Origin of the sequence: Ruegeria sp. HKCCD4315, from assembly GCF_013112245.1 — a bacterium.
GTDB lineage: Bacteria > Pseudomonadota > Alphaproteobacteria > Rhodobacterales > Rhodobacteraceae > Ruegeria.
Genome location: NZ_WVRN01000001.1, coordinates 1,750,365 through 1,808,035, shown reverse-complemented (window position 1 = coordinate 1,808,035; position 57,671 = coordinate 1,750,365). Strand labels below are relative to the sequence as shown.

55 protein-coding genes and 1 tRNA gene (2 of these 56 cut by a window edge) are annotated in these 57,671 nt (G+C 56.2%); 27 read left to right on the top strand and 29 right to left on the bottom strand.

What is annotated here, in order from left to right:
- From GS646_RS09095 to miaA, 5 genes are all read right to left on the bottom strand, one after another.
- Positions 1–670: the start of an ABC transporter ATP-binding protein gene (locus tag GS646_RS09095; protein ID WP_171089636.1), read on the bottom strand. It extends 1,418 nt beyond the left edge of the window; the window shows 670 of its 2,088 coding nt (coding positions 1–670); its start codon is at positions 668–670; its stop codon lies off the left edge, out of view.
- Positions 671–761: 91 nt separating this feature from the next.
- Positions 762–2,225, bottom strand: coding sequence for an ABC transporter permease (locus tag GS646_RS09090; protein WP_171646854.1), 1,464 nt, complete (start codon positions 2,223–2,225; stop codon positions 762–764).
- Positions 2,226–2,238: 13 nt separating this feature from the next.
- Positions 2,239–3,285 carry an ABC transporter permease gene (locus tag GS646_RS09085; RefSeq protein ID WP_171089639.1) on the bottom strand — a complete coding sequence of 349 codons (1,047 nt, stop codon included), beginning with the start codon at positions 3,283–3,285 and terminating at the stop codon, positions 2,239–2,241.
- 136 nt (positions 3,286–3,421) lie between these two features.
- Complete coding sequence (locus GS646_RS09080; protein WP_171182906.1) at positions 3,422–5,092, bottom strand: ABC transporter substrate-binding protein; 1,671 nt, start codon at positions 5,090–5,092, stop codon at positions 3,422–3,424.
- A gap of 330 nt (positions 5,093–5,422) precedes the next feature.
- Positions 5,423–6,328 carry a tRNA (adenosine(37)-N6)-dimethylallyltransferase MiaA gene (gene miaA, locus GS646_RS09075; RefSeq protein WP_171646856.1) on the bottom strand — a complete coding sequence of 302 codons (906 nt, stop codon included), beginning with the start codon at positions 6,326–6,328 and terminating at the stop codon, positions 5,423–5,425.
- Between the two features lie 97 nt (positions 6,329–6,425).
- On the opposite strand from miaA, the gene pyrH reads away from it, so the two are divergent.
- The 11 genes from pyrH (at position 6,426) to GS646_RS09020 (ending at position 18,499) form a co-directional block, all read left to right on the top strand.
- The gene (pyrH, locus tag GS646_RS09070; RefSeq protein WP_171089645.1) at positions 6,426–7,178 is read left to right on the top strand and encodes a UMP kinase; all 753 of its coding nucleotides are present in this window, start codon (positions 6,426–6,428) and stop codon (positions 7,176–7,178) included.
- A 249-nt stretch (positions 7,179–7,427) separates the two neighbouring features.
- The gene (locus tag GS646_RS09065) at positions 7,428–8,654 is read left to right on the top strand and encodes an aminotransferase class V-fold PLP-dependent enzyme (RefSeq protein ID WP_171182909.1); all 1,227 of its coding nucleotides are present in this window, start codon (positions 7,428–7,430) and stop codon (positions 8,652–8,654) included.
- A gap of 48 nt (positions 8,655–8,702) precedes the next feature.
- Positions 8,703–10,127: a deoxyribodipyrimidine photo-lyase gene (locus GS646_RS09060; RefSeq protein WP_171182911.1), complete on the top strand. Its 1,425-nt coding sequence runs from the start codon at positions 8,703–8,705 to the stop codon at positions 10,125–10,127.
- 69 nt (positions 10,128–10,196) lie between these two features.
- Positions 10,197–11,405 carry a cyclopropane-fatty-acyl-phospholipid synthase family protein gene (locus GS646_RS09055; RefSeq protein WP_171182913.1) on the top strand — a complete coding sequence of 403 codons (1,209 nt, stop codon included), beginning with the start codon at positions 10,197–10,199 and terminating at the stop codon, positions 11,403–11,405.
- 15 nt (positions 11,406–11,420) lie between these two features.
- Positions 11,421–11,861: a TrgA family protein gene (locus GS646_RS09050; protein WP_171182914.1), complete on the top strand. Its 441-nt coding sequence runs from the start codon at positions 11,421–11,423 to the stop codon at positions 11,859–11,861.
- Between the two features lie 27 nt (positions 11,862–11,888).
- A complete protein-coding gene (locus GS646_RS09045) occupies positions 11,889–13,004 on the top strand; it encodes an NUDIX domain-containing protein (protein WP_171182916.1) in 1,116 nt (371 codons plus the stop codon).
- A gap of 68 nt (positions 13,005–13,072) precedes the next feature.
- Positions 13,073–14,107, top strand: coding sequence for a cysteine synthase A (locus GS646_RS09040; protein WP_171182918.1), 1,035 nt, complete (start codon positions 13,073–13,075; stop codon positions 14,105–14,107).
- Entirely contained in the window at positions 14,107–16,533 is a 2,427-nt protein-coding gene (locus GS646_RS09035) for a DUF3772 domain-containing protein (protein WP_171182920.1), read from the top strand. Before GS646_RS09040 ends, GS646_RS09035 begins: the two co-directional genes overlap by 1 nt.
- A gap of 146 nt (positions 16,534–16,679) precedes the next feature.
- A tRNA-Ser gene (locus tag GS646_RS09030) sits at positions 16,680–16,769 on the top strand.
- 306 nt (positions 16,770–17,075) lie between these two features.
- A complete protein-coding gene (locus GS646_RS09025; RefSeq protein ID WP_171089661.1) occupies positions 17,076–17,444 on the top strand; it encodes a group 1 truncated hemoglobin in 369 nt (122 codons plus the stop codon).
- Complete coding sequence (locus GS646_RS09020; RefSeq protein ID WP_171646858.1) at positions 17,441–18,499, top strand: adenylate/guanylate cyclase domain-containing protein; 1,059 nt, start codon at positions 17,441–17,443, stop codon at positions 18,497–18,499. Before GS646_RS09025 ends, GS646_RS09020 begins: the two co-directional genes overlap by 4 nt.
- A 6-nt stretch (positions 18,500–18,505) precedes the next feature.
- Here GS646_RS09020 and GS646_RS09015 read toward each other — a convergent pair whose 3' ends face one another.
- The 9 genes from GS646_RS09015 to guaA form a co-directional block, all read right to left on the bottom strand.
- Positions 18,506–19,120 (bottom strand): TetR/AcrR family transcriptional regulator, encoded by a 615-nt coding sequence (locus GS646_RS09015; RefSeq protein WP_171089665.1) that lies wholly within the window; start codon positions 19,118–19,120, stop codon positions 18,506–18,508.
- A 104-nt stretch (positions 19,121–19,224) separates the two neighbouring features.
- Complete coding sequence (gene ppk2 / locus GS646_RS09010) at positions 19,225–20,094, bottom strand: polyphosphate kinase 2 (protein WP_171182924.1); 870 nt, start codon at positions 20,092–20,094, stop codon at positions 19,225–19,227.
- A 49-nt stretch (positions 20,095–20,143) separates the two neighbouring features.
- Positions 20,144–21,097 carry an alpha/beta fold hydrolase gene (locus GS646_RS09005; RefSeq protein WP_171182926.1) on the bottom strand — a complete coding sequence of 318 codons (954 nt, stop codon included), beginning with the start codon at positions 21,095–21,097 and terminating at the stop codon, positions 20,144–20,146.
- Positions 21,087–22,004: a homoserine O-succinyltransferase gene (metA, locus tag GS646_RS09000; RefSeq protein WP_171182928.1), complete on the bottom strand. Its 918-nt coding sequence runs from the start codon at positions 22,002–22,004 to the stop codon at positions 21,087–21,089. The genes GS646_RS09005 and metA overlap by 11 nt, the downstream gene beginning before the upstream one ends.
- A 36-nt stretch (positions 22,005–22,040) precedes the next feature.
- Entirely contained in the window at positions 22,041–22,913 is an 873-nt protein-coding gene (locus GS646_RS08995) for an ATPase (protein ID WP_171182930.1), read from the bottom strand.
- A gap of 48 nt (positions 22,914–22,961) precedes the next feature.
- A complete protein-coding gene (locus GS646_RS08990; RefSeq protein ID WP_171182932.1) occupies positions 22,962–23,858 on the bottom strand; it encodes a DMT family transporter in 897 nt (298 codons plus the stop codon).
- Between the two features lie 100 nt (positions 23,859–23,958).
- Positions 23,959–25,122 (bottom strand): OmpP1/FadL family transporter, encoded by a 1,164-nt coding sequence (locus GS646_RS08985; RefSeq protein WP_171182934.1) that lies wholly within the window; start codon positions 25,120–25,122, stop codon positions 23,959–23,961.
- A 127-nt stretch (positions 25,123–25,249) separates the two neighbouring features.
- The gene (locus GS646_RS08980; protein WP_171182936.1) at positions 25,250–26,155 is read right to left on the bottom strand and encodes a DMT family transporter; all 906 of its coding nucleotides are present in this window, start codon (positions 26,153–26,155) and stop codon (positions 25,250–25,252) included.
- A 208-nt stretch (positions 26,156–26,363) separates the two neighbouring features.
- On the bottom strand, positions 26,364–27,923 hold the full coding sequence (guaA, locus tag GS646_RS08975; RefSeq protein WP_171182939.1) for a glutamine-hydrolyzing GMP synthase: 1,560 nt from the start codon (positions 27,921–27,923) through the stop codon (positions 26,364–26,366).
- A 159-nt stretch (positions 27,924–28,082) separates the two neighbouring features.
- Between guaA and GS646_RS08970 the strand changes: the two genes are divergently transcribed.
- Together GS646_RS08970 and GS646_RS08965 are read left to right on the top strand one after the other, a co-directional pair.
- Positions 28,083–28,778 carry an MgtC/SapB family protein gene (locus GS646_RS08970; RefSeq protein WP_171089683.1) on the top strand — a complete coding sequence of 232 codons (696 nt, stop codon included), beginning with the start codon at positions 28,083–28,085 and terminating at the stop codon, positions 28,776–28,778.
- Between the two features lie 137 nt (positions 28,779–28,915).
- The gene (locus tag GS646_RS08965) at positions 28,916–30,460 is read left to right on the top strand and encodes a trimethylamine methyltransferase family protein (RefSeq protein ID WP_171182941.1); all 1,545 of its coding nucleotides are present in this window, start codon (positions 28,916–28,918) and stop codon (positions 30,458–30,460) included.
- On the opposite strand, the gene GS646_RS08960 is transcribed toward GS646_RS08965, so the two are convergent.
- Positions 30,461–30,760, bottom strand: a complete 300-nt coding sequence (locus tag GS646_RS08960; RefSeq protein ID WP_171182943.1) for a DUF6477 family protein — start codon at positions 30,758–30,760, stop codon at positions 30,461–30,463.
- A gap of 240 nt (positions 30,761–31,000) precedes the next feature.
- On the opposite strand from GS646_RS08960, the gene GS646_RS08955 reads away from it, so the two are divergent.
- Positions 31,001–32,083 (top strand): DUF6456 domain-containing protein, encoded by a 1,083-nt coding sequence (locus tag GS646_RS08955; RefSeq protein ID WP_171647055.1) that lies wholly within the window; start codon positions 31,001–31,003, stop codon positions 32,081–32,083.
- Positions 32,084–32,144: 61 nt separating this feature from the next.
- Here GS646_RS08955 and GS646_RS08950 read toward each other — a convergent pair whose 3' ends face one another.
- Complete coding sequence (locus GS646_RS08950) at positions 32,145–32,693, bottom strand: peroxiredoxin (RefSeq protein ID WP_171182945.1); 549 nt, start codon at positions 32,691–32,693, stop codon at positions 32,145–32,147.
- 259 nt (positions 32,694–32,952) lie between these two features.
- On the opposite strand from GS646_RS08950, the gene lipA reads away from it, so the two are divergent.
- Both lipA and GS646_RS08940 read left to right on the top strand, forming a co-directional pair.
- Positions 32,953–33,903 carry a lipoyl synthase gene (gene lipA / locus GS646_RS08945; protein WP_171182947.1) on the top strand — a complete coding sequence of 317 codons (951 nt, stop codon included), beginning with the start codon at positions 32,953–32,955 and terminating at the stop codon, positions 33,901–33,903.
- Entirely contained in the window at positions 33,900–35,057 is a 1,158-nt protein-coding gene (locus GS646_RS08940; protein WP_171646860.1) for an amidohydrolase, read from the top strand. The genes lipA and GS646_RS08940 overlap by 4 nt, the downstream gene beginning before the upstream one ends.
- Positions 35,058–35,063: 6 nt before the next feature.
- Here GS646_RS08940 and GS646_RS08935 read toward each other — a convergent pair whose 3' ends face one another.
- Positions 35,064–35,420 (bottom strand): hypothetical protein, encoded by a 357-nt coding sequence (locus GS646_RS08935; protein WP_171182951.1) that lies wholly within the window; start codon positions 35,418–35,420, stop codon positions 35,064–35,066.
- Between the two features lie 120 nt (positions 35,421–35,540).
- Complete coding sequence (gene hpt, locus GS646_RS08930; protein ID WP_171089696.1) at positions 35,541–36,083, bottom strand: hypoxanthine phosphoribosyltransferase; 543 nt, start codon at positions 36,081–36,083, stop codon at positions 35,541–35,543.
- A 72-nt stretch (positions 36,084–36,155) separates the two neighbouring features.
- Between hpt and GS646_RS08925 the strand changes: the two genes are divergently transcribed.
- Together GS646_RS08925 and GS646_RS08920 are read left to right on the top strand one after the other, a co-directional pair.
- Entirely contained in the window at positions 36,156–36,602 is a 447-nt protein-coding gene (locus tag GS646_RS08925) for a type II toxin-antitoxin system RatA family toxin (RefSeq protein ID WP_171183625.1), read from the top strand.
- 37 nt (positions 36,603–36,639) lie between these two features.
- Positions 36,640–37,932, top strand: a complete 1,293-nt coding sequence (locus tag GS646_RS08920) for an MmgE/PrpD family protein (RefSeq protein ID WP_171182952.1) — start codon at positions 36,640–36,642, stop codon at positions 37,930–37,932.
- Here the strand turns inward: GS646_RS08920 and pyrC are convergent.
- Entirely contained in the window at positions 37,929–38,966 is a 1,038-nt protein-coding gene (pyrC, locus tag GS646_RS08915; RefSeq protein WP_171182954.1) for a dihydroorotase, read from the bottom strand. The two genes, GS646_RS08920 and pyrC, sit on opposite strands and share 4 nt — an antisense overlap.
- Before the next feature lie 160 nt (positions 38,967–39,126).
- On the opposite strand from pyrC, the gene GS646_RS08910 reads away from it, so the two are divergent.
- Both GS646_RS08910 and GS646_RS08905 read left to right on the top strand, forming a co-directional pair.
- Positions 39,127–40,035: a MoxR family ATPase gene (locus GS646_RS08910; protein ID WP_171182956.1), complete on the top strand. Its 909-nt coding sequence runs from the start codon at positions 39,127–39,129 to the stop codon at positions 40,033–40,035.
- A 58-nt stretch (positions 40,036–40,093) separates the two neighbouring features.
- Positions 40,094–41,353, top strand: a complete 1,260-nt coding sequence (locus tag GS646_RS08905) for a VWA domain-containing protein (protein WP_171646876.1) — start codon at positions 40,094–40,096, stop codon at positions 41,351–41,353.
- A 4-nt stretch (positions 41,354–41,357) separates the two neighbouring features.
- Here GS646_RS08905 and GS646_RS08900 read toward each other — a convergent pair whose 3' ends face one another.
- Complete coding sequence (locus tag GS646_RS08900) at positions 41,358–41,858, bottom strand: hypothetical protein (RefSeq protein ID WP_171089709.1); 501 nt, start codon at positions 41,856–41,858, stop codon at positions 41,358–41,360.
- Between the two features lie 228 nt (positions 41,859–42,086).
- On the opposite strand from GS646_RS08900, the gene GS646_RS08895 reads away from it, so the two are divergent.
- Complete coding sequence (locus GS646_RS08895) at positions 42,087–43,055, top strand: XdhC family protein (RefSeq protein ID WP_171646878.1); 969 nt, start codon at positions 42,087–42,089, stop codon at positions 43,053–43,055.
- Positions 43,052–44,053 carry a molybdopterin-binding protein gene (locus tag GS646_RS08890; protein WP_171182962.1) on the top strand — a complete coding sequence of 334 codons (1,002 nt, stop codon included), beginning with the start codon at positions 43,052–43,054 and terminating at the stop codon, positions 44,051–44,053. Before GS646_RS08895 ends, GS646_RS08890 begins: the two co-directional genes overlap by 4 nt.
- Positions 44,054–44,091: 38 nt before the next feature.
- On the opposite strand, the gene GS646_RS08885 is transcribed toward GS646_RS08890, so the two are convergent.
- Positions 44,092–44,976, bottom strand: coding sequence for a MurR/RpiR family transcriptional regulator (locus GS646_RS08885; protein ID WP_253758526.1), 885 nt, complete (start codon positions 44,974–44,976; stop codon positions 44,092–44,094).
- 104 nt (positions 44,977–45,080) lie between these two features.
- Between GS646_RS08885 and GS646_RS08880 the strand changes: the two genes are divergently transcribed.
- Both GS646_RS08880 and GS646_RS08875 read left to right on the top strand, forming a co-directional pair.
- On the top strand, positions 45,081–45,854 hold the full coding sequence (locus GS646_RS08880) for a 3-keto-5-aminohexanoate cleavage protein (RefSeq protein ID WP_171646880.1): 774 nt from the start codon (positions 45,081–45,083) through the stop codon (positions 45,852–45,854).
- Positions 45,851–47,167: an aspartate aminotransferase family protein gene (locus tag GS646_RS08875; protein WP_171182968.1), complete on the top strand. Its 1,317-nt coding sequence runs from the start codon at positions 45,851–45,853 to the stop codon at positions 47,165–47,167. The genes GS646_RS08880 and GS646_RS08875 overlap by 4 nt, the downstream gene beginning before the upstream one ends.
- 68 nt (positions 47,168–47,235) lie before the next feature.
- On the opposite strand, the gene infC is transcribed toward GS646_RS08875, so the two are convergent.
- The 7 genes from infC to cobA form a co-directional block, all read right to left on the bottom strand.
- Positions 47,236–47,784, bottom strand: coding sequence for a translation initiation factor IF-3 (infC, locus tag GS646_RS08870; RefSeq protein ID WP_171091146.1), 549 nt, complete (start codon positions 47,782–47,784; stop codon positions 47,236–47,238).
- A gap of 157 nt (positions 47,785–47,941) precedes the next feature.
- Complete coding sequence (locus tag GS646_RS08865; protein WP_171182969.1) at positions 47,942–48,775, bottom strand: ferredoxin--NADP reductase; 834 nt, start codon at positions 48,773–48,775, stop codon at positions 47,942–47,944.
- Between the two features lie 106 nt (positions 48,776–48,881).
- On the bottom strand, positions 48,882–49,289 hold the full coding sequence (locus GS646_RS08860) for a DUF934 domain-containing protein (protein ID WP_171182971.1): 408 nt from the start codon (positions 49,287–49,289) through the stop codon (positions 48,882–48,884).
- Positions 49,286–50,047: a phosphoadenylyl-sulfate reductase gene (locus GS646_RS08855; protein ID WP_171182973.1), complete on the bottom strand. Its 762-nt coding sequence runs from the start codon at positions 50,045–50,047 to the stop codon at positions 49,286–49,288. Before GS646_RS08855 ends, GS646_RS08860 begins: the two co-directional genes overlap by 4 nt.
- Entirely contained in the window at positions 50,037–51,701 is a 1,665-nt protein-coding gene (locus tag GS646_RS08850; RefSeq protein WP_171182975.1) for a nitrite/sulfite reductase, read from the bottom strand. Before GS646_RS08850 ends, GS646_RS08855 begins: the two co-directional genes overlap by 11 nt.
- Before the next feature lie 66 nt (positions 51,702–51,767).
- Complete coding sequence (locus tag GS646_RS08845) at positions 51,768–52,082, bottom strand: DUF2849 domain-containing protein (RefSeq protein ID WP_171182977.1); 315 nt, start codon at positions 52,080–52,082, stop codon at positions 51,768–51,770.
- Entirely contained in the window at positions 52,082–52,858 is a 777-nt protein-coding gene (gene cobA / locus GS646_RS08840; protein WP_171646882.1) for a uroporphyrinogen-III C-methyltransferase, read from the bottom strand. The genes GS646_RS08845 and cobA overlap by 1 nt, the downstream gene beginning before the upstream one ends.
- Before the next feature lie 144 nt (positions 52,859–53,002).
- On the opposite strand from cobA, the gene GS646_RS08835 reads away from it, so the two are divergent.
- Positions 53,003–53,485 (top strand): Lrp/AsnC family transcriptional regulator, encoded by a 483-nt coding sequence (locus GS646_RS08835; RefSeq protein ID WP_171089735.1) that lies wholly within the window; start codon positions 53,003–53,005, stop codon positions 53,483–53,485.
- 34 nt (positions 53,486–53,519) lie between these two features.
- Here GS646_RS08835 and GS646_RS08830 read toward each other — a convergent pair whose 3' ends face one another.
- Positions 53,520–54,701, bottom strand: a complete 1,182-nt coding sequence (locus GS646_RS08830) for a cytochrome P450 (protein ID WP_171646884.1) — start codon at positions 54,699–54,701, stop codon at positions 53,520–53,522.
- On the opposite strand from GS646_RS08830, the gene GS646_RS08825 reads away from it, so the two are divergent.
- Together GS646_RS08825 and GS646_RS08820 are read left to right on the top strand one after the other, a co-directional pair.
- Positions 54,700–56,481, top strand: coding sequence for an ATP-binding protein (locus tag GS646_RS08825; RefSeq protein ID WP_171182983.1), 1,782 nt, complete (start codon positions 54,700–54,702; stop codon positions 56,479–56,481). The two genes, GS646_RS08830 and GS646_RS08825, sit on opposite strands and share 2 nt — an antisense overlap.
- Positions 56,478–57,671, top strand: partial view of a sigma-54 dependent transcriptional regulator gene (locus GS646_RS08820; RefSeq protein WP_171182984.1) — the 5' portion only. The gene runs 36 nt beyond the window's last position; only the first 1,194 of its 1,230 coding nucleotides appear in the window; it begins with the start codon at positions 56,478–56,480; its stop codon lies off the right edge, out of view. The genes GS646_RS08825 and GS646_RS08820 overlap by 4 nt, the downstream gene beginning before the upstream one ends.

Here is a 57,671-nt window from a genome sequence, read left to right as displayed (position 1 = left end):
GACCGAGGTTGTGCGAAATGAACAGCATCGACGTGCCGTACTTTTTACCCAGGTCCTTGACCAGTTCGACCACCGCGGCCTCAACAGTCACGTCCAACGCCGTTGTAGGCTCGTCCAGGATCAGCAGCGCCGGTTTTGACATCAGCGCCATCGCGATCACGATCCGCTGCTGTTGACCACCTGAAAGCTGATGCGGGAAAGAATTCAGCATACGCTCCGGGTCAGGCAGACGCACATCCGTCACCACTTCCAATGCCCGTGAATAGGCTTCTTCCGCACTCACGCCTTCGTGGATCATCGGCACTTCCATCAGCTGCTTGCCGATTTTCATCGCCGGATTCAGCGAGGCCATCGGTTCCTGATAGATCATCGCGATTTCATTGCCGCGAATGTCGCGCAATTCTTCCGCCGACATTTCCGCCAGATCCCGACCTTTGAACTTGATCGTACCACCCACGATCCGACCGTTCTTGCCCAGATCCTGCATGACACCCAGCGCCACGGTTGATTTTCCGCACCCGGATTCGCCGACCAAGCCCACAGCCTCGCCGGGCTGCACACTGACCGAGAAGTCCATCACGGCGGGAATTTCCCGCAGGCGGGTAAAGAATGAAATTGACAGCTTGTCGATCTCCAGGATCGGGCCGTCATATTCCGCCATCTTGCTCATTTTGCTTACTCCTCACCAAATGCGGGGATCCCCTTCATCTGGCTAAAAATACCTCGGGGGTCCGGGGGCAGAGCCCCCGGCCTCGATCACATCAGTCCTTCAGACTTTCTTCGCGCAGACCGTCAGCCAGCAGGTTCAGACCAAGAACCAGCGACAGCAGGGCAAAGGCAGGCGGAAGGGCAGGGTGCAGGTAGATCGACAGAAGCTTGCGCCCCTCGTTGATCGTGGATCCCCAATCCGGGCTTTCAGGTGGAAGGCCTAGTCCGAAGAAACCCAAAGTTCCCAGAAGGATCGTTGTATACCCGATACGCAGACAGAAATCGACGATCAGTGGACCTCGCGCGTTGGGCAGGATCTCCCACAGCATGATGTACCAGGGTCCTTCGCCACGGGTTTGCGCCGCCGCGACGTAATCCCGGGTTTTGATGTCCAGTGCCAGACCACGCACGATACGGAATACCGTGGGCGAGTTGACGAACACAACTGAAACGAACACCACCAGAATACCGCCTGGAATGTCGAACAGATCCAGATAGGTGGGCAGGCCCCAAATTCGATAACTCTCGGTGTTGATGATGTAACCGCCAGTCGAGATCAGTGACAGGTACAACCATATCGCTACACCCAGAACCCCGATCAACAGAGGCGTGCGGAAATTCGGGCGCGTATAATAGCGCGAATTCAACAATACTCCGATGAACAGGATTGGGAAGATGAACAACACGGCTGCCATATAGTTCGGCACACCTGTCGCCACGATTTCCGGTGTCACCAACAGGTAGAACAGCAGAATGACCGGGAAAGCGAGGATCAGGTTTGCCAGAAACGACAGGAACGTGTCGAGGCGACCACCATAGTATCCCGCAGGCAGACCCAAGGTGATACCCACCATAAAGGCAAACATCGTCGCCAGTGGAGCAATCTGCACCACGATCCAGGCACCGCTGACCATGCGGCTGAATACGTCCCGTGCCAGATTGTCTCCGCCCAGAAGATACCAGGCAAACTGGCCTTCTTCAGGGTTTGGAATAGGCGTGCCGGGGACCTTGTTCTTCATGCCAGACAGCTGAACAAGCGGGTCATGTGTAACGATCAGGTCCAGTGCGCCGAAGATGCCGGTGAACACCCAGAACATCACAAGGCCAAAGCCGATCATGCCGATGGGGCTGTCATAAAGTTTGCCATACAGTCCCAGGCGCCGTTTAAACGCGATGGACATTGCAAACATGATGATCAAAGCCACCCAAACGGGCAGGAACTGCTGTGAAATCGCGCCGATAATTCCGGCGCCGGTGCCCATAAGGACACCAAGCACCAGATAAGCGAGCGCCAATCCGACACAGGCCAGGAAACTGTACTGCAACGCAAGGTTAATCAGGCCACGGATGCCGCCGCTTGAACTGACGGACCCATCCGAATTTACGACAATTTGCTGCTCTGGCAGAAAGACGCTGGCAACGATCCAGGTTACGATTGAGATAATCAGCGCAGCCAGCGCGATCATCAGCAATGGGTTCAGGAAGGCGATAGAGCCGGTCCAGGTCAATGGTTCCATAATCTCACCCTCCTTAAGAAATGCGGATACGCGGGTTAAGGTAAACGTAGCCGATATCCGAGATCAGCTGGGTGAACAGCACCACAAAAACCGACACGACAGAAATCGCCAGCAACAGCTGGATGTCATTGTTGCCTGCCGCCTGAACCAGCGCCCAGCCAAAGCCCTTGTAGTTGAAGAGGGTCTCGACGATCACGACACCATTCAGCAGCCACGGGAACTGCAGCATGATGACCGTGAAAGGCGCGATCAGCGCATTACGCAACGCGTGCTTCATGACGATGTTGCCGAAGGACACACCCTTGAGGCGCGCGGTTCGGATATATTGCGCGGTCATCACCTCGGTCATCGAGGCGCGCGTCATGCGGGCGATATAACCCATCCCATAGAGCGAAATTGTCAGAACCGGCAGGAAGAAGTTCTCGAATGTCGGGTTTTCCATTGCCGACGTCGCGGTGCCCTTGAACCATTTCAGGCCGACAGTCGAAGAGGTGAAGATCGCGATGAAAATCACGCCGGATACATATTCAGGCGTCGCGGTCGTGATGATCGAGAAGGTCGACAGCGACCGATCCATGGCAGATCCTTCGCGCATCCCCGCCAGCACACCAACAAGCAGCGCCGAAGGTACCATCAGAACCAGAACCCAGAACATCAAGTAGCCGGTATTGCCAAGCCGCACACCGACGATTTTACCAACCTCGTCCTTGAAAACCGTGGAATAGCCCCAGTTTCCCTGCAGAACACCACAATAGCGGGGCGTGTTTTCCTCGGTCGAACCGGGTCGTACGCAAGAGCCCAGAAAAGTCCCGTCGTCCAGTGTTTTAGTGAAGCCCGGCATCACGCCAAGCCACTGGCCGTATTTGATCAGTGTGGGTTGCAGGTAGCCTCGATTGTCCAGCCAAGTTTCGACTTGCTCGTCTGACATCCGCTGGTTGCCTTGGGTTTTGGCCAGCTTTTCAAGGTTCGGGTAGAGGTTGGTCAAAAAGAAGACCACGAAAGTAAGACATAATGCCGTAAGTAGCATCACGCCGAACCGTCGGAGGATAAAGAGTCCCATGTTGGCCCCTGTTGTTCGGGTGTTCCGCAGATCAGTGGACCATTTTCTGGCCTCGGACATCCGACCCCGTGTCGGCAACGTCTGCGGCTGGAAAGGGGCGCCCGATCAGGCGCCCCTAGTGAGAAGCAGGCTGGCTTTACGCGGCCCAACCCCACTTATAGTGATGGTGCTCGAACGACACGTGCATGTCGGTACCGACCAGACCGTCCTTCATGTGACGATAGAGCGACCGCCAGTAAGGCTGGATTGTTACGCCTTCTTCTTGGATCATCGCTTCGCCCTTGGCGACCACTTCGCGCCGTTTGTCGGCATCCGCAATGGCCAGCGCTTCGGTTAGCAGCGCGTCGAACTCTGGGTTAGCCCATCCGAATTCGTTCCAAGCCTCTCCAGAACGATAGGCCAGTGCCCAAATCTGAACGCCCAGCGGTCGGTGGTTCCAGTTGGTCGAACTGTACGGGTACTTTGCCCAGTCGTTCCAGAACGTGTTGCCCGGAAGAACCGTCCGCTTGACCTTGATACCTGCGTCACGCAGCTGAGCGGCGACAGCGTCGGTTGTATTCCGACGCCAGTCGTCGTCGATCGAGATCAGCTCGTGCTCGAAATCGGCCATGCCGGCCTCTTCCATAAGCTTGCGTGCACCTTCCGGATCAACTTTCTGCGGTGGCAGTTCGAAATAATCCGGGTGGATCGGGCCGACATGGTGATTTTCGGCAGGCGAGCCACGGCCACCAAAACCCAGCTCAAGGCAAACAGCGTTGTCTACGGCCATTTGCAACGCCTGACGCACACGTTTGTCAGCGTAGGGCTGTTTGCCGTCGACTTCTGCCAACTGGTTTGGGCGGATAACGATGGTGTTCATCGTGACAACCTCGGACTTTACATAGCCAAGACCGTCCATCACGTCGATGAATTCACCGACTGATTCATACAGCATGTCGACTTCGTCGGATTCCAGCGCCGCCAACCAAGCAGACGGGTCGGTGCCGTAGTCAATATACTCGATGCTGTCCAGCGCCGGACGACCAAAGACCTCTTCACCCCACCAGGTGTGGTTTTCGTTGCGTGTTAGTACGGCTTTCACGCCGACTTCCAACTCGCTCATCAGGTATGGGCCCGTGCCGACATTGTTCAGTAGGTCGGTTTCGTTGAACGAGCTGTGAACGATGGCCGCCGGATAGTCAGCCATACCCGCGATCAACGAGATGTCCGATGCAGGCAGGTTCAGTTGGACAGTATTTGCGTCAACAACCACGATACCACCTTCAACGGCCTGGCCTGTGTCCGCGTCAACCAGTGTCGCAAAACGACCAGCCATCGAGTTGGTTTCCGAGCTCTTGTCACACCAGCGCGCGACGTTGCGAGCCACGTCGTCCGCTGTGAAGTCGTCGCCGTTGTTCCACTTGACGCCCGGACGGACCTTCAGAGTGTAAACCGTCGCGTCTTCGTTGACTTCCCAGCCTTCCAGCAGCATGCCGCGGAATGTACCGTCCGAGTTGTACTCGACCAGATATTCCAGCGTTCCACGTGATACGTTGGCGATTTGCGACCAGTCATAAGTGCGCGGATCTTTCAGCGCGCGTACTTCCTGTTGAACGCGTAGGGTACCGCCTTCTTTCTTGGCATCTTCGCCTTCGGCGTAAGCTGGTGCTGCCATGCCGATCATGCCGTAGGCGGCGGCTGCGGTAACGCCCAGACCAGTGGCGCGGGCCAGGAACTCACGACGGCTCAGCTTGCCGTCACGGTATTCCTGTGCGTGCATCTCGGCCGCCCAGTGCACCTTGTCATTGGTGGTTACGTCATTCGTCATAGATGTCTCCCTGTGACATTAGATTTTGTTGATTGATTATGCTTCTACGCGACTTGGTTGTTACCTGTCGCCAGACTAAAGGGTTCTGATTGTTGGTCTCTGAGCATCCCCATGGCGGTATTCGGCACCAGAATTCAGGCTAGGTCAATGTTCGAATTCGTCATTGAGAGTACAAAAGCGACATTCTCGCTATGTTGAACACCTTGCTTCGCAACTGCGGCGAGCTTTGGGTTTGTGCGGTGCAGCTTCCATGTATGGCGCAAGGTCAGGGAAAAAAGTATTCAAAAACAATTTGTTATGAGATCTTTTTCGGACAAGTCCAGAAAGGAGTCAAGTTTGGTATAATTTTGAGGGGTCGATGTGATTCCATGCCTTCATGCGAGCCCGAAACCAAGTGCGTTGTCGTTTAGCGAATTGCCGTGTCGCAATCGTTGCGCGATCGCGGGCTTGATCGAGCGTCATTGAGCCATTCAGATAGGCTCTGAGCTCTGGTACTCCGATTGCTTTGCAGGCTGGCAGGTTGGGATCAAACCGGTCCAGCATTGCGCGTACCTCTTCAATAGCGCCTTGCTCTAGCATTTGATCAAACCGGCGTTCTATTCGTGCCAAAAGCCAAGCCTTATCAACGTCTAATACAACCGGCACTGTGTCTTTCAGGTTCAGAACCGGCGGCGGAGTGTCGGACTGCCAGGACAGCAGGCTGCGTCCGGTGGCGCGCTGCACTTCCCAGGCGCGCTGCACACGCGCCCGGTTCTGTACGTCCAGACCGGCCAGTGTTTCATCGTCGACCCCTGTAATGAGCTCTGGCAGTGAGATCTGGTCTGCCTCAGCCCGTATCTCTGCTGGGGTGGTAGGGATCTGTGCCATGCCTTCGGTCAGCGCGGTGAAATACAAACCGGTGCCGCCCACAATGATCGGACGTTGCGCACCGTTCAGCAAGGGCTTTACCTCCCGCAGCCAATGCCCGGTCGAATAGTCCTGATCGTATGCAACATGACCATACAGGCGATGCGGCGCGCGGGCTTCTTCTTCTTCTGACGGGCGCGCCGAGACAACCCGCCAGCAATCATACACTTGGCTGGCATCCGCGTTGACGATCACGCCACCAAATCGTTCGGCAACCTCAAGCGCCAGGGCGGATTTTCCGGAAGCGGTCGGACCTGCAATCAGGACCGGTTTGTCATCGGGAACAGGAGGCAGGTGTTGAAAATACTGTGCTGTTGATTGCTGGGTCATGTGCGGTTGCCTCAATCCTCACCAACCGCATTGAACCTGCGGAGCTTTTGCTTCATTTTGCGCCGGAAATTAAACCCGTGCCAGCCCGGAGCGCAACATGAGCCTTTCCCCTTCGTTAGAAACCGCTGAATCCCCGAAAACAAAGTATAACAGGGTGATGCTGAAAATCTCGGGCGAGGCGTTGATGGGAGATCAGGGATTCGGTCTGCACCCGCCAACAGTTCAGCGTATCGCGCAAGAAGTGAAGTCGGTTCACGATCTGGGCGTAGAGATCTGCATGGTCATTGGCGGCGGCAACATCTTCCGGGGGCTGAGCGGATCGGCGCAAGGAATGGAGCGGACCACAGCCGACTATATGGGTATGCTGGCCACTGTAATGAACGCACTGGGAATGCAGTCGGCACTAGAGGAAATCGGAGTGTTCACCCGCGTGATCTCGGCCATTCGCATGGATGAGGTGTGTGAACCCTATATCCGCCGCCGCGCGGTACGGCACCTAGAGAAAAAGCGGGTTTGCATTTTCGCTGCCGGTACCGGCAACCCGTATTTCACCACAGACACTGCAGCCACTCTGCGCGCCAATGAAATGGCGTGCGAGGCCATTTTTATGGGTAAAAACGGTGTTGATGGGGTTTATGACAAAGACCCCAAACAACACGCCGACGCCGTGCGGTATGACACCGTGACCTACGATGATGTTCTGGCCAAGCGTCTGCGCGTTATGGATGCCTCGGCCATTGCGCTGGCGCGCGACAACAATCTGCCTCTGATTGTCTTCGGTCTGGACGAACCCGGCGGGTTCCGCGGAATTCTGGCGGGCGAGGGGACGTATACCAAAGTTCAGGGTTAAACCGGACGCTGAACCGCTTACAAAACCCCGGCGCTGTGCCGGGGTTTTCTTTTATGCTGCGCCTTGACGGTCATGGATGCGACTGTCTAAGTGTCCGTGCTCTTTTTACGAAAGAGCTGCCCCGTAGTTCGCCACTTTGACGTGCGACTACAGGCTGGGCTGGAAGACCTGCCGTGATTTCTGAGACGCCCGGAAACATGTGCGGGTATCTCATTGATCAAAAAGCGAAATAATAAGGAGCAATGAGGCATGAGCTCTCTGGATATTGACTTCGTGCGGGCGCAGTTCCCGGCTTTTTCCGAACCCAGCTTGCAAGGGCAGGCGTTCTTTGAAAACGCAGGTGGGTCATACACATGTAAACCGGTGATCGACAGGCTGACGCGGTTTTACACCCAACGCAAAGTCCAACCCTATGCGCCTTACGAGGCGAGCCGTCTGGGCGGTGCGGAAATGGACGAGGCCCGCGTCCGCATGGCTGCAATTCTGGGCGTCGACACAGACGAGCTGAGCTTTGGCCCATCGACAACGCAAAACACCTATGTTCTGGCGCAGGCGTTCCGGCAATGGATGAAGCCAGGCGAAGCTATTGTCGTAACAAATCAGGATCACGAGGCTAACTCTGGTCCTTGGCGGCGTTTGGCCGAGGCAGGGATCGAGATAAGGGAATGGCAGATTGATCCTGAAACCGGCTCGCTGAACCCTCAGGACTTAGAGAACATGCTGGACGAAAAGGTTCGTTTGGTTTGTTTCCCGCATTGTTCAAACGTGGTGGGTGAGATCAACCCAGTAACGGAAATCACCGCCATTGCGCATGCCGCCGGTGCATTTGTATGTGTGGACGGCGTATCTTACGCCCCGCATGGTTTCCCGAATGTTGGTGATCTGGGGCCGGATATCTATTTGTTTTCTGCCTACAAAACCTATGGTCCGCATCAGGGCTGCATGGTCATCCGCCGCACGATAGGAGAGTTGCTGCCCAATCAGGCGCATTATTTCAACGGTGATGTTCTGCACAAGCGCTTTACCCCAGCAGGTCCGGATCACGCGCAGATCGCAGCCAGTGCAGGCATGGCGGATTATGTCGAACTGCTAAATGCACATCATGGTGGGCCAGACAGTGATGCGGCCGCGCAAGGCGAGTTTGTGCATAACCTAATGCGCATGCGCGAAGTGTCTTTGCTGCAACCTGTGTTGGATGCGGTCAAGGATCGCAACGCAGTGCGCCTGATCGGAACATCCGATGCGACCCGGCGCGCACCGACGGTTGCGTTGTCCCTGAACCGACCTGCGGGCCCTGTTGCCGAGGAACTGTCCCAATACGGCGTCATGGCGAGCGGTGGTGATTTTTATGCCGTACGTGCGTTGCAGGCCATGGGGGTCGAGCCAGAGCAGGGTGTGTTGCGGGTGAGCTTCACGCACTATACCTCGCAACAGGAAATTGATCAGCTTTTAGACGCACTTGAACGCGTTTTATGATCCACTTTCCCTGAGCCTTCGTAGTACGAAGAAAACCTCAGGGCGGACATGAAAGACGAGCACACTCCGATTATTATGTGGTTCCGACGGGATTTGCGCCTGTCGGACCATCCAGCCTTAACCGCAGCGGCTGAAAGCGGTCGCCCGGTTGTTCCGGTCTTTCTTCACGATGACCTTGTCGAACAGTTGGGGGCCGCCCCAAAGTGGCGCTTGGGGTTGGGGTTGGAGGCGTTTTCCAGATCCCTTGACGGTCTCGGCAGCCGATTGATCCTGCGTCGCGGCGACGCGCTGGCCCAATTGCAAGCTCTCATCCAAGAGACAGGTGCCGGCGCTGTCTATTGGTCCCGATCTTATGATCCCGCATCGATAGCGCGCGACAAAAAGATCAAGTCAGTGTTGACGGAACAGGGTGTCATGGCAAAATCCTTTGCCGGGCATTTGCTGTTTGAACCCTGGACTGTGGCGACCAAAACCGGCCAGCCGTTTCGTGTCTACACGCCCATGTGGCGCGCTGTTCAAGGGCGAGATGTACCTGCGCCTGACGCCTCTGTGACGGGATTGCTTGCTCCTGCAAAATGGCCGTCAACTGAAGAACTGCACAAGTGGCAGTTGGATCGTGCCATGAACAGGGGCGCGTCGATCGTTCGCCCCTATGTACACCCCGGCGAGCAAGCTGCCCACGAACACCTAAACGTGTTTTTGGACCGTGTTGCGCTGTATTCCAAACACCGCGATCGGCTGGATATGGACGGAACATCCAATCTGTCGGAATATCTCTCGCTAGGCGAGATAGGCCCGCGTACAGTCTGGCATCGGGTTCAGCAGGCCGCATTGATGGGCGTATCAGGCACAGATGCCTTCCTGCGCCAGCTTGTTTGGCGCGAGTTTGCCTATCACCTGATGTACCACACGCCACAGTTGGTCACGGGCAACTGGAAGCCGGAATGGGACAGTTTTCCGTGGAACACAGATCCGAACCACCCCGAAGTTGTTGCCTGGACGCAGGCAAGAACCGGTGTCCCAGTGGTCGACGCAGGCTTGCGGCAAATGTATGTCACGGGCCGAATGCACAACCGAACCCGGATGATTGTCGCCAGTTACCTGACCAAGCATTTGATGACACACTGGAAAATTGGAATGCAGTGGTTCGATGACTGCCTGATCGATTGGGACCCGGCCTGCAACGCGATGGGATGGCAATGGGTAGCGGGCTCGGGCCCTGACGCGGCACCGTTCTTTCGTATTTTCAACCCGCAGACGCAGGCCGAGAAATTCGACCCAGATGGAACTTATCTGAAGCGCTGGATCGCTGAAGGCGAGAAAAGCCAGAGTGACACGGCCCGTTCGTATTTTGACGCTGTTCCATTGTCTTGGGGTTTGCGCCCAGACGCAGATTACCCTGCACCGATTGTTGCTTTGGCCGAGGGGCGGACCCGTGCGCTGAGCGCATATGAAAGCCGAAAATCCCACTAAGGAATTGAAAACTTGCCAGAAACAGAATCGCGGCCTAGCCTAACATCAATACCGCAGAGGGGAGAGCGGATGATCCTGACGACAACCGAAGGGCAGAAGGATCTGCCCAGATATTTCGCGCAAGTCTTCAAGATGCTGACCAATATGGAACATGGGCGTCTGGATATCACGTTGCCAGATGGCCGAACATTTCGCGCCGAAGGCACCAAGCCGGGGCCGGTGGCTCAGGTCGACGTCCATGACGATGACGTCTTTGCGCGTTTGATCCGCGAAGGAGAGTTGGGCTTTTCCGACGCCTATCTTGATGGTCACTGGAGCACGCCTGACCTGCGATCCTTCATGGATGTCGTGCATTTGGGCTCTGAAACCGTATATGACGGGTTTACGGGAAAATTCCTGGTACAAGCCTATGAACGGCTGAGATTTTGGCTGCACCGCAACAACCGGGCGCAGGCAAAGAAAAACATCTCGTATCACTACGATCTGGGCAATGATTTCTACGGCCTGTGGCTAGACGAGACGATGACCTATTCCAGTGCGATCTTCGAAACAGGGCAAGAAAGCTTGGAAAAGGCACAAACCGCGAAATATGCAAGCCTTGTGAATGAGATGGGCGCGAAGCCGGGCGATCACATACTGGAAATCGGCTGCGGCTGGGGCGGGTTTGCGGAATACGCCGCCAAGGAACGTGGCCTACGCGTCACATGTTTGACGATCAGCCAGGAACAGTTCAAGTATGCCAAAGAACGTATTGAAAAGGCAGGATTATCAGATCTGGTAGAATTCAAGCTGCAAGATTACCGCGACGAACAGGGCCAATATGACGGCATCGCTTCAATCGAGATGTTCGAGGCCGTCGGTCAAAAATATTGGCCCGTTTATTTCGAAACGGTACGAGAGCGACTAAAACCCGGTGCGCAAGCGACGTTGCAGATCATTACCGTGGGTGATCATCGCTGGGACTACTACAAGAATGGCGTTGATTTCATTCAGAAATATATCTTTCCAGGCGGAATGCTTCCGTCGCCGTCGATCTTGCGACAACAGATCGACCAGGCTGGCTTGAGTGTGGTGAATTCGAAAGAGTTTGGCAAAAGCTATGACCTGACACTGCGCCGCTGGTACGAGACGTTCAACGACAAGTGGGATCAAATTGCTGAGATGGGCTTTGATGAGCGTTTTCGCCGCATGTGGAATTATTATTTGACCGCATGTGGCGCGGCCTTTGACACAAGCAATTGTGATGTGACACAGATCACCATAGCAAAACCAAGTTAATGAACGGACTGTCACATGCCCACAGCCTCGCGTCTTGTCGCCGCTCTTTGCCTTGTCGTGCTGGCTTTCATTGTCTCTGGGATGATCATCGACAATGGTGAAGAAGGTAAGGACTATGGTTACTTTACCTATGTGAACATGGCGCTTGGCGCGGCCTGTGGCTGGGCAATCATGGGTAAGCGCGCCGGACGAGGTTGGACAGCGGGGATCAACAATGGCCTGACGGGTGTCGCGTCGCTGGTGTTTTGGGCCTTGTTCGTGCAGGGGTGTTACGAGATGTTCCGCCTTGCCATGCGCAACAGGTATGGCGGTCCCTTCGAGGCGGTTCTGGCTATTTTCAAAATCGGGGTCGATTATGGCAAACTGCTGATCACGCCTGAAATCCTGATTACGTTTGCTATTGGGGCGGTTGTCGCCGGTTTGGCTACCGAACAGGCCCACCGCCAATGGCGTTGAAGCATTACATTATCTGAGAGTTCGAGTTTGTCTGACTTATTTTTCTATGGAACGTTGCGGTATTTGCCGTTGCTCGAACGTGTTCTGGGCCGCTCTTTACAAGAGATTTCAGTTCAAACGGCGATGTTGCCTGATCATGCCGTTTGGGCTGTTCAGGGTCAGGATTTTCCTATGATCCAAACGTCAGGGGGTGACAGCGCCCAAGGCGTATTCGTTCAAGATTTATCGTCCGAAGACCTGGCACGGTTGGCCTTTTATGAGGGTGCGTTTGATTATGACCTGACACCCGTAAAGGTGGTTCTGCAAGACGGGACCAAGCAGGAAGCACAGGTCTTTTTCCCTGCACCGGGCAGTTGGGAGCCGGACGGCCCCTGGTCTTTGCAACGGTGGGCGGACCGGTTGGGGGAGATCACCGCTCTGGCTGCGGAAGAAGAGATGGCATATTTCGGTCGGCTGGAGTCTCAGGACATGGCTGGCAATATTCGCGCCATCCAAACCCGGGCGTGGGCCAAGATTCTTGCCGGAAAACGGCGCACCGGCGATCTGAGAGATACAAGAAAGGACGTTATCGTGCATCGCCACGATCGTGCCTATGTGAACTATTTCGGGATGGAAGAGGTTGACCTTCAGCATCGGCAGCATGATGGCACCATGGGCCCCGTGCTGCATCGGGGCAGCCTGATGCAAGGCAGTGCTGTGTCCGTTCTGCCCTACGATCCGGTGCGCGACACTGTACTTGTTGTCGAACAATTCAGACCTCCGGCCTTTTTGATCAACGACCCCGAACCCTGGCTGTGGGAGGCCGTGGCCGGGATGATAGATCCAGGCGAAGAACCGGAACAAGCAGCCCATCGTGAAGCGATGGAAGAAGCCGGAGTAACGTTTGACCGGCTTGAGTACGCGGGCGGGGCATATTCGTCTAGCGGGTCTTCCACCGGTTTCATGTATCTGTATGTCGGATTGGGTGATTTGACCCATACCACCACAACTGGCGGCCTTGATACCGAAGGCGAAGATATTCGAAGTCAGATACTGCCTTTTGATACGTTCATAGACATGACGGACCGTCATGTTTTCAAAGACGTACAACTTGTGGCTCTGGCCTATTGGCTGGCGCGCCACAGGGACAGGCTGCGCGCATGACTATCATGCTTGTGGTCGCGACGGCGCGGCTGTAAATCTTCACTGATACCAAACGACAAGAGGGCGCCATGCGCATTGCACGAGACCTTGCCGACGCAGTCGGGAAAACACCACTGATCCGGTTGAAGCGCATCAGTGAAGAAACCGGTTGTGAGATCCTCGGGAAGGCCGAGTTCATGAATCCCGGCCAGTCCGTCAAGGACCGTGCGGCGCTGTACATCATCCGTGATGCGGTGGCCCGAGGCGATTTGAAGCCCGGCGGCACGATTGTCGAGGGAACGGCGGGCAACACCGGGATCGGTCTGGCTCTGGTCGGTGCGTCCATGGGTTTCAAGACGGTGATCGTGATTCCGGAAACCCAGTCGGAAGAGAAGAAAGACATGCTGCGCCTTGCGGGTGCACAGTTGGTTCAGGTTCCAGCCGCGCCCTATCGCAACCCCAACAATTTCGTGCATTATTCGCGTCGTTTGGCCGAGCAATTGGCAAAAACCGAACCGAATGGCGCGATTTGGGCAAACCAGTTCGACAATGTTGCCAACCGTCGGGCCCATGTCGAAACCACCGGCCCTGAAATCTGGGAACAAACAGACGGCAAGGTCGATGGTTTTGTCTGCGCCGTAGGCTCTGGCGGAACTCTGGCTGGCGTGGCCGACGCGTTGCAGCCCAAAGGTGTGAAAATTGGCCTGGTCGATCCGATGGGGGCAGGGCTTTATTCATACTACACCACTGGTGAAATCGCGATGGAAGGCAGCTCGATCGCTGAAGGCATCGGTCAGGTGCGTATCACCAAGAACCTTGAGGGCTTCAAGCCGGACTTCTCGTACCAGATGACGGATAATGAGGCGTTGCCGCTGATCTTCGATCTGCTGCGCGAGGAAGGGCTGGTCATGGGTGGCTCGACCGCCATCAACATGGCCGGAGCGGTGCGTCTGGCAAAGGATCTTGGGCCGGGCCACACCATCGTTACCATTCTGTGTGACTACGGAACCCGCTATCAGTCCAAGCTGTTCAACCCGGAATTCCTGCGCGAGAAGGAACTGCCGGTACCGGATTGGATGACCGAGGCCCCCCGAAGCATTCCGGGCGTGTTCGAGGACGTATGATGCTGGCGCAGGTCCGCCTGTTTCTTGTCCTGTTCTTTCTGTGCCTAGTTGGGTTCGCAGGCGGCGCGGATGCGCAGCTGAGTAACCGGCAGAGCGAATATTATCAGGGATGGTTGAAAACGGCGGACCGTGCAGAAGATGTGATCGAGGCGAACCGTGCCTCGGACGCAGCTCTGGAAAACTTACGTTCAGAAATTAATAGTTACAGGGACGACTTTAACAGAGCGAGAAGTGCCAACACCGACCGTATTTCCACGTTGGACAGTCAAATCAACGCGCTTGGTCCCAAGCCCGAAGGGGACGCGACCGAGCCGGAAGATATTGCAACGTTGCGGGCGCATCTGGAAAAACAGCTAAACAGCTTGCGCGTGCCGCGGATTATTTCCGAGGAGGCATATAGCCGTGCCAACGGTTTGATCAGCGAAATAGATCAGATCCTACGTACGCGGCAGACCAAGGAGTTCTTTGAACAAGGTCCGTCGCCGATAAACCCCGCATACTGGGGTCCGGCATGGGTGGACGTAAAAGAAGCAATCCAGAGCCTCGGAAATGAAACGATCACCAACTTTCGTTCAGACGTTGTGCGCGAACAAATCCGTGACCGCGGATTGGCAATTTTCGTACTGCTGGCCCTTTCAGCTGTACTGCTGATTTTTGGCAAAAAGTGGTCCGAACGTGGGGGGGAATACTTAAGGCTTTGGGGCGGGTCCGGCACTGGGGTTTGGTCTTTCGTCATTTCGCTTTTACGCATTCTGTTGCCTTGGATTGGGGTTCTGGCCGCGGTAACTGCGATAAGCCTGACTGGTGTTACGGGACTGAGGGGAAGCCTGCTGCTGCAAAACATCCCGTATTGGGCAGGGATAATCCTGTTCTACGACTGGATTGGTCGGCAGGTATATGTGATCGGCGCGTCGCAGGGGTTCAAACGGCTGTCCGCTGCAAAAATAAGAGAGCTGCGCCTGTACATCGACCTGCTTGCCGTGATGCTGATTTTGCACGAATTGGCACTGCTGTTCGAACGGATCGAAAACATCTCGGATGCGACCCGAGCCGTTGTCAGTTTCCCGGTCATTGTCGCAACAGCTTTGTTGCTGCTGCGCATACGCCAGATTCGCACCACGGACGGTCCGCCTGACCAATCTGCATCAACTCGAGCGGCAGGCTTCAGCCAATTGGTCGAGTTCTTGCGCCGGGCATTGTTCCTATTGGGGATAGCGTCTCCTATTCTGGCGATCTTTGGGTACACCAATGCGGCCGAAGCAATCGTGTTCCCCGCTGTGAAGACCCTGGTGCTCATCGGGGCGTTGGTCATCCTGCAAAGATTCATCAGCCAGGTTTACGGCTGGATTACCGGGCAAGGGGACGCGGCTCGTGAGTCTCTTTTTGCGGTACTCGTCGGTTTTGCACTGGCCATAATTGCGCTGCCTATTCTGGCGATATATTGGGGTGCGCGTGAAACCGATCTGTTGGAAGCGTGGTCACGCTTACTGCTTGGTTTCGACATTGGCGGTGTCACGATTTCACCAACCAACTTCCTGACCTTTGTAGCTGTCTTCGCAATCGGTTACGCGTTGACTCGGTTGCTGCAAAGCGGGTTGCGCAATTCACTTCTGCCGAAGACCAAAATTGATCCGGGTGGCCAAAACGCGATTGTGGCTGGTTCGGGCTATGTCGGCATATTTCTCGCTGCGCTTGTGGCAATCATGGTGGCCGGGTTTGACTTGTCGTCGCTTGCGATTGTTGCCGGTGCTTTGTCGGTCGGCATTGGCTTTGGTCTACAAACCATCGTGTCCAACTTTGTCTCTGGCATCATCCTTTTGGTGGAACGCCCCATTTCCAAGGGGGACTGGATTGATGTGAACGGTATGATGGGTTACGTGCGCGATATCTCGGTCCGCTCGACCCGGATCGAAACCTTCGACCGAACAGATGTGATCGTTCCAAATTCGGATCTGATCAGCGGCGTGGTGACGAACTATACCCGAGGCAACACAATTGGGCGTGTCATCGTGCCCGTTGGTGTCGCCTACGGTACCGATACGCGCCAGGTCGAAACCATTCTGGGTGAGATCGCCAATAACCATCCGATGGTTTTGGCAAACCCGGCGCCCAGTGTTGTGTTTCAGGGCTTTGGCGCGGATTCCCTTGATTTCGAGATCCGCGCAATCCTGCGTGACGTAAACTGGGTGCTGTCGGTGAAGTCCGACATGAACCACGAGATCAACCGCAGATTCTCGGACGCGGGTATCGAGATTCCGTTTGCTCAGCGCGACATCTGGTTGCGCAATCCCGAAGCTTTGCAGGCGGATGTCAAAGATCAGAGAGACCCTGCCAAACCCGTGGAAAGCAAGCCCGAGGCCCCATCACAAAAACCCGCTGACCTGACAGAGGCTGATTTGGATCCAGACGCTGGTGACGACGTTTAACGGCGTTATCCAACGTCCTTGAAACGATCTGAAATGGCCGGGTGAGAGCCGCACGGGGGCAGGGCAACTTATTTGGGTCATTCCCGATTTTTCGCCGCATTGGGGCCTTGCAAATCTGACCACATTCGTTCACATATCGCCGGCACGGAGAGGTGGCCGAGTGGTCGAAGGCGCACGCCTGGAAAGTGTGTAGGCGGGAAACCGTCTCCAGGGTTCGAATCCCTGTCTCTCCGCCATAATCTTCCTAACTGTGATGATCTTTGGTGCACGGTTGCAGAACGGTTTGATTCACCGATGCCGCCACTGAAAATCACATGAAGGATGAAGGGGCAGGAGAAGCTTTTGAAACCAGGTGGGTGTGTTGGCTTCATCTACTCGTTTCACTGTTTTAAGTTATTCGGGTGCAAAGACCTGCGGCAGTTTTCAATTGACTTGCCTGAAAACTCTTTTCCGGTCGGAGCATACTGATCATAAACGTTAACAAAAATATCAATTTGATATAGAGTTGTGGTGTTATTGATCGGTAACGCGCGGGTATTCGTGTGACACAGACACTTTATGAAAAGTATGGCGGCTTCAAAACAATCAGCCGCGTCGTGATGACCTTCTATGAGATGGCATTGGATTCTGACGACATCGGCCATTACTTCGAGGACATTGATATGCCCCGTTTGATTGACCATCAGACGAAGTTTGTGTCTTCGCTAATCGGAGGACCTGCATCATTCAACGACGACAGAATTGAAGCTGTTCACCGGCATCTGAACATCTCACATGATGAATTTGACGTCATGGCGGAACTGTTCGGCGATGCGCTGAGCGCCCATGGCATGTCGGACGGGGATATCAAAACAGCGCTCGCCGCAATTGAGGGCAAACGGTCCATCATCGTCGTCCGGACTGCGGCATGAGCATACTGGCAATCAATGAGCAACTGTTGCGTGCCATTGGTGTTGGTGTCGCCGTGGTGCGTGCCTCGGATCTGGAGTTCGTGTTTCACAATGGACCTTTCGCGGAATGGTTTGGGGCCCCGGAAGAAGGGAATACGCTTGGAGATATTCTGCCGGATCTCGACCCCAAAGAACTGGAAGATGTCAAACAGTCTGGCCTGAGGTACTCGGTTGAGCTTCAGATCAAACCAAAACGCCGGACGTTGATCTTTGCGGTGACAGTGTCGCTGGCCAATGGGTTGTCGGAGCAGGTGCTGATTGTGGAATGCCAGAACATCACCCGCATTCGCGAGCTGGAAAGCATGATCGACAGCTATTCCACCATGGTCGAGCGCAATACCCGAGAACTTGAGCGCGAAAAAGAAAGGGTTGAACGCCTGTTGCTGAACCTGATGCCACGGGCCGTCTATGAAGAATTCAAGACATTTGGCGTCGTCACACCTCAGCTGTATCAGCAGGTTTCGGTGGTGATGTTGGATTTTGTAGGGTTCACAGATTTTGCAGCCAAGACCGACCCAACCGTAACCCTGAGCGAGCTGAACGATATTTTCACGGCTTTTGACCGTATCGTCGAACAGTTTGGGTGTGAGCGGATCAAGACAATAGGTGACGCATACCTTGCTGTGTCCGGCATGCCTGACCCAACCCCGGATCATGCCACGGCTGTTGCGCATTGTGCCGTGCGGTTCCTCCGTTATCTCGAGCGCCGGAACGAAAGCCATCCGCACAAATGGCAGGCCCGGATTGGCCTAGGGATGGGGGCTGCGGTCGGATCGGTCGTTGGAATTCAGAAATATGTCTATGACGTTTTTGGCCCGGCTGTGAACATAGCGTCCCGCTTGCAAGTCTTCGCCAACCCAATGAACATCGTGGCACCGGAAGAGATGAAGTATGCCCTGATCGACGAATTTCAGGTTTCCGACCTTGGTTGTGTTGACATCAAGGGAATGGGCGAGATGGACCTGATTAATGTGACCTCGGGTCTGAGTATGCCACAAGGTAACCGGTTGCTGTGACCCGTTTCAGTCGTCTTGAGGAATGAGGCCCAAACCGCGTAGATAAATGCCAATCCCACTTTCCAATAAGTCCTCTGGCGGAAATGGAGAGGTTGCGCCAGTGTTGCGGGCAAAAAGCTCAACAACACCGTGGCTCATCGCCCAGATATGGGCACTGAACATCGATGCAGGTGGGCGCTTTTCTGGCGGAATATGTTGGGACAGGTCCGCCGCCGCTTTTTCCAGAACCGACTTGGCGCGATTGGCGGCCAAAGAAAGCTCGGTCGTGCGGTTCAAAGAGATTCCGCTTTCGAACATCGCGATATAGTGGCCGGGGTTCTTGCGGGCAAAGGCCAAATAAGCCCGTCCGGTTGCCTCGAACGCTGCCAACGCTGATGGCTGCCCCTTGTCATAGGCATATTGCATCAGATCTGCGAACATCTCGAACCCTTGCCGCGCCGCCTCGGCAATCAGGTCTTCACGTCCCTGAAAATGGCGATAGACGGCGGCAGGGGTTACTCCGGCGGTTTTTGCGGCTTCGGACAGGGTGAAACCAGTTGGCCCTTTTTCTTCAATCAGGGACAACGCGGCTTCGACCAAAGCCTGTTTCAGGTTCCCGTGGTGATACCCGCGTTTCGTCATTCCGGCCTCAGCTGTCTTGATGCAGTGTTTGAAAACAATGAGATAGAGCAAACACGCAGATCCGTCCAACCCTGTCCGTCAAAACACTTCGTTGGAGTGTAGGGTTACGCATCCCAGACATCCGGGCCACCGCAAATCTGCGGATCAATCTTGCCGATGCTCTTCTTGTCTTTCTCATCATAGTCCAACGCATGCAGGACCGTACGGATGGCTGCAAGACGCGCACGCTTCTTGTCGTCTGAACGCACGATCGTCCAAGGGCAGGCGTCGGTGTGCGATCTGGTCAGCGTTTCCGAGATCGATTCCGTATACTCATCCCATTTGTTCAGACCGGCTACATCAATCGGGCTAAGCTTCCACTGTTTGAGCGGGTCCGTCTCGCGCGCCAAAAAGCGGTTCAACTGCTCGGCACGCCCGACATTGAGCCAGAATTTGAAGAGATGGATCCCGTCATTCACCAACCCCATTTCCAGCGGTAGTACTTGACGGAAGAACCGCTCACGCTCTTCCAGCGTGCAAAAGCCGAAGACATTCTCGACGACACCCCGGTTGTACCAGCTCCGGTCAAAGAAAACGATTTCGCCAGCGGCGGGCAGGTGGGCGATATAGCGTTGAAAATACCATTGGCTGCGTTCCGCATCCGAAGGCTTGGCAAGCGCCACATTGCGAGCCCCGCGCGGGTTCAGATTTTCACGGAACCGCTTGATTGTGCCGCCTTTACCAGCGGCGTCGCGCCCTTCAAAGATGATCGCCACCCTATGGCCTGTTTCCTTCACCCAGGACTGCATCTTGACCAACTCGATCTGGAGAAGCTCCATCTGAGCATCATAGTCCTTGGTCTTCATTTTCTCGCGATACGGGTATGTGGCGTTTAGAATATCGCCTTTTCCCGATTTCTTGATTTCTTCCCGTACCGCCTTGGGGGCGTCTTTTTGATAATATCTTTCGATAGAACCTTTTTCGGACCGGGCCATATGTCACCTCGCGATAAAATCCATATCTTACTATGGATTAGAGCCCGGATTAACGCAAACCCGCACGCTGGGCCGCACGATCTATGGCGGCAGCGACCTCGGGGGCGGCGACCACCTGCGGCATGTGGCCGATGCCGGGCAAGTCGATCAACTCGGCCCCTGGGATTTGGTCGATCAGGCGTTCGGAATGCCATTCAAGACCAACCGTGTCGTCAGCGGTTCCGTGAATGATTTCTGTTGGCACGGAAATTTCGCCATATCTGGGCTGCAGACGGGTAATCTCATCCAGCAGATTGGCGCGTTGCTTGGCATTTGCGTGCATTGATCCACGCCGGATCGTGAGGCCGGGGCCGAAGTGCTCTGCGTACCCCTCAGGCGCGGTCTGTGGCGCAAATACTTTGTCCAACGCTTGCGTCACGTACCATTCAGGCACGAAAGAGCTGATCAGGGGCAGGACCAGAGCATTACCTGCGGTGGTTGATGCCAGCCGGTTAAAGCCATCCAAGGGCGTTTCCCACGGGATGGCCGCAGGCGCGATCAGAACCAGGGCCGAGATGTTTTCAGGACGCGTTACTGCCCACGCAAGCGAGACCGACCCGCCATAGCTTTGGCCTGCTACGATGGGTTTGTCGGCCCCCAGCTGTGCTGCTGCCCGTTGCAGGATATCTGCCTGCTCGATGATGGTTTCGCCGTCGGGGTTGAAGCTTTCTGAATACCCCAAGCCGGGGCGGTCGAATACGATAACCCGAAAGTTCTGGGCCAGAATGGGGGCCAGTGCGAAGGTCATATCGCGCGTGTTCCCGCTGGAGCCATGGATCAGCACAACATCCGGGCCTTCGCCCATCACAACGGCGTGTACGGCGATGCCATCAACATCAAGAACCTGACCTTCGGGTGGAAAGGCCGCTTCTGCCATCGCCTCATTCTTGGCGCTGCGCCAAGCGGTCAGCACGGCCAGGCCCAGTACGATGAGGCCAAGGAGTATGAACGCTTTACTTGCCAATTTTGCTCATATCGAAAGGCGTGGACTGGTAGATTTCGTTGATCCAGTTGCCATAGAGCAGATGCGCATGGCTGCGCCACCGGTTTTGTGGCGTTTCTGATGGATCATCATCCGGGTAATAGTTGATCGGCACGTTGATTGGTGTGCCATTTGCTACGTCCCGGTCATATTCCTGCTTCAGCGTATCGCTGTCATATTCGAAATGGTTGAAGATATAGAGCGCGCGGTGCTCAGGATCCTCGACCAGGCAAGGCCCAACATCGTCGCTGCCCAATAGAGTGTTCAAACCGGGGGCGCTGTCGATTTCACCCTGTTTCATCTCTGTCCAGCGGCTGACAGGGATCACACAGTCGTCGGAGAACCCGCGTAAAAACGGCGAGGCCGGGTTCAGGTTCCGGTGACGGAAACAGCCAAACGCCTTGGCGTCCAGCATGTGTTTACGCACGCCGTGGAAATGGTTAATCATCGCCATTCCGCCCCAGCAGACACCAAAGGTCGAATGAACATTGGTCTGCGTCCACTCGAAGACTTCGCTGATCTCGTCCCAATAAGTAACGTCACCAAATTCCAGATGCTCGATTGGCGCGCCCGTGATGATCAGGCCGTCGAATTTCTCGTCCTTGACCTCCTGAAATGGGTGGTAGAACTCAGACATATGTTCGGCCGCAGTGTTTTTGGTGCGGTGTTCGGTCATGCGGATCAGGGACAGGTCGATCTGCAAGGGGGTTGCACCGATCAGGCGCGCGAACTGGTTTTCCGTCTGGATTTTCTTGGGCATCAGATTCAGCAATCCAATGCGCAGCGGGCGGATATCCTGACGCATGGCCTGATCTTCGTCCATGACCATGACGCCCTCTTTGGTCAGGACGTCAAAAGCAGGAAGATCAGATGGGATTTTGATGGGCATTTGTCAGACTTCGAAGAGAGTAAGGAAAACTGCTAGTTAGGCGTTCTTGGGTTCGGTCTCAAGGGTGCATTCGATCAACTCATCGAAATCACCGGCGTCGCGGATCTTGCCGATATCATCGGCTGCAATCGTCACACCCCAGTTCTTGGCCATCGCCTCATAGCGCGGTTGGCGGTGCGCCAGAGCCTGCGCATAGGTCCAGCGAACGAAATCGTCAGGGTCCACATCAGATTCGGCACACCCTTTTTGATCCAGATACTCGGCCCATGTGCGGGTCAGGAAATCTGCCTGGTAAGACATTGGTTTCGGTGCTTTATCGAACCTGCGCACCAATTCGGCTGTATGACCTTCATCCCCTTGCAACCAGATCATCAGGGTTTGGCGCGACAGTTCTGACAAGATCTGATCTTTGGGATCCTCCGGGTCGACCCATTCACAGATCGAACCACCCGTATCACAGATAAAGTGAGGGTATTGATACAAACGCTCGGCGCGGTCGATGAAATATTCAGTATCCAAAAGGGCATGAATCTCGGCCAGACGAAACTGCTCCTGCCGGCGGCGGTACTCTGGCATTTCCAACCCGCCAAGCGCCGGATTGCCCGGTTTGCCTAGATAGGCGGCAACAGGGGTCAGGTTTTCAAACGAGATATTCGAGCCGATATAGATCGAGTCCGACAACAGCAGGTCGCGCAGGAACGGAACCTTCATAGCCTCGGCCTTGGCGTTGTCGGTGATGTATTCACCCATGTAACGCGTGCCGATCCGGTAATCGATCGAGTAGTGGAACCAGTTCCCCGAATCCCTGAGGATGTTCGAGACATACGTCTTGCCCAGGCCGGACATGCCAAAGAACAGCACTTTCTTACGGCGTGCGGTGCGCCAGTCTTCGGCTGAGGAGTAGATCATTATGCGCTGTCCCTTTTTTGCCTTTGCTAAATCGGGCAAAGGGCGGCGTCAATCACGACGGCCAGAGCGATTGAGAACCAAAAGACCTGCGGCAAGAATAGCAAAGCCAAAATAGGCGTTGGGTGACAGCGCTTCGCCGCGCAGTAACGCCCCCAATACGATGGCGACCGGGGGAATCACCAGCGTTACCAACATCAGGTTGCCGCTGCCAGCCATGGCCAGAACACGGTAGTACAAAAGGTACGCCCCGGCGGTTGCAACAATTGCGTAATAGCCAATGGCCGCCCAGGTGATTGCTGGCAGCGCAAGACTCGGCAAACCATCCGTTATTAGGGTCAGTGGCAGTACCAAGATGGTCGATCCGGTCAACATGCCTGCTGCGGCAACGATGGGGGGAAGGTCGGACAGTGCGTATCGGGCCCATGCGGCAGCGAAAGCGTATGACACTGTTCCAGCCAGAACAGCAAGCTGGGCCGTGCTTTGCAGGCTGAACCCTGTGAAGTTTTGTACGCCAATTGCAATCGTGACGCCGACGAAGCCCAGACAAACGCCAATCAGTCGGGAGCTTGTCAGTCGTTCATCGCGAAAAAATAAAGCAGCAACCAGAACCCCAAACACGGCGGTCGAGGCGTTCAGGATCGCGGTCAGGCCGGTGTCGATGTAAAGCTGCCCCCAAGCCATCAGACTGAAAGGGATCACGTTGTTGAGCAGTCCCATGACCAGAAAGGCACCCAAAACCCTTGGAGCACGTGGAAGTTCGTGCCCTTGAGCCCAGACCACCAGCCAAAGCACCAGCATGGCCCAGAACGTGCGATGAAGCACGGACGTCATGACCGGAATGGTGTCCAGCGCGATCCGGATCGAGACAAAGGACGCGCCCCAGATGATGCCAAGTAGCAAAAGCTCGGCCCACGCGCGGGGCGAAAGGTGTTTTTGTGCATTCATGGCGTCACTGTCTCATTCGGAAGGTGAAACTGCGACCCGGTTCTTGCGAAAAAGCCCCGCTGAAACAGCGGGGCTTTGACATGTTCTAAGATGGTGGCGATCAGTTCAGAGCGTAGGTGATCTGGAAACCAACACTCCAGGCGCTGTTGCCCGTGAATGTTGCGCGCGCACCGGGGCCAGCGCCGTCTGCTGTTGCGTCGCCAATATCCGTATAGCGAATGCCGCCAGAAATCTGTGCATTTTCAAGCGAGTAGGTGCCACCTACGCCGATGCTCCAGAAACCGTCGGTCGGGCCGAGGTTTGAAACCGGGGTACCTTGAGACGACTCGTAGCCAAGAGTAACAGCGCCGGAGAACTCTTCCGAGAACTGGTAGCCCAATCCCAGTGAGTAGGTGAAGGTGGCATCGTCATAGTCAACAAGGTTGCTGGTCGGTGGATAGTTTGGCGGGTTGTAGACCAACTGTGGCCAGTCGACCCAACGAACCGATCCGAACAGCAAGGTTTTCGGGGCAACACCTGTCTGGAAGTCCAGATTGATGGATTGGGGCGTTTCAATTTCGCTGTTTGTGTTGAACGTCGCAACCGTTCCCGGTGGAATTGGGGGAATTGGCGGTGGGTTCAGAGATTCGGTCTGCGAGAGATCGTGGCTGATCTTCGAGTTGTAGGTCAGAGACACACGGGCCGCGATCTCAGGCTTTTCCCAGGCTACACCGATAACGTATCCAAATGCTGTGTCGGCGTTTGTGTCTACGTTATAACCCGCGGCAAGTGGTACGGTGACTGATGCTTCAACGCGCTGCGCGCGAATACCGCCGATTGCGCTAAAGCCTCCGTCGAATTTATAGCGCAGCAACGCAGTGATCGCGTCGGTGTCCGCTGTCGCCCTCAGAACGTCAGACCGACCGCCTGGAATTGGGTTTATCGACAGCGGATAGCTGGCTGCATACTGGATGTCAGCACCAAACGGCTGGTCATACATGATTGCAAAATCGAGTTTTTCGGTCAGGGCTGCCTTGTAGCCCAGGTGCGGCGTGAAGAAATCATTTGCCACTTCGCCAGAGTCCTGAGGCTGGCCGATATTTGGACCCGCCAACGCGGGCATAGTGCCGGTCACACTCGGGTCAGTGTAACCAAGACGGAACTGAACAACTGAACCTTCTTCGAAAATCAAATTGATCCCCTGACCGCTTCGGTCAAGGCCACCTGCATGGGCAGTTGCTGCCCCAACGCACAGCGCGCAGGTTGTAAGTAGCGTTTTTTTCATTCTGTCCTCCCTATGGGTCTCCTGCGGGTTATGTTGGCGACTGTTGTGAGTGAAATGATCGCCTGCCCGTTTTATTCCGCACGATACTTTCTTTTTGGTTACTTTAAGGTCAACTGGTGACGGAGCGTTACTTGGTGCGACTCATGTTTGGAGTTGTTGCCAAATTGCTACGATTTTCGGACCAGATGTTTAAGAAGATGCCAGAGAAAATGACCACAGCGCCGATCATGACCCAATGGTCTATGGGCTCGTGATACAGGATCATCCCGACCACTGCGATCGTGGGAAGACGGGCAAAGTCGAAGGGAACCACGACAGTGGCCGGGGCAATGGCCAGTGCATTGGTGATACAGAAATGCGCCAGCAATCCGGCCAAACCAACAAGAACCAGATAGGGAGCAGTGTTTGTGTTTGGCAGTGAAATCTGACCATCGAATCCGGCCGCTGCGGCACCCAGGACAGCCTGCATGGCCGTCAGCCAGAAGACGATGCATCCAATACTTGCAAACCGGGTGAGTTTCTTGGTGGTAATTGTTGTAAACGCGAAGAAAACAGCAGAAAGCGCCGCGGTAACAAGACCTGGGCTTAGCGGGGCAGACCCGGGGCGAGTGACAATCAGAACGCCTGCAAACCCAATAAGCGCTGCGACTATCTTAAGTGGGGTCAGACGTTCCTTCAGGAACAAAGGGGATAACAGTATGACCCAGAGTGGTTGCGTGAACTCAAGGGCAAAGACTTGTGCCAACGGCGCAACTGCTACGGCGTAGAACCAAAGGTTCTGTCCGGTGAAATGCAGTGTGTTTCGTATCGCGTGCAGCCCCAGGCGTTTCGTTGAAACCTGCGCCCAGTTTTGCGTGATTGTAAGGATAAGAGCCACAACAAGAAACCCGACGATGCTGCGATACATCATGATCTCGAACGTGTCGTGGGTGAAGCTTAACTCTCGTCCGGCAACGGCCATGGATGAAAACGAGGCGATGGCACCCGTCATCCATAGTGCAGCCTTAAAGACGTGACTTTGCCCGTGGCTCATTACTAACGCATCCAGAATTAGTCGCGAGGCCAAACATGCGATGGAGTGCAAAGCCAGGCATTAGAAAAGACAGTTAAATGTGTTTAGCCAATCAAACGCCGAAGAATGAAGGGATGCAAGAATGTAACAGTGAATTACTGTGGAAACGGGTTGAACGCGCACAACATTCCGCGCGTTCAACTTCCTGTTTCAGTGCAGTGTTCGCCTATCATTCCCACTCAATCGTGCCCGGCGGTTTTGAGGTAATATCATAGGTACAGCGGTTGATGCCCTTAACCTCGTTGATGATCCGCGTCGCGGTTTCACCAAGGAACTCGTGGCTGAAGGGATAATAATCTGCGGTCATACCATCAACCGAAGTGACAGCCCGCAGCGCGCAGGCATAGTCGTAGGTACGGCCATCGCCCATGACGCCCACGGTGCGCACGGGCAAGATGGCGACAAACGCCTGCCAGATTTCATCATACAAGCCGTGCTTGCGAATCTGGTCGATATAGACGGCATCGGCTTCGCGCAGGATCTCCAGCTTTTCGCGGGTGATTTCACCGGGGCAGCGAATGGCCAGACCCGGTCCGGGGAAGGGGTGGCGGCCAATGAAACTCTGCGGAAGGCCGAGTTCTCGGCCCAGTGCGCGTACTTCGTCCTTGAACAGCTCACGAAGCGGTTCGACCAGCTTCAGCCCCATCTTCTCGGGCAGGCCACCCACATTGTGGTGCGACTTGATCGTCACTGACGGACCGCCCGAGAAGGACACCGACTCGATCACGTCAGGATAAAGCGTGCCCTGAGCCAGGAACTCGGCCCCTTCGATGGTGTCGGCATGTTTCTGGAACACGTCGATGAACAGCTTGCCGATGATCTTGCGCTTGGTTTCCGGATCGCTTTGACCTTCGAGCTCGCCCAAGAACAGCTCGGATTCGTCCGCATGGATCAACTGAATGTTGTAGTTGTCGCGGAACATGCCCACGACCTCTTCGGCTTCGTTCTTTCGCAGTAGACCGTGATCGACAAAGACACAGGTCAGCTGGTCTCCGATTGCCTCGTGAATCAGAATCGCAGCAACCGAGCTGTCGACACCACCGGACAAACCACAGATTACCTTTTTGTCGCCGACCTGCTCGCGAATCTTGCGGATCATCTCTTCGCGATAGGCGCCCATGGTCCAGTCGCCCTTGAAGCCCGCCAGTTTGACGAAGTTTTCGTATAGCTTCGCGCCCTTGGGAGTGTGATGCACTTCGGGGTGGAACTGCACTGCATAGAAGTGGCGCGCAGGGTCCGCCGTGATCGCGTAAGGCGCGTTGGGCGAGGTGCCAAAGACCTCAAAGCCGGGTGCGATCTCACTGACGTGGTCGCCGTGGCTCATCCAGACCTGCTCATCCCCATCAGCGAACCAGCCGTCAAGAATATCCAACTTGTTTTCAGGGGTGACAAAGGCCCGACCGAACTCGGCAGTGCCGTGACCACTTTCCACCTTGCCGCCCAGTTGATGCATCATCACTTGTTGGCCATAGCAGATGCCAAGAATTGGAACGCCATAATCGAATATCTCTTGCGGAGCACGGGGCGAACCCTCGCGCGTCACGCTGTCAGGGCCACCCGAGAAGATCACGGCACGGGGGGACATTTCCCGCACAAAATCCATCGTGACATTCTGGTAAGGGTGGATTTCACAATAAACATTCAGCTCACGCAGGCGGCGGGCAATAAGCTGCGTTACCTGGCTACCGAAGTCGATGATCAGAAGGCGGTCGTGGGATGTCTGGGTCATGTCTGCGCCTTAGGGCAAGCCCGGTGATTTCGCAAGGGCGACGTCCAATTCCTTTGGATTTTCGGGCCTCCACAAAAACCCAATTGTAAAAGTTTTGTAACAAAAATATGACAACCTGAAAGGATCCAAGTCTGGATTCGTCTGGATAAGGATCATGAATTGCCGATTTCGATAGAAATTGCCGCGCTGAATCTGGCGCTTGCGTTGTTTTGCGGGGCACTAATAGGGTCCGAACGGCAAGTCCGGCAGAGAATGGCCGGTTTGCGGACAAATGCGCTTGTGGCCCTGAGCGCCGCGGCCTTTGTTGTGTTTTCTGCTCTTTTTCCGGACGAAGTCAGCCCAACCCGTGTGGCCGCACAGGTCGTGTCGGGCATTGGCTTTTTAGGGGCCGGAATCATTTTCCGCCACGGATTCACGATCCACGGGCTGAACACGGCGGCAACCTTGTGGTGTTCGGCCGCTGTTGGAATGATGGCGGGGACGGGGGCTTGGTTATTCGCCTTGATGATGACTGGCTTCGTCATTTTTGTGAACCTTGGCCTTAGGCCCCTTGTCAAATGGCTCAAACGGACAACGCGCGCCGGCGTTCCGCTGACGCAGGAATTCAAGATTCTTTTGCAATGCAAGGAAGAGACGCAGGCCGATGCGCGCGTCGCGGTTCTCAAGGCGCTGGCCCAAAATGACATTCGCATCGTTGGGTTCGAGAAAGGGGACAGTGCTGACGGTTCGCAGACCATAGCGGTTCTTGTTTCGATGGAGGATCACCCCGAAGAGCTGCAGCACAAGGTGGTCGCGCCGTTGATGCTGGAGCCGAGTATCGAAAGCATTGAGTGGGATAGTGTTTCAGAGGCCTGATTAACTTTGAGGAGGTGTTTGCTGCTCGGCAGGGTGCCAATGTCGCTTTTTCCCCCAGAGCGCCGCAATCCCGATGCCTGAGTTCTGGTAAACCTGTATCAAAAGCTCCAATCTAACCAACCAGACGGGATTTTCTCATGGCAGAGGCAAACACCCGACGCAGGGCAAGAGGTGGCGGTGGCGCCGCCCGCCGTGCCGAGCGTACCGCAGTCCGTATCGAGACCGCGAAATACATTGAACGGAACATTCCGAATTTTGAGATCCTCAATGAAGAGGCGCTTGAAATCATCGAGAACAACGCGGAAACCGTGTTGGAAGAAATCGGCGTCAACTTCGTCGACAACCCCGCCGCGCTTGAACGCTGGCGCGATGCTGGTGCAGATATCGACGGCGAGCGTGTTCGCATCCCACGCGGTCTTGCGCGCGAGCTGATCAAAACCGCCCCCAGCGAGTTCACGCAGCACGCCCGCAACCCCGAGAAATCGGTGGTCATCGGTGGCCGCAACATGGTTCTGGCACCTGTTTACGGCCCTCCTTTTGTGCGTGATGCGCAAGGCGGCCGTCGCTATGCGACCATGGACGACTTCAACAAGTTCGTGAAACTGGCCTATATGTCCAAGTGGTTGCACCATTCGGGCGGCACGGTGTGCGAACCAACCGACATTCCGGTGAACAAACGCCACCTGGACATGCTGAAGGCGCATATGACCTTGTCAGACAAGCCTTTCATGGGCTCGGTGACAGATCCCAGCCGGGCGCAGGACTCGGTCGAGATGTGCGAGATCCTGTTCGGCAAGGAGTTCGTACAGGAAAATACAGTGATGACCTCACTGACCAACATCAACTCGCCGATGACGTTTGACGATGTGATGATGGGCGCGCTGGAGGTTTATGCGCGCAACAACCAGGCTTGCATCATCTCGCCCTTTATCGTGGGCGGCGCGATGGCTCCGGTTTCGGTTGCAGGCACCCTGACGCAGGTTTTGGCCGAAGTTTTGGCTGGTGTGGCCTATAGCCAGATCATCCGCCCCGGCGCGCCAGCGATCTTTGGTGCATTCGTGACCTCGATCGACATGAATTCGGGCGCACCCACCTTTGGTACGCCTGAAGCAGCACACATCACCTATGGTGCGGGTCAGTTGGCACGGCGCCTGAACTTGCCTTATCGTTCAGCTGGTTCCTTCTGTGGTTCAAAATTGCCAGACGCGCAGGCGGCTTACGAGACAGCAAACTCGCTGAACATGGGCCTGTTGTCCGGTGTGAACTTCATGCTGCATTCCTGTGGCTGGCTTGAGGGTGGCCTTGTTGCCGATTTCGAAAAGTTCGTCATGGATGCAGACCAGTTGGGTATTCTGCATTCATTGGCCAAGGGTGTCGCGTACGATGACAACGCGCAGGCCATGGACGCAATTCGCGAAGTGGGGCCGGGTGGCCACTATCTTGGCTGTGCGCACACGCAGGCAAACTTCAAGGAATCCTTCTGGAAGTCTGATCTGCTAGACTACAAGCCCTACGAGACCTGGCAGGAAGAGGGTGCACGTGACACGCGCGCATTGGCGTCCGCGCGGGTCGAGCATTTACTGGCAAACTACCAGCAACCGCATATGGATCCGGATACCGCCGCAGCGCTGGAAGCCTATATCGCCGAGAAAAAGGCTTCCATGCCGGATGCGTTCACCTGATCACTGAAAAGCTGAGGCGCGGTTGGCTTGATACAACTGCGCCTCACCCAACAGCGCGATAAGCAGATCCAGATGCCGCACCAGGGAATAGGCCGCATCTTCTTCTTTGCGCTGTTCGTTTACTTCTTTCTCCATCTCCATCAATCGCAGTAGGGCCTGTCCGGATCCGGGTAGCGACCCGTATCCCAGAATGCGCTGCAAGTGCCTGTCCCGATTGTAATCTCTGGCCCCGAACTTGGCCGTCCGCGCCAGCATACGAGGGCGGCGAAGGGTTGCGATCATCGTCATCAGGTCCTGCATATTTTGTCCCTTTACCTTAAGATTTCCGGGATCCCTTGGTGCACAACCTAAGCGGGTGGTGCCTTTGCATCAGTCTCGCCGAACGATGGTTTCACGACTGTTTATCTTTTTGAATCAAATCTGGTTTGTGCCTCGTACGGTTAACGAACGAGTAACGAATGGACCTCTAGTTAGAATTGGTTAACCCGCATTCCGAGGGCGAAAAGTAGCAGTTTGTTTTGTCGATGAGGGCAAATAATGATGGAAAACAACATGGCTTTCACCATTCCGGCATGGGTTCCAGAGGGGGCGCAAAGATACCTTGCCCATACCGAAACCTGCCGCTCGATCCGCGAAATAGCGCGGTCAGCTGGATGCCATGCGTCAACCATCCTAAGGCAAATTCGACGTATCGAAATGCGTCGCGATGATCCTCTGGTTGATGCGGCACTGCAATCGCTTGCTGAAACGCACTTTTCTGTTTCCGGCACGGGTAACAGATCATTTGCCTCTCAGGATGAGGCTGCTGAAGAGCAAGAGTTTGAGCGCGAAGCTTTGCGTATTCTGCGTCGCCTGAGCGAAACCGGATCCGTGCTTGCGGTGGCCGAGGAGATGGACAAGGCCGTTGTTGTCCGCGACACAGGTGACAGCGCTGCAACCAGAACTGCAGTGGTCGATTGCAAGATTGCACAGGCCTTGGCGCTCAAAGGCTGGATTTCCTGCGACAATCCCGGGCGTATCTCGCGGTGTCGGATCTCGTCAGCGGGACGAACGGCATTGAGCCGTTTGATCGCTCAGGCCAAAAACCAAGCCCGGGCCGGGACAGAGCCTGGCTTTGCCGAAGCGCAAAGTGGGTTTCACGCAAAGCCGTCAGGTGGGCTTGCTCAAAGCATTAGTCGTATTCGATATAGCGCCACGGAAAGTCCATTGACCGCTTTGGCACGGTGCCGCGATCGGGACGGAAAACCATTTCTGGATGAAACACTCGTGAAGGCCGGAGAGCGTTTGCGCGAAGCCTTCGAACTGGCGCAAATTGGTCCGCAGGTTTCACAGAACTGGGATCATTTCCTGACCGCGGATGGTCGCGGCACCTACGACAGTGATGCGCATGGGGGCAGGGGGTTTTCTGATGCAAGGGATAGAGTTGCGCGCGCACTGTCAGATCTGGGTCCGGGTCTGAGTGATGTTGCGCTGCGCTGTTGCTGTTATCTCGAAGGGCTGGAACTGGCGGAAAAGCGCATGGGGTGGTCGGCCCGGTCCGGCAAGATTGTCCTACGCATTGCATTGCAGAGGCTCAAACAACATTACAAGGATCAGGCTGAACGTGACCGCATGATCGGTTGAGAGTCACCAGAGACAAAAAGGCCCGCGCAAAACGGGCCTTTTTCATGCCTTAAGCCAGTGATCAGGCCAATTCCGGTTCTGCCGCTGCCTGAAGATGTGTCATCAGATTTTCCGGCGAAGATACGCCATAGGGATCTTCGGGGCAGTTATCCATCAGGCCGGGCTCTTCGAACCAAGCTTCGACCACGCCATCATTGACGATGGCGGCGTAGCGCCACGAACGCATGCCGAAACCCAGATTGTCTTTGTCGACCAGCATACCCATCTTGCGCGTGAACTCTGCCGAACCGTCAGGGATGACTTTGACGTTTTTCAAGCTTTGATCCTGCGCCCACTTGTTCATCACAAAGCTGTCGTTGACGGACATGCAGTAAATCTCGTCGATCCCTTGGGCGGTAAAATCGGCAAAGCCTTTCTCGAAACCCGGCAGTTGGTAGGTCGAGCAGGTCGGCGTGAACGCACCGGGCAATGAGAACAGGATTACGCGCTTGCCAGCGAAGTAATCGGCGGTTGTCTTGTCTTCCCAACGGAACGGGTTTGGGCCTTCAACAGCCTCGTCCCGGACACGTGTGTGGAAGGTCACGTCGGGCAGTTTCGCTCCGGTTTTCATGCTCAAGCTCCTGTGAGTAAGATGTGATCTGAGCGGGACTTAAAACAGTTCCAAAATACCTTCAATCGAAGAAGTTCTGCGCTTGCGAAGTTTTTTCTTGCCTTTGAGCTTTGAAAACAAAAGGTAAAAATATAGTTTAGCCTTAAATCATTTTGCTTGCGGAAAATACGCGCATAGCGGCTATGCGTCGCTGGTGTAACAATGGCGACTTGTTTATGTTATAGGTACACAAAGTTGACCCAAAGTCAGGATATCAGCCGTGCGAGATCTCAAGATCCCAGAACAACGCCATCCGGAAAAAGCGCATCGCCCGGATAACGCGCAACCCAAAAAGCCGAACTGGATCAGGGTCAAGGCACCGGGTGGCAAGGGCTATGCGGACACCCGCAAGATCATGCGTGACAACAATCTGGTAACGGTTTGTGAAGAAGCGGGTTGCCCCAATGTTGGCGAATGCTGGAGCCAGGGTCACGCCACAATGATGATCATGGGTGAGATCTGTACCCGCGGCTGTACCTTTTGCAACATCGCCACCGGGCGCCCTGACGAGTTGGATGCGTTTGAACCGGGTCGCGTGGCACATGCGGTTGAAAAGCTGGGCCTGAACCACGTTGTTATTACATCGGTGGACCGCGACGACCTGAATGATGGTGGAGCAGAGCATTTCGCGCAGACCATTCGCGCAGTGCGCCACCGTTCCCCGAAGACCACGATCGAAATTCTGACACCTGACTTCCTGAAATGTGAGCCTGAGGTGTTGGAGGTTGTGGTTCAGGCGAAACCCGATGTGTTCAACCACAATCTGGAAACCGTGCCGGGTTTATACCCCGAGGTCCGTCCCGGCGCGCGGTATTTTCACTCGCTGCGTTTGCTGCAACGTGTGAAAGAGCTGGACCCGTCGATTTTCACCAAATCCGGCATCATGGTTGGATTGGGCGAAGACGAGCAGCAAGTGCGTCAGGTCATGGATGACATGCGCGCCGCGGATATCGACTTTTTGACCATTGGTCAGTACCTGCAACCGACTCCAAAGCACCATGGTGTGGATCGCTTCGTCACGCCGGAAGAATTCGCCTCTTACGAAAAGGCGGCCTATGGAAAAGGCTTCCTGATGGTGTCGGCAACACCATTGACCCGGTCGTCTTACCACGCAGGCGACGATTTCGCCCGTCTGAGGGCGGCGCGTCAAGAAAAGCTGCAGCAAGCGTGACCCCGGATCTTGTCGCACGGCTGACCCGCCTGCGCCGCGAATTGCACCAGAACCCGGAACTTTCGGGGCAGGAAGTGCAAACTGCGGCGCGCGTCGCTGATTTGTTGCGCGAAGCCGGAGCAGATCGCGTTCTGACGGGCATCGGGGGACATGGAGTTGCCGGTGTTTTTGAAAGCGGGCAACCGGGTCCAACTCTAGCCATTCGGTGCGAGTTGGATGGCCTTCCGATCCAGGAAGTGGCTGATCTGCCTTATGTCTCGCAAACAGATTGCAAAGGGCATCTCTGCGGCCATGACGGCCACATGACAATGGTTCTGGGTATCGCTGACGCCTTGGGTCACAAACGTCCAAATTCCGGTCGCGTCGTTTTGATTTTCCAGCCTGCCGAAGAGACAGGGCAAGGCGCGGTCGCGTTCCGGGCAGATCCCCAATTTGCCGGGATTTCTCCGGATATCGTATTGTCCTTGCACAACTTGCCGGGGTTGGAGCTTGGAGCGGTCGAACTCTGCACCGGTCCGGCAAACTGTGCCTCGCGCGGTATGCAGGTTGTGCTGACGGGTAAGACCTCGCACGCGGCGGCGCCTCAAGATGGCGTGTCACCAGCGGGTGCCTTGGCCAAACTAATGCCAGCCTTGGCTGATTTAGGGGCGGGTGGCGACTTGAACGACGACTACGCCTTAACCACCGTCACGCACGCCAATCTGGGCGAGCGCACTGTGGGTGTTGCCCCCGGACGAGCTGAATTGTGGGTGACGCTGCGTACAGTCTCGGACCGACGGATGACGCGCCTGATCGACGAAGCCGAAGCGATGGTCCACAAGACGGCGCAGGACGAGGGACTTTCGGTGGAGATTTCTTACGATGAGGTCTTCGAAGCTTGCGTCAATCACCCGGAAACCGTCTCAATTCTGAAGCGATCCTGTGTTGATCAGGGAATTAAATGCCGGTTGGTCGATCAGCCGCAGCGATTTTCCGAGGATTTCGGGCAGTTTGGCAAGTGCGCAAATGCCGCCATGTTCTGGTTGGGATCGGGTCGGGATCATCCCCAACTGCACAATCCGGACTATGATTTTCCAGATGCGTTGATACCCGTAGGTGTTGGGATCTTCCTTAACGCTATTGATGCCACTCTTGGAAGGCGATCGTCAGTTTGAATTCATTCAGTTGGCGAGATCACTAACAATTCCAACAGCTTCTATGACTGTCTTTGTGTCGTCCGATATCGACAAAATCTCGTCGTCCACCCGAATATATCTTTGACCCGGGCCCAGTGGCTTGAGCTTCCAATTGTCGAGATCGTCAATGTAGTCAAATCGCAAGTCATCCGGCAACTTTTGGCCGCGCGTATATCTTTTGATTTGGCCGGGTGGAACCGCCTTGCCGTTTGACTTGATGGCTTTTTCCAACTTGTTTTTGTTGGCCCCTTGCCCTTTGCCTTTGTTGTCCTTTGCAGCGCCTGCACTGGCTAGGGCCACGATCGCCATAACAACACCAACTGTCGCGACAATACGCTTCATCAACAGACCTCCATTGTTTTAAAGAACTTTAGAGGAAAATATGAGCTTATGTCTATTTATATTCAGATAGCAGAATGGTTGGTTGGCAACCTACCCAAAAAGCAGTGAGTGAAGGCCAACTTATTCGCCCGTAAACCGGACCTTGCCGATAAAGGGCAGGTTTCTGTTTCGCTGCGCGTAGTCGATGCCGTAACCGACCACAAATTCGTCCGGGATCTCAAACCCGATCCAGTCTGAGCGGAAATCCACTTCACGACGACTGGGCTTGTCGAGCAGGGCAATGGATTTTAGGCGCGCGGGTTTGCGGCTTTGAAGAAGTTTGGTGACATGATTCAGCGTGTGACCTGTATCCACAATATCTTCAACGACCAGCACATCACGCCCTTCAATTGCGCCGCGCAAGTCCTTGAGAATACGAACTTCCCGACTGCTTTCCATGGCGTCGCCGTATGATGACGCCTCAAGGAAATCCACTTCGATCGGCAAATCCAATTCGCGGACCAGATCGGCGATAAAAACAAAACTGCCGCGCAACAAGCCCACGACAACCAGCTTGTCGGTGTTGCCGAATTCTGCTGTGATTTCGCGACAGAGCTCTTCAATTCTGGCAGCGATGGCCTTGGCCGAGATCATCTCATCTATCACATATGCGCGGTCAGTCATCGTTGCCCCCTTGATCTTTGGCGCGCAACATACGACATGACGCGCCATTGTCACCTGCAAATACCGGACGTCATGCCTATCCATTCGGAAACTCGCCACCTGCCATACACGGCCCAGCAGATGTATGATCTGGTGGCGGACGTGGCCAAGTATCCGCAGTTTCTACCGTGGTGCGCTGCAGCTCGGATCCGCAAGACATATGCTGTGGGCGAGGCGCAGGTGATGGAAGCTGATCTGGTCATCTCGTTCAAAGTGTTCCGCGAACGTTTTGGCAGCCGGGTGACTCTATTTGCAGACCAGAAGAAGATCGATACCGAGTATCTGGATGGCCCCTTCAAATACATGAAGTCCGACTGGCAATTCGAGGATGCGCCGGATGGAGGCTGCAATATCTCGTTCCACGTGGATTTCGAGTTCAAGAACGCGATTCTGCAAGGGATCATTGGCGTCGTGTTCAACGAAGCCATGCAAAGGATCGTACGTGCGTTCGAGGCGCGGGCCCAAGAACTCTACGGCTAGGTCTTTACGCGGCAATTGCGCTCGCTAGACTGCGCCCATGACGGATTTCACTTCATCATTGGCCGCGTTTGCGGCGGGACCGATTTCAACAACATCTCAGGCGCGGATTGTGACGTCTCTGTCCGTGCTGGACTGGGTTGCGGTTGGTCGAGCGGGTGCGAACGAACCTGTCTCATCCATCATTCGCAAGATGGTTCTGGACGAGGGTGGTCAGGCACAGGCCCATCTATTTGGCGGAGGCGAAGCGCCATTGCGCGGAGCCGCGTTGGTGAATGGCACCGTGTCTCATGCGCTGGATTATGACGACACGCATTTTGCCCATATCGGGCATCCGTCTGTTGCCATCCTTCCGGCGGCGCTTGCTGTGGCCGAGTGGGATGATCGTATTCTGGTCGACTTGCTCGAAGCCGCTTTGATTGGGATGGAAACCTCAATTCGTGTTGGCCTGTGGTTGGGTCGGGGGCACTATCAGGTCGGGTTTCACCAGACAGCCACGTCCGGCGCATTTGGGGCCGCCGTCGCCGCAGGGCGATTGTTGGGCTTCGATATAAACCAGATGCGATCCGTTTTGGGTCTGACCGCCACCCGTGCAGCCGGACTGAAGGCGCAGTTCGGGACGATGGGCAAGCCATATAACGCGGGCCTTGCGGCGTCAGCCGGTGTCGAAACAGCCTTGCTGGTGCAGCACGGGTTTCAGGCCAATGCCGATGCGCTCGAAGGCCCGTTTGGCTTTGGTGCAACCCATCAGGGCGTGTCTGATTTAAGCGCGCTGGACGGTTTGGGCGATGAATGGTTGTTCGAAAGCGTCAGTCACAAGTTCCATGCCTGTTGTCACGGCTTGCACGCCGCGCTCGAAGCGGCGCGGGAACTGGACATCGCCGAGCCTGAAGTGGCCGAGATCAAGATCAAAACCCATCCGCGTTGGATGAGTGTGTGCAATCAGCTGACACCTGCAAGCGGGTTAGGGGCTAAATTCTCATACCGCACTGTCATCGCGATGCAGGCCCTGGGATATGATACCGCCTTGCCCGGCAGTTATACGGATAAGGTTTGCGCTGACCCACGCATTACGTCCTTGCGCGACCGCATCACTGTTGAAGCAGATGAAAGCTTGTCAGAGACACAGGCGCATTTGGCCTTGCTGCGCCGCGACGGTATTCGTCGTGAGGCAACGCATGATCTGCTGACCCCAATGTCACTGTCTGACCGCGAGGACCGTGTCCGCGCCAAAGCGGCCAAGTTGATCGGCACGGATAAGGCGGACGCGATCTGGTCAATGCTGCGCACCGGAGGTCGCGCCCGCGATCTGGCTGTCAAACTGACAGGTTAAACCACGCGCCAATGCAACGGAAAGCCGGGGTCGAAAACGGTGACGGGTCCGTCTCCGGTTTCGATCTTGTCGGGGTATTCGACCGGCTCGCCCTTGGTCAGCGTGATGGTGTCCTCGTTCACGGGCATTCGATAGAAAGCGGGACCATTCAGCGACACAAAGCCTTCCAGCTTGTCCAATGCACTTTCGCGGTCGAACATCTCGGCCACCAGGGACATAGTGTTGGTTGCCGTGAAGCATCCCGCGCAACCACAGGCCATTTCCTTGTTGTCATCCGTATGCGGAGCGCTGTCGGTGCCAAGGAAATACCGCGGATCGCCCGAGGTGGCGGCTTTCAACAACTCCAACCGATGCTCTTCACGTTTGGCGACGGGCAGGCAGTAATAATGCGGTTTGATCCCGCCAACCAGAATGTGGTTGCGGTTGATGATCAGGTGATGCGCCGTGATTGTTGCGCCCAGATTTGCCTCATTGGCTTTGACATACTGAACACCGTCTCGGGTGGTGATATGCTCCATCACCACGCGCAGACCCGGAGTGGCCTTTCGGATCGGGTCCAGTACACGGTCGATGAACACTGCCTCACGGTCAAAAATGTCGATCTCCGCGTCGGTGACTTCACCGTGCACACACAGGGGCAAGCCAATCTCGGCCATACGCTCCAGCACAGGACGCACGTTGTCAAAGTTCCTCACGCCCGAATGCGAGTTGGTCGTAGCCCCTGCGGGGTACAGCTTCACGGCCTTGACCAAACCGCTTGCATGGGCAGCCGCCAGATCGTCCGGGTCCGTATCCTCGGTCAGATAAAGTGTCATCAACGGCTCAAACGTCATATCGTCGGGCAGCGCGGCCATGATGCGGTCGCGATAAGCCGCAGCGTGCGCGCCGGTGACAACCGGAGGCACCAGATTGGGCATGATGATCGCACGGCCAAAATGGCGCGCGGTTTCGGGCAGAACGGCCTGCAGCATGGCGCCATCGCGCAGATGCAGATGCCAGTCGTCGGGGCGGCGGATCGTGAGGGTATCGGTCATGGCTTTCCGCTAGCATAGCTGTTGAAAAAGACCAACCGCGACCGCGCGCCTTGGCAAAAAAACTTGTCAACCAACCGGAACGTCGTAGCTGTGTCTTGGCGCGAGGTCTTGACGCGCAGGTCGGTGCATGACCTGTTTGTCCGCTAAGGAGAGAGGGTTCATGACGCAACCAAATTCAATTGATGCCGTGCAGCAGATGTTGGGAGCCCAGGGCTATGTCTGCGGACGCGCCCTTGCGACTGTTGTTTTTCTGTCGTTGAAACTGGGCCGACCGTTGTTTCTTGAGGGCGAAGCGGGCGTTGGTAAAACCGAGATCGCCAAAGCGCTGGCTGCGGGGTTAAATCGCCGTCTTATCCGTCTGCAATGCTACGAAGGTCTGGATGCGTCCTCCGCCGTTTACGAATGGAACTTTCCGGCGCAGATGGTGGCGATCCGTACGGCTGAGGCGTCGGGCGGGGCGGACCGAAGCGCGCTTCAGGCGGAATTGTTCTCAGACGAATACCTGATCGAACGCCCCTTGTTGCAAGCGATGCGGCCTGATGAATATGGCGCGCCGGTTCTGCTGATCGACGAGCTGGACCGCACCGACGAACCTTTCGAAGCCTTCCTGCTTGAGGCCCTCAGCGATTTTCAGGTCACGATCCCGGAACTCGGCACCGTCAAAGCGCCCGTGCCGCCCGTTGTCATTGTCACGTCAAACCGCACGCGCGAGGTGCATGACGCCCTCAAACGCCGCTGCCTTTATCATTGGGTCGACTATCCCGATTTCGAGCGCGAAATCGAAATCCTGCACGCCCGTGCACCTGAAGCGGCTGATGCGCTCAGCCGTGAGGTCGTGGCCTTTGTTCAACGACTACGCACCGAGGACCTGTTCAAGAAACCCGGTGTGGCTGAGACCATTGACTGGGCCAAATGCTTGCTGGCGCTGGATGTGATGAACCTCAGCCCAGAGGTGATCGGCGACACTCTGGGCGCAATCCTGAAATACCAGGACGACATCCAGAAACTGCAAGGGTCCGAGGCGAAACGCATTCTGGACGAGGCCAAGGCGACCCTCGAACCGGCCTGATGCTTCATCTTTTCACAAATACTCCGGGGGTATGGGGGCAGAGCCCCCATGGATGCTGATGGCAGAACAACTCCCTCTGGACATACCGGACAATCCAAAGCTGGCGCAGAATATCACGCACTTCGCCCGTGCCCTCAGAAAGGCGGGTTTGCCAATTGGCCCAGGGCGCGTGATTGATGCCATCAACGCCGTGCAGGCGGCTGGGTTTACTAAGAAACGGGACTTTTACTGGACTCTGCACGCCTGTTTTGTGAACCGCCCGGAACATCGAACGGTGTTCGCGCAAGTCTTCCGAATGTATTGGCGTGATCCACGATACATGGAACACATGATGGCCATGATGCTGCCCGCCATTCGCGGCGTGCAGGAAGAGCGTAAAGCGGACGCGGGTGAAAAACGGGCGGCCGAGGCACTGTTGGACGGCGTCGAACGGGATATGCCTGAACCTGCCGCGCAAGACGAAGGCGAAACTGAAATCGAGATAGACGCCACTCAGACGGCGTCATCCGAGGAACGACTGCGCAATCTGGATTTTGAACAGATGAGCACCGCTGAAATAGCGCAAGCCAAACGCGTCTTGGCGCGGATGACTCTGCCGGTCAAACCCATCGAGTCGCGCCGGGGGCAGGCGAGCCATCTTGGGCACCGAATAGACCGGGCGCGCACCTTGCGCGGGGCTATGCGGCAAGGCGGAGAGCTGCACGATATCTACAGGCTACGGCCCAAGCCACGCTGGCCCAACCTTGTGGCATTGTGTGATATCTCAGGATCGATGAGCCAATACAGTCGGATTATCCTGCATTTCCTGCATACGGTATCGAACGCCAAAGGTGCAGGCTGGGCCAAAGTTCATGCTTTCACTTTCGGCACCCGCCTGACCAACATCACCCGACATTTACGTCAACGGGATGTGGATGCAGCGCTTGCCGCCGCCGGGGCCGAGGCGCAGGATTGGGAAGGCGGCACGCGTATAGGAGAGTGCCTTCACCAATTCAACCGTGACTGGTCGCGCCGCGTCATGGGGCAGGGGGCGGTTGTCTTGCTCATTACCGATGGGTTGGAGCGGGGCGATCCTAAGGTTCTGCAAAAAGAGATCGAGCGCCTGCACCTGTCTTCAAAACGGCTGATCTGGCTGAATCCGTTGCTGCGCTGGGACGGGTTCGCCCCAAAAGCGCAAGGCGTGGCGACCATGCTGCCGCATGTGGACAGTTTCCGGGCAGGGCATTCCATTGCCTCACTCGAAGACCTGGCCGACGTGATTTCAAAACCCGACGACCAGGGTCAGAAAGCCCGGCTGATGGCCGCGCTTTCCAGTTAGTCGACTACGACAGCTGCTCGTCGTTGCACTTACGCGCCATTTCCATAGCTTTGTATGTGCCGGTCAGATCAACAGTGAAGGCATACGCTGTCTCGGGGAACACGATCATGACCTTTTTCTTGGCCAGATCGTCCGCGAATTGAGGATTGTCCGACAGAATGTAACCGCCTGAATAACCCTTGGTGATGTTGCCTTTCATACCTGTGGCTTCACCCAAGTAGATGTTGTCACCAATCAGGATGGCAACCTCTTGCGTCTCGCCCCGTTTGATATCGGTGTCAGCTTTGGTGAACACACCGACATAACCGACGCTGCGATCTTCGGTCAGACCCATCTGCACGACGTTTTCCGCATCATCCACGGCCTCGATCAGGCAGGATTTCCGTTCATTGTCGATGAAGACTTTCCAGCCCTCGACTTCTCCATACCGTTGGAATGTGTCAGCCCACGCCGCCGTCGAGGCCAAAAGACCTACTGCGGCACCCAGTGTCAAAAAACGTTTCAACTGCTTGTCTCCGATATATAAATTTTGGATACGCAGTCCGGTACAATACCGGTTGCATGTGCAAGCTAGAGCTCTGACACCTAACAATCAATCCTATGATTTGTTGAATGTGGTTCAGCCATTGATAGCGCTGAAAAAGAACAGACATAGACCTTTTGGCTAGACTGCCGCGCTTTTCTTCGCGTCAATCCTGCCTATGTTGGAAACGGGTGACATCTGGAGGGTTTGATGGAGCGATTCGACAACAGCCCGGAAACGGCTTTGGGCTGGCACCGCAGCGGGCGGGGCGCGGCCTTGGCGACCGTTGTCGAAACCTGGGGCAGCGCGCCGAGACGCGTAGGGTCTCAACTGGTGATCGGCGGCGACGGGCGGATTGAAGGCTCGGTTTCCGGCGGCTGTGTAGAAGGTGCGGTGATCGTTGAAGCGCTTGAAGCCTTGGACGAGGGCGAAGCCCGGCTTTTGGAATTTGGCGTCAGCGACGAGGATGCCTTTGCCGTTGGTCTGGCCTGCGGCGGTACGATCCGTGTTCTGGTCGAACCCATTGGAAAGGTCCTGCCCGAGCCCATGCTGGCAGAATTGGTCGCAGCCCGTGCCGCACGCGAGCCGGTGGCGTATGAAGTGAATACAAACACCGGGCACAGGGCTTTGCGCCGCAACGTTTATGCGGAACGGCTGCGTATGGATCGGTCCGGTTTTGAGGAGGACGGCGAAACCTTTGTGGCGGTTCACAACCCACCTTTGCGGCTGATCGTTGTGGGTGCCGTCCATATCGCACAGGCACTTGTACCGATGGCGCGCATTGCGGGCTATGATCCGGCCATCATCGATCCGCGCGATGCCTTTGCATCCAGCGCGCGATTTCCGGGGGAAACGATCCTGACTGATTGGCCGGACGAAGCGGTGGCCAAGCTGGGGCTGGACGCGCGGACCGCCATTGTCTTGCTGACCCATGATCCCAAGCTGGACGACCCGGCGCTGCAAGCGGCACTTGATGCAGGTGTATTTTATATCGGCGCTCTGGGCTCGACGCGCACCCATGCCAAACGGGTGGATCGCATGAAAGCTGCAGGGTTCACTGAGGAACAGATTTCCAGAATTCACGGCCCGATCGGATTGGATATTGGTGCTGCGGGACCTGCAGAAATCGCCGTTGCTATTCTTGCTCAGATGACAGCGGTCTTGCGGGGCAAAGCATGAGGTTTGGCCCGGTTCCCGTAGCGCAGGCCGAAGGGGCCATTCTGGCGCATTCGGTCACTGCAGGTGGGCGCAAGCTGCGAAAGGGACTGGCATTGCAGCCCGAACATATCGTGCAGTTGACGCAAGCTGGTCTAAGCGAAGTCATTGTCGCACAGCTTGATACCGGTGACTGCCATGAGGACGAGGCCGCACGTAACTTGGCGGCAGCCCTTGCGCCTGATGCTGCCGCAGCCAACCTGCGCGTGACCGAGGCGTTTACCGGGCGGGTCAACCTTTTGGCCGATGGACCGGGGGTGGCCGTTTTGGATGTCGCTGCGCTTGAGCGGTTCAACCAAGTCAATCCGATGATCACAGTGGCCACGGTGCCCCAGCATCAGCAAATGGGACCAGGTGGTATGGTGGCGACCATCAAGGTCATCTCTTACGCTGTGCCGGCAGAGGATGTCCAACGCGCCGCCGGTTTGGCACAGGGCGCAATACGTTTGGCGCGTCCGGTTCACCAAACAGCCGGGCTGATCGTGACGGACATTCCGGGCGGACCATCAAATGAGAAAGGGATTGCCGCCATTCGAGGGCGGGTCGAGTTGCTGGATATGAACCTGTGTGATGTGCAGATCGTTCCGCACCGGGTCGAAGCTCTGGCCGAAGCAGTCTCGCAAAGCGATGGGGATGTGCTGATGATCCTGACAGGGTCTGCGACGTCGGACACTGAAGATGTAGCACCGTCGGCTGTGCGTCTGGCTGGCGGGCAGGTGGATCGCTTTGGAATGCCGGTGGATCCGGGAAACCTCTTGTTTTTGGGCGCCTTGCAAGATCGCCCGGTGATTGGATTGCCCGGTTGCGCGCGCTCTCCGGCGTTGAACGGTGCCGATTGGGTTCTATCCAGAATCGCGTGTGGAATTGAGACTAGGGGTGCAGACATTGCAGCGATGGGGGTTGGCGGGCTTCTAAAGGAAATCCCGACCAGACCGCAGCCCCGTGCTAAACGGAAAACCTAGCCGAATAGCTGCGCGCGGGCCGCGACGCAGCCAGGTTGTTAGGGCTTCCTGAGCTTTGGCAAAACACCGGGCCGCCAATAGGCGCCCGTGTCTTCCCTTGCTTTTTGATACTGTTCCACGCGGTCCCGGGCCTCTTTGCCGCTGGCCTCAAAAAGATGCCCGAGCAAACATTCCAACACGGCCATCGCGCCGGAAAAGCTTGAGAATGGGTGCAATGTCCGGGTGCTGACAGGCAGAACCACATCCGGTTCAACCCCGGGTGCGATCACCTCGCTGTCCGACAGCAACACGATGCGCATGGACCTGTCACGAGCAAATCGCATCGACTGGATTGTGTCGGCGGAATAGGGATGGACGGTGATGGCAAACAAACAATCTTCATCTGTGGCCTCGACTAAATCGTCGATAGCTGACCCCATGTGGCGGGGCACCAGTTGCAATCCGGGATGGGCCATGCGGCCTGCGTAGTGAAAGTAATAGGCCAGGGCGTGGCTGGACCGGGTCGCGGTAACGTAACAGCGCCGCGCGGAAACCATGTGCCCGATGGCGTGTTGCGTCAGATGCGGATCCATCAGGCGCAGGGATCGCGAAACAACATTCATCTCGTTCTGAGCGAATTTGACTTGCGCCAGATGAAACGGGTCTTGCCCCGCCGAAGCTTCTAACCAGCCTTGCCCCAGCCGGTCTTCGCTGTCCGTTGTCAAGGCGCGGCGAAACGGTTGGCGAAAAGCATCGAAGCTGTCAAAGCCCATGCGCTGTGCAAGCCGTACCAACACGTTTGAACTGATGCCGATCCTGTCGGCGGTTTCGCGGATTGGGTTCAGCCCAAAGTCGCCAGGATGATCGACAACATACTTCGCCGCGACCTGCATTTGCGCAGGCATCTGATCGATCTCGCGCCTTAACTGATCCGTGAGTGCCATCAGGGTAGGGGTCATGGCTAAAATAAAAACATATGTTTTCTATGGGGTAAATTGAAAACGAATGGAGTGGGGTCTAGGTGCACCCTTGTACAAGGAAAGAACAGATGAATCCCATCCCTGCCGACGACAACAAAACCCTCTATATTCTAGTCGCGCCCAATGGCGCGCGGCGAACTGCAGCAGATCATCCTGCCCTGCCGGTCACGATAGATCAGATCGTCAAAACTGCGCGGGCCTGCCACCTTACAGGGGCGCAGGGCATTCATGTTCATGTACGGGACGCGAAGGGTCAGCACTCGCTGGACGCTGGATCATATCTGGAAACGATCGCCGAATTGCGCCGCATCGCGCCGGGATTGGATGTTCAAATCACAACCGAAGCGGCAGGGATATTTGACGTTCCCGCGCAGCTGGCCTGCTTGGAGCAGGTGCGTCCAGACTGGGCCTCGATTTCGGTACGAGAGATTGCGCGCGACCCCAACCTTGCACCGCGTGTCTATGCGCTCTGCGCTGATCAGGGAACGCGGGTGCAGCATATTCTGTACGATGCGGAAGACGCTCGGCTGTTGGACCAGTGGCAGCAGGATGACATTGTCCGTAAGGATCAGACGGACCGGCTGTTTGTTCTGGGACGCTATAGCGACGGTCAGCAATCTGTACCGGCAGATCTGGATGCCTTCCCGAACTGTCAAAACCATTGGATGGTCTGCGCGTTTGGCACACAAGAACACGCCTGTCTGGCCGAAGCAGCGCGGCGCGGGGGTGATGTGCGCGTTGGATTTGAAAATAGCCTGACGGGGCCGGATGGCACGCCGTGGGCGGATAATGCGGCTTCGGTCGCGGCTTTGGTTGAACTGCTTGGAAAGGCCAGAACATGAGTCACGTATTCCCGCGCCACACCAAATCGGATCTGCCCATCGCAGCAGGTGGGGATGGGTGCTATCTGATCGACGCGCAAGGCAAGCGGTATCTGGACTGCGGTGACGCGGCCGTGTCTTGCCTGGGGCATTCCAACCCTGCAGTGATCCGCGCGGTTCAAGAACAGGTGGAACAGATCGCCTTTGCCCACAGCGGTTTCATGACCTCTGAACCGGCTGAGGCGCTGGCGGATCTGTTGATCCAGCATGCGCCGGGCGATTTGGACAGGGTCTATTTCGTATCGGGCGGGTCTGAGGCAACCGAGGCGGCGATCAAACTGGCACGTCAGTATTTCCTTGAAATCGGTCAGCCAGAGCGTCGGCATGTCATCGCGCGAAAACAAAGCTACCACGGCAACACGCTGGGCGCTTTGTCTGCCGGGGGCAACGCCTGGAGGCGTGCTCAGTTCGCGCCCATGCTGATCGAGATGACCCATATTTCGGCCTGTTATGAATATGCCGAAAAACCCGAGGGCGAAAGCAGCTTTGACTATGGTCAGCGCGTTGCCAACGAGCTAGAGGTCGAAATCCTGCGCCTGGGCCCCGAGACTGTCATGGCGTTCATGGCGGAACCGGTGGTTGGTGCAACGCTCGGCGCGGTTCCGGCGGTTGAAGGGTATTTCAAACGTATCCGAGAAATCTGCGACCAATACGGGGTGCTGTTGATCCTGGATGAGGTAATGTGTGGCATGGGGCGTACAGGTCACCTGTTTGCCTGCGATCATGACGGCATCGAGCCTGATATACTGTGCATCGCCAAAGGCTTAGGGGCCGGATATCAACCGATCGGAGCCATGCTGTGCACTGGTGCGATCTATGATGCTATTCGGGATGGGTCAGGGTTTTTCCAACATGGGCACACCTATATCGGTCACCCGGTTGCCACAGCCGCTGCGCTCGCGGTGGTCCGTGAGCTGACGGACCGAGACTTGCCAGCCCGCGCCGGGGTCATGGGAGACAAAGTGCATTCGGCCCTTGAGGCAGCGTTTGGACAGCACGCAAATGTTGGCGATCTGCGCGGGCGGGGCCTCTTCCGCGGGATCGAACTTGTGTCGGATCGGGGTACCAAAGCTCCGTTCGATCCGTCCCTGGGCATCGCCGGAAAGGTGAAAAAGGCTGCAATGGCTGAAGGCTTGATCTGTTACCCCATGGCGGGGACACGGGATGGGCGAAACGGGGATCACATTCTACTGGCACCTCCGTTCATCATCGAAGACGCGCAGATTGACGAACTTGTCGGCAAATTGCGGCGGGCTTTGAACGCGGTCATCTAACAGTTGTAGAAACCAAAAGGCTCTCGCCAATCCAGCGAGAGCCTGTGATCTTGCAGCCTGTGTTTGGCTTATTTCTGGGGAAGCGGGCCGATCATCATGATCATCTGACGGCCTTCCATCTTCGGCATGTTTTCAACCTTGCCGATTTCCTTGATGTCCTCGGCCACACGCTCCAACAATTCGCGCCCCAGATTCTGGTGCGCCATTTCACGTCCGCGGAACCGTAGCGTGACTTTGACCTTGTCACCTTTCTCAAGAAACTTGACGACGTTCTTCATCTTGACGTCGTAGTCATGGGTATCGGTGTTGGGCCGGAATTTGACCTCTTTCACCTCGATGACTTTTTGCTTCTTGCGGGCTTCGCTTTCGCGTTTTTGCTGTTCGTATTTGTATTTGCCGAAATCCATGATCTTGCAGACCGGCGGGTTCGCATTGGGCGAGATCTCGACAAGGTCAAGGCCGGCATCGGCCGCAAGTTGCATGGCTTTGGCGGGATGAACCACCCCGACATTTTCACCTTCGGCACCAATCAGGCGAATTTCGGGGGCACGGATTCTGTCATTGACGCGCGGGCCGGTTTCTCGTTGAGGCGGCGCGTTGTGAGGTCTGCGAGCTATGGGTTCATTCCTTTGATAATTGCAGAATTTCGAGCCCGGAATTTAAACCGGGCTGCGCCGCACTTCAAGCGGCATAAATACAGGATGATGTGAAAAAACTTGTTTTATCGGGCATTCTTCGCGTTCAGAGCCGGAAAGCCCCGAACGCAAATTGGAATTACCCAACAAAGGCTTTTTCGATCACGAATTCCTTCGGGTCGGAATTTGCACCTTCGCGCAGGCCGAACCCTTCGAGGATTTCCTTGATATCCAGGTTGAAGGCCAACGATCCACAAACCATCGCGCGGTCGGTTTCAGGCTTGATGCCGCCTTCGATGCCCAGATCTTCAAACACGGTGCCGTCCTGAAGCAGGGTGGTGATACGGCCCATTTTGGGGCTGTCTTCCCGGGTAGTGGTCGGGTAGTAGCGGATTTTGTCCGCAAACCCTTCGCCCATCAGCTCAGCCAGCAGTTCGTCCTGACGGATGTTTTCGATCAGCTGACGGCCATACTCCAGTTCAGCAACTTCGCGGCAGGTGTGGGTGATGATGACCTCGTCATAATCCTCATAGGTCTGCGGTTCACGCAGCAGCGAGGCAAAAGGTGCAAAGCCGGTGCCGGTGGCAAAGAACCACAGGCGTTTGCCGGGCAGCAGGGCGTCATGCACCAGCGTACCAACCGGCTTGGGGCGCAGGATGATCTGATCGCCGGGCTTGATGTGTTGCAGTTTCGAAGTCAGCGGGCCGTTCTGAACCTTGATCGAATAGAACTCCAACTCTTCGTCCCAGGACGGCGAAGCAATCGAATAGGCGCGCAGCAACGGTTTGCCGTTATCACCCAAAAGGCCGATCATCACAAACTCACCCGAACGAAAGCGCAGCGAGGCCGGGCGCGAGACCTTGAACGAGAACAGGCTATCAGTCCAGTGCGTCACCTCGGTGACAGTCTGGGCATCTGGCAGAACGGGGGCCTTAACGGCGGTTGCTTCACTCACGGATTTCATCTCTGTCATCATTTCACTGCCGGTCAGCTAAACCGACATCTCCGTTTAATCTTTGATCCAAGTCAGGAAAAGGGGACAGATTGCCCCCTTACATCACAAGCTGGCGATGGCGGTGTCAGCCGCGCAAGCGGGCCTGATAGTTGTTGTCTTGCCATTTGGAACGCGCCAACCACTGATCTTCGGGCTGACGATCCGCAAGGGCGTGATCAATTTCGACCTCATCGAAACCGCAGCGGCGGGCCATGGCGTATTGGTCCGCCAGCACGTTGCCTTTGGCGCGCAGGCGGCCTGTGTAGCCTTTCAGGCGCAGGACGCGTGCAATGGTAAAGCCGCGTCCATCCGCTGAGGACGGGAAATCGACGCGCACCATCTTGGCACTGCCCAAACGGTCTATCAATTCATTCGGGTCGGTGTCCGAAGCGACGTCCAGCGCGACCACATCATTGGCGGCATCGTCCAGAGTGACAAAGCCGTCGGTCCAGTCATCGGGCGAAAAGCCCTCATCCGTTACGATTACGTTCATGTTTTCTCTCCGGCGCGCATCATCTTGCCATCGACAAAATGGATGCCGCATTCTTCCTTGTTCTGGTCGCGCCAGCGCCCGGCGCGGGGGTCTTCGCCCTCTTTGACCGGCGAGGTGCAGGGCGCACAGCCGATCGAAGGGTATCCTTTGGCCACCAGCGGATGCCGGGGCAGGTTGTTTTCTTCCATGTAGGCGCGCACGTCTTCGCGCGCCCAATGGGCCAGCGGGTTAACCTTGATCCGGCCCGTGCCGTCCTCGACCTCAAAGAAGTCAAGCGCGGCGCGAGTGCCCGACTGAAACCGTTTGCGCCCGGTGATCCAGCCGCAATAGCCCGTCAGAGCCTTTTGCAGCGGGAAAGTCTTGCGCAGGTTGCAGCACGCATCCGTATCCCGCAGACGTAACGCACCATAAGGGTCGTCACGCTGAACATCCTCATCATCTGTACGAATGATTTGGACATTCTTCAGGCCCAGACGCTCGCTGACCTCCTGCTGGTACTCCAGCGTTTCGGTGAACAGCATCTGCGTGTCTACGAACAGCACCGGGGTCATCTTGTCGACCACCGCGGCCATGTGCAGCAACACAACCGACTCAGCCCCAAAGCTTGAGACCAAAGCCAATTTGTCAATTTCCTCCAGCGCGCCGTGCATGACGTCATGCGCACTGTGGTGTCGGAACCGGGCGTTCAGCGTTTCGACTTTTTCGGTCAGCTCGCTGCGATCTTTGCCCAGTTCCGTCTGGATCAGGTCAAGCGGCATTCGCCTGAGCCTCGGGGTAGAGAGCGGCCTTGAACGGAGCCATACCGACGCGGCGGTAGGTCTCCAGGAAGGTTTCTTCAGCGCTCTCCCGCTGGGTCAGGTATGTGTCGACGATGCGTTCCACTGCCGGCACGATTTCATCATAGGCAAATCCTGGGCCTGTGCGGTCGCCGACTGCAGCGGTTTCAGTCGCGTCGCCACCCAGAGTGATCTGGTAATTCTCGACGCCTGCACGATCCAGGCCCAGGATGCCGATGTGGCCCACATGGTGGTGGCCACATGCATTGATGCAGCCCGAGATTTTGATCTTCAGGTGGCCAATATCATGCTCCAGCTTCAGGTCTTCGAAACGCGTTGCGATTTCCTGCGCCACGGGGATCGAGCGGGCCGTTGCCAGCGCGCAGTAGTCCATGCCGGGGCAGGCAATGATGTCGCTGATCAGGCCGATATTGGCGGTCGCCAGTTCGTACTCTTTCAGCTTTGCATGGATCGCAGGCAGGTCCGACTTGTGGACATGCGGCAGGATCACATTCTGCTCGTGGCTGATGCGCAGCTCGTCATAGGCGAACTCTTTGGCCAGATCGGCCATCACGCGCATCTGCTCGGCAGTCGCATCGCCCGGCGTCGCGCCATGTTTCTTGATCGAGATCGTAACGATCGCGTGGTCCGCGTTTTTGTGCGGTGCGATATTGGTGTCGACCCACGAACGGAAAACCGGATCGTTGGTGTAGGCGCTTTCGAACGACGCAACCGAACCTTCGCGGAAGGCAGGGGCAGCAAAGTGGCCCTTGATTTCTTCCAGCAGCGCCATGTCGGCACCTTTGAACTGCGGGCGAACCTGCAGGAAACGCTCGTTGACCTTGGCGCGGATGGCATCGATACCGTGCTCATGCACGGTGATCTTGATGCGCGCCTTGTATTTGTTGTCGCGGCGGCCGATCTGGTTCCAAACCGAAACGGTGGCTTCGAGGTAGGCCAGCAGGTCGTCAAACGCGACGAATTCGGAAAGTTCCTTGCCGATCATTGGGGTCCGGCCCAGTCCGCCGCCCACGATCACGCGCGCGCCCAGAACACCATCACGCTCAACCAGTTGCAGGCCGATGTCGTGTGCTTTGATCACGGCGCGGTCGTTTTCGCTGCCGGTGATGGCGATCTTAAATTTACGCGGCATGAACTGGAACTCCGGGTGGTCGGTCGACCACTGGCGCAGCAGTTCTGCGTAAGGGCGCGGGTCAGCGATCTCATCCGCGGCGGCACCGGCAAAGTGATCTGCTGTCACGTTGCGGATGGTGTTGCCCGAGGTCTGAATGGCGTGCATGCCAACCTCGGCCAGCGCGTCCAGCATATCTGGCACGTCGTTCAGCTTGGGCCAGTTGTACTGAATGTTCTGACGGGTGGTGAAATGGCCATAGCCTTTGTCCCACTTTTCGGCCAGCAAGGCCAGCTGGCGCATCTGCGCGCTGGACAGGGTGCCGTACGGAATGGCGACCCGCAGCATGTAAGCATGCAGCTGCAGATACAGGCCGTTCATCAGGCGCAGGGGTTTGAACTCATCCTCAGTCAGTGAGCCGTCGATACGACGCTCGACCTGCGCGCGGAACTGCTTGTTGCGCTCTGCCAAAAAAGCTGTGTCAAACTCGGAGTAGCGATACATGTCTAGCTGTCCTTGGTTGCAGCCCCGAACCTTGGGGCCATAGAAGGGGAGAGAGAGGGCCTGAGGTCAGGCCCGGGGCTGCGAGGAAGATTCCTGTTTGCCGTGGGCATAGTTGGACGGACCAGTCCGGCGGAAGTCTTCCCGAAAATGGGTGGGCTCAGGGCCGTGTTCACCAGCAACGGCGTCAGCCAGATAGGCACCCACAATCTTGTTCGCCTGACGCTCGGCATCCAGCAGACGCACCTGGGCATGCGCTTCATCGGTGATCAGTTCCGCATCGGAAAGATCGCGCGACCAGCGGTCGTCTTCGGTTTGATAAATCACATCACCTTCCAGCAGATCATTTGCGGTGACGACTTTGGGGGTAAAAGCGCGGGCCATCAGGCAAGCTCCTTATTGAATTCAGTCACGGCCTGCGCCGCTTCGCGCGGGGCAAGGCCATAGAAGGTCAGGGCAGGGCCGTCCAATTCAGCGGCGGCCAGATCAGTTGGCAGTTTGTCCAATGTGGTGGCCAGAATGCGTTGGTTCGGGCGCGAGGCGTTTTCGACCAGCGTGATCGGAGTTGCACGATCCGCACCGTGCATGATCAGACGCCCTTGGATGAACCGGGCCGATTTCTTCCCCATGTAAATCGCAGCAACCGATCCTGCGCGGGCCAGCGCGGCCCAGTCGTGATCGGCGAAGCCCTTCATGTCGTGCCCGGTCAGAAACCGCACGGAAGAGTTGCGGCCCCGACGGGTCAGGCTTTGCCCAATGCTTGCAACAGCCGCAGATGCAGCTGTAATGCCGGGGATGATTTGCCAGTCAATGCCAGCGGCCTCGACCGCTTCGATTTCTTCATCCAGACGACCAAACACGGTTGGGTCCCCTGACTTGAGGCGCACCACGCGCTTGCCCTTTTGGGCATAGTCCACCAGAAGCGCATCAATATCGCTTTGCTTCCAGGACGGCCCAAACCCGGCTTTGCCGACATCAACCAGTTTTGCGGTTTGGCCGGCCAAATCCAGCACAGGTGCGCTGATCAGGCGGTCATGCAGTACGATATCAGCCTGCTCAAACGCGGTGAGCGCTTTGAGCGTTAGCAATTCGGGATCACCGGGACCGGCGCCGACAAAGTCGACGTGTCCTTTGGATCTGATTGTGAGCATGTCCTGCATTGGATCGTCTCGGGTGTGGTTTGACTTGGCCTCCAATATAGGAAATATTCCCGCTAAAGCGCCATATGGGCGGTTAAATAAGAACACATGTTCCATTATTGTTGAGAATTGGAACGAAAACCTCGAATTGGAAGGAAAACTGGAATGTCGGTTCGAATAGACGAAACGGATCGGAAAATTCTGGCCGAGCTGCAACGCGATGCGGGTCAGTCGCTGGATGAAATCGCGGCCCGTGTAGGCAGTTCCAAGACGCCGGTTTGGAATCGCATCCGTAAGCTCAAAGGGGCCGGTATCATTGGTCAGCAGACAGTTTTGCTGGACGCCGAAGCGCTTGGATTCGAGGCGACATTCTTCGTCTTGATTCGTACGTCCGAGCACGAGGCCGAATGGCAGCGCAAGTTTCTGAAAGCGTTGCGCGATCACCCCGAAGTGCAAGAGGCACACAGGCTGGCTGGCGACATCGACTATATCCTCAAAGTCAGGGTCAAGAATGCACGCGCCTATGACGTTTTTTATCAATCACTGATTTCAGAGGTGCGGGTGCACAACGTCACGGCGCTTTTGTCGATGGAAGAAATCAAATCCACCACAATGCTGCCGTTGAACGCATTGGTTGATAAGGCGTAGCAGTGCGGGCTGACAGCAAGGTGGAAACGCGACTTCAGATTTGTACCAGAACCTGCTCCAAGCCATGGAAATGATAACTGTCCGAATAAGTCGGGGGCGCGGCCAGCCGTAGGTCTGGACAGGCATCGAACAGGATTGGAAGCGCGATACGCATTTCCAACCGTGCCAAAGGTGCACCAACGCAGAAGTGGATCCCGCCACCAAAGCTGGTGTTCACATCGATAGACCGCGTGGGGCGGAAAGTGTTCGGTTCTTGCCAGACAGCGGGGTCGTGGTTCGCGGCCCCCAGCAACAAAGCAACCTGATCGCCGCGTTTGAATCTATGCCCAAAAATATCGACATCCTCGTAGGCATAGCGCGTAAACATATGCAGGGGCGGGTCATAACGCAGGATTTCTTCGATGGTTGAGTCAATCTTGTCTGGTCGTAAGACGCTTGGGTCTGTTTGCGTTTCCAGTAAGGTTTTGACCCCATTCCCCAGGGAATGCACCGTCGCTTCATGACCGGCATTCAACAGCAGAATACAGGTCGCGACCAACTCCTCTCGGGAAAGTTTCTCGCCTTCCTCTTCTGCAGCGATCAATCGTGTAATCAGATCGTCACGCGGGTCACGCCGCTTCTGGTCGATGTAGTCTTCCAGAAACGTTGTGAATTCCTGCGCCGATTGTGCTGCCTTGTCTTCGGTGTCCCGCGTTCGATTGGCTTGGTACATTGCCACCATGTCGTGCGACCAGCGCAGCAAGTCCGGTGCCATGTCTTCGGGTACTCCCAGCAGACGACAGATCGTAATCACGGGGACCTGAGTGCAATAGGCATGCAAAAGGTCAAACGGCTCTTGTGGGAAATCCCGGATCAGATCATGACAAAGGGTTTCAATCGAAGGCTGCAGTGCGGAAATCGCCCGTGACGTGAAGGCCCGCATGACCAACGCCCGCAGACGCGTGTGCCGTGGTGGCTCGGCTTCAAGCAGCGAATGGGCTTCGACCGACAACCATGGGGCCAGATGTGCAGGGCCTTGTGTTGCGTGCTCGGGCGGAACTTCGCGCCCGAACCGGCGATCCTTCAGCAAGGTGCGGACGGCCTGGCAGGACACAGCGGCAACCATGCTGTAATCGGTCCAATAGAACAGATCTCCGGCTTGTCGGGCTGTGTCGTAAAACGGATAGGGGTTCTGGACGAAACCAGGTTCTGTCGGGGATTGTGAGAGCGACTTCATGCGACGCACACTTGCCACGCGCCGCGTTGAATGCAAGACCCTGTACATGCACAGGGTTTGGTTCATAGCCGGTTTTCTGATTGCCGTCGGGGTACTGTCCGGATTCGTCTGGTCTTATGGCTACCGTCAGGCGCTGTCTCAACTGAGTGAAAAGGCCGAAGCTGATCTTGAACTGGCGGCCGACCGGCTGAGCACGCAAATGCAAGTGTATCAAGAGCTTGCAGTGCTGATGGCGACCCATCCGATTCTGCAAGAATTAGATCAACAAGCCGACAAGCGACAAGCTCAGGCAATGTTGCTGGACGTTGCCGACAAGACAGCGGCAGTCAACATGATGTACCTGGACCAAAAAGGGCAGGTATTGGTTTCAGCGCAGCCTGTGTCTCAGCCCGACATGGCCGAACACCCCGCTTTCCGTCGTGCAATGCAGGGGGCCTTGGGCAGTGCGCATGAGGTTACGCCTGTCGGAGATGATCGGATCTACTCTTACGCTGCGCCTGCTTTCGGCCCATTTGGTCAGATCACAGGTGTACTGATGGTTGTTGCCGATGTTCAGGATGTAGAGCAGACGTGGCGTGGCAGTACCGAGGCGGTTTTCTTTGTTGATGCAGAAGGTGTTGTGTTCATCTCGAACAGGTCGGACCTGCTGTTTTGGTCTCGCGAGGAAGGAGAGGCAGGACTAACACCGCCCAACGGCGCGGCGGTCGACTTTGCTTCGACGCGCGTCGGTGGGCATGAGCTGTGGAAATTGAACTGGGGGCGCTATCTTCCGCGCGATGCTTTGCACCTTACCCTCGAATTGCCGGTCATCGATATGACTGCCGAGGTATTGGTGGACGTGGCCCCAGCCCTGCAACTTGCGCGACTTCAGGCAGCCGCAGTCGCAGCAATCTGTTTGGCATTTGGTGCAATGCTTTTTCTTGCGATGGAACGGCGGCGGACGCTGGCAGAAGCCAATGCGGTTCTGGAAAGTCGAGTCGCCAAACGGACCCTCGACCTGACGGTTGCAAACGACAGCTTGCAAAAAGAGGTCGCGGAACGACAGGAAGCCGAAGCGGCGCTGCGGCGCGCACAGGCGGACTTGGTTCAGGCCGGAAAGCTCAGCGCGCTTGGGCAGATGTCAGCAGGGATCAGCCACGAGCTGAACCAGCCCCTGATGGCGATCCAGCAGTTTGCTGATAATGGCACAGCGTTCGTGGAACGTGGAAAACCCGAGAAAGCGGGCGAGAACTTGGGCCGCATTTCTGAGATGGCTGCGCGTATGGCGCGGATCATCAAGAACCTGAGGGCCTTTGCCCGCAACGAAAGCGAACCGATGGGGCGCGTGGATTTGGTGCAGGTTCTGAATACGGCCGTTGAACTGACCGAAGCCAGGCTGAACACGGAAAACGTGGCCATGGATTGGCAACCGCCAAACGCGCCTGTTTACGCTTGGGGTGGTGAGGTAAGGCTTGTGCAGGTCTTTGTGAACCTGATCAACAACGCCGCAGATGCGATGAGCCAGCAGGATGAACGCCTCATTCAAATTGTGATCAATAATGGCGAGAGGCTTTCGGTCACTGTACGTGACATAGGCCCCGGCATCGAAAACACGGAAAAGCTGTTTGAGCCGTTCTACACCACCAAGGCCGTAGGTTCGTCCGAAGGAATGGGGCTGGGGCTTTCGATTTCTTACGGGCTGGTTCAGAGTTTCGGTGGAAACATTCGCGGGACCAACGCGCCCACTGGCGCGATGTTTACTGTAGATTTGGAATACTATCGGGAAGACGAGGCGGCATGACCCGAAAAGTTCTTTTGGTCGACGATGATGCAGCCGTACGTGAGGCTTTGGCACAAACGCTTGAACTGGCGGATGTTCAACCGACTACGGCAGGCTCTTTTGTCGCGGCCAAGGATCATATCCGAGCGGACTTTCCCGGTGTCATCATTTCGGACATCCGAATGCCGGGTCGGGATGGGTTTCATCTGTTGACCTACGCAAGAGAGGTCGATCCCGATCTTCCCGTCATTCTTCTGACCGGTGAAGGGGATATTCCCATGGCTGTTGATGCAATGGGTAAGGGCGCGTTCGATTTTCTGGAAAAACCCTGTGCCGCGTCCGATCTGCTGGATGTGCTGGAGCGTGCATTCGCAGCCCGAGCCGAAGTCATCGAGCAGAGGGCAATGAGATCCGAACTGGAACGCGGTGACCCGGCCGCACGATTGCTGTTTGGCCTTTCGCCGCAGGCCGAGGCGTTGCGCGAAAGGGTTCGCGCCGTTGCACTCACACAGGCCGAAGTTCTGGTGACTGGCCCTCCTGGCAGTGGCATCTCAAAAGTGGCCGAGGTTGTGCACCTGATGTCATCTGTGGGGCAGGGACCGTTTGTGAAAAGACCGGCCTCGACGCTCAGCCCCGAAGATCTGGCCCGCAGTTGTGAGGATGCAGCGGGTGGGTCGCTGTTTCTTGACGAGGTTTCGGCCATGCCGCAGGCCACGCAATTTGCGGCGCTTGAACTGATCGAACAAGGGCCGGGTGGTCGGATCATTGCTGGCACCACCGCTGATCTGTCTGCCTTAAGTGCCGAAGGCCGTTTCAATGCCGATCTTTTCTATCGGCTGGACGTGATGCGCGTTCGGATTCCATCTTTGGCAGAGCGGCCAGACGATATTCCCGTTATCTTTCGTCACTACGTGGCTCAGGCAGCTGAGCAGGCAGGGATCCCGGTTCCTGAAATCTCATCGGAACATCTGGCAGCGTTGATGGCCAACGATTGGCCCGGGAACGCGCGGTCGCTCATGTCCGCCGCGATGCGCTTTGTTCTGGGGATGCCGGAAGAGGTCGCACAGGCCACAGATCTGGGCCTCAGTGAACAAATGGCGCGTGTTGAACGATCGTTGCTGATCGCGGCGTTGGGGCGGCACAATGGAAAAGCGTCTGATGCGGCAAAGGCGCTGAAGCTTCCGCGAAAGACCTTTTATGACAAGCTGGCG

Coding starts and splice junctions, on each gene's coding strand:
- GS646_RS09090 (WP_171646854.1), bottom strand. CDS start 2,225: ATGGAACCATTGACCTGGACCGGCTCTATCGCCTTCCTGAACCCATTG.
- GS646_RS09085 (WP_171089639.1), bottom strand. CDS start 3,285: ATGGGACTCTTTATCCTCCGACGGTTCGGCGTGATGCTACTTACGGCA.
- GS646_RS09080 (WP_171182906.1), bottom strand. CDS start 5,092: ATGACGAATGACGTAACCACCAATGACAAGGTGCACTGGGCGGCCGAG.
- miaA (WP_171646856.1), bottom strand. CDS start 6,328: ATGACCCAGCAATCAACAGCACAGTATTTTCAACACCTGCCTCCTGTT.
- pyrH (WP_171089645.1), top strand. CDS start 6,426: ATGAGCCTTTCCCCTTCGTTAGAAACCGCTGAATCCCCGAAAACAAAG.
- GS646_RS09065 (WP_171182909.1), top strand. CDS start 7,428: ATGAGCTCTCTGGATATTGACTTCGTGCGGGCGCAGTTCCCGGCTTTT.
- GS646_RS09060 (WP_171182911.1), top strand. CDS start 8,703: ATGAAAGACGAGCACACTCCGATTATTATGTGGTTCCGACGGGATTTG.
- GS646_RS09055 (WP_171182913.1), top strand. CDS start 10,197: ATGATCCTGACGACAACCGAAGGGCAGAAGGATCTGCCCAGATATTTC.
- GS646_RS09050 (WP_171182914.1), top strand. CDS start 11,421: ATGCCCACAGCCTCGCGTCTTGTCGCCGCTCTTTGCCTTGTCGTGCTG.
- GS646_RS09040 (WP_171182918.1), top strand. CDS start 13,073: ATGCGCATTGCACGAGACCTTGCCGACGCAGTCGGGAAAACACCACTG.
- GS646_RS09035 (WP_171182920.1), top strand. CDS start 14,107: ATGCTGGCGCAGGTCCGCCTGTTTCTTGTCCTGTTCTTTCTGTGCCTA.
- GS646_RS09020 (WP_171646858.1), top strand. CDS start 17,441: ATGAGCATACTGGCAATCAATGAGCAACTGTTGCGTGCCATTGGTGTT.
- GS646_RS09015 (WP_171089665.1), bottom strand. CDS start 19,120: ATGACGAAACGCGGGTATCACCACGGGAACCTGAAACAGGCTTTGGTC.
- ppk2 (WP_171182924.1), bottom strand. CDS start 20,094: ATGGCCCGGTCCGAAAAAGGTTCTATCGAAAGATATTATCAAAAAGAC.
- metA (WP_171182928.1), bottom strand. CDS start 22,004: ATGCCCATCAAAATCCCATCTGATCTTCCTGCTTTTGACGTCCTGACC.
- GS646_RS08995 (WP_171182930.1), bottom strand. CDS start 22,913: ATGATCTACTCCTCAGCCGAAGACTGGCGCACCGCACGCCGTAAGAAA.
- GS646_RS08990 (WP_171182932.1), bottom strand. CDS start 23,858: ATGAATGCACAAAAACACCTTTCGCCCCGCGCGTGGGCCGAGCTTTTG.
- GS646_RS08985 (WP_171182934.1), bottom strand. CDS start 25,122: ATGAAAAAAACGCTACTTACAACCTGCGCGCTGTGCGTTGGGGCAGCA.
- GS646_RS08980 (WP_171182936.1), bottom strand. CDS start 26,155: ATGAGCCACGGGCAAAGTCACGTCTTTAAGGCTGCACTATGGATGACG.
- guaA (WP_171182939.1), bottom strand. CDS start 27,923: ATGACCCAGACATCCCACGACCGCCTTCTGATCATCGACTTCGGTAGC.
- GS646_RS08965 (WP_171182941.1), top strand. CDS start 28,916: ATGGCAGAGGCAAACACCCGACGCAGGGCAAGAGGTGGCGGTGGCGCC.
- GS646_RS08960 (WP_171182943.1), bottom strand. CDS start 30,760: ATGCAGGACCTGATGACGATGATCGCAACCCTTCGCCGCCCTCGTATG.
- GS646_RS08955 (WP_171647055.1), top strand. CDS start 31,001: ATGGAAAACAACATGGCTTTCACCATTCCGGCATGGGTTCCAGAGGGG.
- GS646_RS08950 (WP_171182945.1), bottom strand. CDS start 32,693: ATGAAAACCGGAGCGAAACTGCCCGACGTGACCTTCCACACACGTGTC.
- GS646_RS08935 (WP_171182951.1), bottom strand. CDS start 35,420: ATGAAGCGTATTGTCGCGACAGTTGGTGTTGTTATGGCGATCGTGGCC.
- hpt (WP_171089696.1), bottom strand. CDS start 36,083: ATGACTGACCGCGCATATGTGATAGATGAGATGATCTCGGCCAAGGCC.
- GS646_RS08925 (WP_171183625.1), top strand. CDS start 36,156: ATGCCTATCCATTCGGAAACTCGCCACCTGCCATACACGGCCCAGCAG.
- GS646_RS08920 (WP_171182952.1), top strand. CDS start 36,640: ATGACGGATTTCACTTCATCATTGGCCGCGTTTGCGGCGGGACCGATT.
- pyrC (WP_171182954.1), bottom strand. CDS start 38,966: ATGACCGATACCCTCACGATCCGCCGCCCCGACGACTGGCATCTGCAT.
- GS646_RS08910 (WP_171182956.1), top strand. CDS start 39,127: ATGACGCAACCAAATTCAATTGATGCCGTGCAGCAGATGTTGGGAGCC.
- GS646_RS08905 (WP_171646876.1), top strand. CDS start 40,094: ATGGCAGAACAACTCCCTCTGGACATACCGGACAATCCAAAGCTGGCG.
- GS646_RS08895 (WP_171646878.1), top strand. CDS start 42,087: ATGGAGCGATTCGACAACAGCCCGGAAACGGCTTTGGGCTGGCACCGC.
- GS646_RS08890 (WP_171182962.1), top strand. CDS start 43,052: ATGAGGTTTGGCCCGGTTCCCGTAGCGCAGGCCGAAGGGGCCATTCTG.
- GS646_RS08885 (WP_253758526.1), bottom strand. CDS start 44,976: ATGGCACTCACGGATCAGTTAAGGCGCGAGATCGATCAGATGCCTGCG.
- GS646_RS08880 (WP_171646880.1), top strand. CDS start 45,081: ATGAATCCCATCCCTGCCGACGACAACAAAACCCTCTATATTCTAGTC.
- GS646_RS08875 (WP_171182968.1), top strand. CDS start 45,851: ATGAGTCACGTATTCCCGCGCCACACCAAATCGGATCTGCCCATCGCA.
- GS646_RS08865 (WP_171182969.1), bottom strand. CDS start 48,775: ATGACAGAGATGAAATCCGTGAGTGAAGCAACCGCCGTTAAGGCCCCC.
- GS646_RS08860 (WP_171182971.1), bottom strand. CDS start 49,289: ATGAACGTAATCGTAACGGATGAGGGCTTTTCGCCCGATGACTGGACC.
- GS646_RS08855 (WP_171182973.1), bottom strand. CDS start 50,047: ATGCCGCTTGACCTGATCCAGACGGAACTGGGCAAAGATCGCAGCGAG.
- GS646_RS08850 (WP_171182975.1), bottom strand. CDS start 51,701: ATGTATCGCTACTCCGAGTTTGACACAGCTTTTTTGGCAGAGCGCAAC.
- GS646_RS08845 (WP_171182977.1), bottom strand. CDS start 52,082: ATGGCCCGCGCTTTTACCCCCAAAGTCGTCACCGCAAATGATCTGCTG.
- cobA (WP_171646882.1), bottom strand. CDS start 52,858: ATGCAGGACATGCTCACAATCAGATCCAAAGGACACGTCGACTTTGTC.
- GS646_RS08835 (WP_171089735.1), top strand. CDS start 53,003: ATGTCGGTTCGAATAGACGAAACGGATCGGAAAATTCTGGCCGAGCTG.
- GS646_RS08825 (WP_171182983.1), top strand. CDS start 54,700: ATGCGACGCACACTTGCCACGCGCCGCGTTGAATGCAAGACCCTGTAC.
- GS646_RS08830 (WP_171646884.1), bottom strand. CDS start 54,701: ATGAAGTCGCTCTCACAATCCCCGACAGAACCTGGTTTCGTCCAGAAC.